This is a genomic window from Streptomyces coelicoflavus, from assembly GCF_003112555.1.
Lineage (GTDB): Bacteria > Actinomycetota > Actinomycetes > Streptomycetales > Streptomycetaceae > Streptomyces > Streptomyces coelicoflavus.
The window spans coordinates 1-56,115 of sequence record NZ_BEWB01000017.1; the positions used below are offsets into that span (position 1 = coordinate 1).

General features: G+C 70.5%; 53 protein-coding genes, 1 tRNA gene and 1 pseudogene (1 of these 55 only partly in view). 26 read left to right on the top strand and 29 right to left on the bottom strand.

Features of this window, described 5'->3' with window-relative positions; translation table 11 throughout:
* Positions 1-11 precede the first annotated feature (11 nt).
* The gene (locus Sco07f_RS33910; RefSeq protein ID WP_108990142.1) at positions 12-791 is read right to left on the bottom strand and encodes a GntR family transcriptional regulator; all 780 of its coding nucleotides are present in this window, start codon (positions 789-791) and stop codon (positions 12-14) included.
* Positions 792-954: 163 nt separating this feature from the next.
* Between Sco07f_RS33910 and Sco07f_RS33915 the strand changes: the two genes are divergently transcribed.
* From Sco07f_RS33915 to Sco07f_RS33930, 4 genes are all read left to right on the top strand, one after another.
* A complete protein-coding gene (locus Sco07f_RS33915) occupies positions 955-1,305 on the top strand; it encodes an SCO3933 family regulatory protein (RefSeq protein ID WP_108990143.1) in 351 nt (116 codons plus the stop codon).
* The gene (locus Sco07f_RS33920) at positions 1,305-2,606 is read left to right on the top strand and encodes an FtsK/SpoIIIE domain-containing protein (protein WP_108990144.1); all 1,302 of its coding nucleotides are present in this window, start codon (positions 1,305-1,307) and stop codon (positions 2,604-2,606) included. Before Sco07f_RS33915 ends, Sco07f_RS33920 begins: the two co-directional genes overlap by 1 nt.
* A complete protein-coding gene (locus Sco07f_RS33925) occupies positions 2,603-2,800 on the top strand; it encodes a hypothetical protein (protein ID WP_011029322.1) in 198 nt (65 codons plus the stop codon). The genes Sco07f_RS33920 and Sco07f_RS33925 overlap by 4 nt, the downstream gene beginning before the upstream one ends.
* Positions 2,801-3,099: 299 nt before the next feature.
* Positions 3,100-4,449: a replication initiator gene (locus tag Sco07f_RS33930; protein ID WP_108990145.1), complete on the top strand. Its 1,350-nt coding sequence runs from the start codon at positions 3,100-3,102 to the stop codon at positions 4,447-4,449.
* A 124-nt stretch (positions 4,450-4,573) separates the two neighbouring features.
* On the opposite strand, the gene Sco07f_RS39880 is transcribed toward Sco07f_RS33930, so the two are convergent.
* Together Sco07f_RS39880 and Sco07f_RS33935 are read right to left on the bottom strand one after the other, a co-directional pair.
* Complete coding sequence (locus tag Sco07f_RS39880; RefSeq protein WP_159107015.1) at positions 4,574-5,332, bottom strand: hypothetical protein; 759 nt, start codon at positions 5,330-5,332, stop codon at positions 4,574-4,576.
* Positions 5,333-5,571: 239 nt separating this feature from the next.
* Positions 5,572-7,020 carry a recombinase family protein gene (locus Sco07f_RS33935; RefSeq protein WP_108990146.1) on the bottom strand — a complete coding sequence of 483 codons (1,449 nt, stop codon included), beginning with the start codon at positions 7,018-7,020 and terminating at the stop codon, positions 5,572-5,574.
* Positions 7,021-7,046: 26 nt separating this feature from the next.
* Between Sco07f_RS33935 and Sco07f_RS33940 the strand changes: the two are divergent.
* Together Sco07f_RS33940 and Sco07f_RS33945 are read left to right on the top strand one after the other, a co-directional pair.
* A pseudogene (locus tag Sco07f_RS33940) lies at positions 7,047-7,169 on the top strand (EamA family transporter); the annotation flags it as partial.
* Between the two features lie 65 nt (positions 7,170-7,234).
* Positions 7,235-7,510 (top strand): DUF1876 domain-containing protein, encoded by a 276-nt coding sequence (locus tag Sco07f_RS33945; protein ID WP_007450526.1) that lies wholly within the window; start codon positions 7,235-7,237, stop codon positions 7,508-7,510.
* An 82-nt stretch (positions 7,511-7,592) separates the two neighbouring features.
* On the opposite strand, the gene Sco07f_RS33950 is transcribed toward Sco07f_RS33945, so the two are convergent.
* From Sco07f_RS33950 to Sco07f_RS33965, 4 genes are all read right to left on the bottom strand, one after another.
* A complete protein-coding gene (locus Sco07f_RS33950; RefSeq protein ID WP_167468309.1) occupies positions 7,593-8,789 on the bottom strand; it encodes a serine hydrolase domain-containing protein in 1,197 nt (398 codons plus the stop codon).
* Positions 8,790-8,877: 88 nt separating this feature from the next.
* Positions 8,878-9,636: an energy-coupling factor ABC transporter ATP-binding protein gene (locus Sco07f_RS33955; RefSeq protein ID WP_167468304.1), complete on the bottom strand. Its 759-nt coding sequence runs from the start codon at positions 9,634-9,636 to the stop codon at positions 8,878-8,880.
* Complete coding sequence (gene cbiQ / locus Sco07f_RS33960) at positions 9,633-10,394, bottom strand: cobalt ECF transporter T component CbiQ (RefSeq protein ID WP_054103511.1); 762 nt, start codon at positions 10,392-10,394, stop codon at positions 9,633-9,635. Before cbiQ ends, Sco07f_RS33955 begins: the two co-directional genes overlap by 4 nt.
* A gap of 1 nt (position 10,395) precedes the next feature.
* Complete coding sequence (locus Sco07f_RS33965) at positions 10,396-11,460, bottom strand: energy-coupling factor ABC transporter permease (protein WP_108990149.1); 1,065 nt, start codon at positions 11,458-11,460, stop codon at positions 10,396-10,398.
* Between the two features lie 185 nt (positions 11,461-11,645).
* On the opposite strand from Sco07f_RS33965, the gene Sco07f_RS33970 reads away from it, so the two are divergent.
* A complete protein-coding gene (locus tag Sco07f_RS33970; protein WP_108990150.1) occupies positions 11,646-12,032 on the top strand; it encodes an SsgA family sporulation/cell division regulator in 387 nt (128 codons plus the stop codon).
* A gap of 71 nt (positions 12,033-12,103) precedes the next feature.
* Here the strand turns inward: Sco07f_RS33970 and Sco07f_RS33975 are convergent, their stop codons facing one another.
* Together Sco07f_RS33975 and Sco07f_RS33980 are read right to left on the bottom strand one after the other, a co-directional pair.
* Complete coding sequence (locus Sco07f_RS33975; RefSeq protein WP_167468305.1) at positions 12,104-13,807, bottom strand: penicillin-binding transpeptidase domain-containing protein; 1,704 nt, start codon at positions 13,805-13,807, stop codon at positions 12,104-12,106.
* Positions 13,808-14,022: 215 nt separating this feature from the next.
* Entirely contained in the window at positions 14,023-15,648 is a 1,626-nt protein-coding gene (locus tag Sco07f_RS33980) for a penicillin-binding transpeptidase domain-containing protein (RefSeq protein ID WP_108990152.1), read from the bottom strand.
* Positions 15,649-15,994: 346 nt separating this feature from the next.
* On the opposite strand from Sco07f_RS33980, the gene Sco07f_RS33985 reads away from it, so the two are divergent.
* Positions 15,995-16,486, top strand: coding sequence for a hypothetical protein (locus tag Sco07f_RS33985; protein WP_108990215.1), 492 nt, complete (start codon positions 15,995-15,997; stop codon positions 16,484-16,486).
* A 55-nt stretch (positions 16,487-16,541) separates the two neighbouring features.
* On the opposite strand, the gene Sco07f_RS33990 is transcribed toward Sco07f_RS33985, so the two are convergent.
* On the bottom strand, positions 16,542-18,287 hold the full coding sequence (locus tag Sco07f_RS33990) for a dolichyl-phosphate-mannose--protein mannosyltransferase (protein WP_167468306.1): 1,746 nt from the start codon (positions 18,285-18,287) through the stop codon (positions 16,542-16,544).
* Positions 18,288-18,382: 95 nt separating this feature from the next.
* Here Sco07f_RS33990 and rsmI point away from each other — a divergent pair, with 95 nt between their 5' ends.
* The 10 genes from rsmI (at position 18,383) to Sco07f_RS34040 (ending at position 31,156) form a co-directional block, all read left to right on the top strand.
* Positions 18,383-19,237 carry a 16S rRNA (cytidine(1402)-2'-O)-methyltransferase gene (rsmI, locus tag Sco07f_RS33995; protein WP_007450521.1) on the top strand — a complete coding sequence of 285 codons (855 nt, stop codon included), beginning with the start codon at positions 18,383-18,385 and terminating at the stop codon, positions 19,235-19,237.
* A 220-nt stretch (positions 19,238-19,457) separates the two neighbouring features.
* Positions 19,458-19,907, top strand: coding sequence for a hypothetical protein (locus Sco07f_RS34000; RefSeq protein WP_373558664.1), 450 nt, complete (start codon positions 19,458-19,460; stop codon positions 19,905-19,907).
* Positions 19,908-19,950: 43 nt separating this feature from the next.
* On the top strand, positions 19,951-20,841 hold the full coding sequence (locus Sco07f_RS34005; RefSeq protein WP_007450517.1) for a TatD family hydrolase: 891 nt from the start codon (positions 19,951-19,953) through the stop codon (positions 20,839-20,841).
* A gap of 87 nt (positions 20,842-20,928) precedes the next feature.
* Positions 20,929-22,275, top strand: a complete 1,347-nt coding sequence (locus Sco07f_RS34010) for a resuscitation-promoting factor (protein ID WP_108990216.1) — start codon at positions 20,929-20,931, stop codon at positions 22,273-22,275.
* A gap of 234 nt (positions 22,276-22,509) precedes the next feature.
* Positions 22,510-23,385: a 16S rRNA (adenine(1518)-N(6)/adenine(1519)-N(6))-dimethyltransferase RsmA gene (gene rsmA / locus Sco07f_RS34015; RefSeq protein ID WP_007450639.1), complete on the top strand. Its 876-nt coding sequence runs from the start codon at positions 22,510-22,512 to the stop codon at positions 23,383-23,385.
* 7 nt (positions 23,386-23,392) lie between these two features.
* Positions 23,393-24,292, top strand: a complete 900-nt coding sequence (locus tag Sco07f_RS34020) for a 4-(cytidine 5'-diphospho)-2-C-methyl-D-erythritol kinase (protein ID WP_108990154.1) — start codon at positions 23,393-23,395, stop codon at positions 24,290-24,292.
* A 57-nt stretch (positions 24,293-24,349) separates the two neighbouring features.
* Positions 24,350-26,164 (top strand): ABC-F family ATP-binding cassette domain-containing protein, encoded by a 1,815-nt coding sequence (locus tag Sco07f_RS34025; RefSeq protein WP_108990155.1) that lies wholly within the window; start codon positions 24,350-24,352, stop codon positions 26,162-26,164.
* Positions 26,165-26,427: 263 nt separating this feature from the next.
* Positions 26,428-28,224 (top strand): outer membrane protein assembly factor BamB family protein, encoded by a 1,797-nt coding sequence (locus tag Sco07f_RS34030; RefSeq protein WP_108990156.1) that lies wholly within the window; start codon positions 26,428-26,430, stop codon positions 28,222-28,224.
* A gap of 118 nt (positions 28,225-28,342) precedes the next feature.
* Entirely contained in the window at positions 28,343-30,235 is a 1,893-nt protein-coding gene (locus tag Sco07f_RS34035) for an outer membrane protein assembly factor BamB family protein (protein ID WP_174855460.1), read from the top strand.
* Between the two features lie 246 nt (positions 30,236-30,481).
* Entirely contained in the window at positions 30,482-31,156 is a 675-nt protein-coding gene (locus Sco07f_RS34040; RefSeq protein WP_042826347.1) for a response regulator transcription factor, read from the top strand.
* A gap of 216 nt (positions 31,157-31,372) precedes the next feature.
* Here the strand turns inward: Sco07f_RS34040 and Sco07f_RS34045 are convergent, their stop codons facing one another.
* Together Sco07f_RS34045 and Sco07f_RS34050 are read right to left on the bottom strand one after the other, a co-directional pair.
* Positions 31,373-31,684 (bottom strand): hypothetical protein, encoded by a 312-nt coding sequence (locus Sco07f_RS34045; protein WP_007450679.1) that lies wholly within the window; start codon positions 31,682-31,684, stop codon positions 31,373-31,375.
* A 21-nt stretch (positions 31,685-31,705) separates the two neighbouring features.
* Positions 31,706-33,394: a sodium:solute symporter family protein gene (locus tag Sco07f_RS34050; RefSeq protein ID WP_007450677.1), complete on the bottom strand. Its 1,689-nt coding sequence runs from the start codon at positions 33,392-33,394 to the stop codon at positions 31,706-31,708.
* A gap of 214 nt (positions 33,395-33,608) precedes the next feature.
* Here Sco07f_RS34050 and galT point away from each other — a divergent pair, with 214 nt between their 5' ends.
* From galT to galK, 3 genes are read left to right on the top strand one after another with little or no spacing between them, the layout of a single operon-like run.
* Positions 33,609-34,670 carry a galactose-1-phosphate uridylyltransferase gene (gene galT, locus Sco07f_RS34055; RefSeq protein ID WP_108990157.1) on the top strand — a complete coding sequence of 354 codons (1,062 nt, stop codon included), beginning with the start codon at positions 33,609-33,611 and terminating at the stop codon, positions 34,668-34,670.
* Complete coding sequence (gene galE / locus Sco07f_RS34060) at positions 34,667-35,629, top strand: UDP-glucose 4-epimerase GalE (RefSeq protein ID WP_108990158.1); 963 nt, start codon at positions 34,667-34,669, stop codon at positions 35,627-35,629. The genes galT and galE overlap by 4 nt, the downstream gene beginning before the upstream one ends.
* Positions 35,630-35,677: 48 nt before the next feature.
* The gene (gene galK / locus Sco07f_RS34065) at positions 35,678-36,841 is read left to right on the top strand and encodes a galactokinase (RefSeq protein ID WP_087790635.1); all 1,164 of its coding nucleotides are present in this window, start codon (positions 35,678-35,680) and stop codon (positions 36,839-36,841) included.
* Positions 36,842-36,903: 62 nt separating this feature from the next.
* Here the strand turns inward: galK and Sco07f_RS34070 are convergent, their stop codons facing one another.
* From Sco07f_RS34070 to Sco07f_RS34095, 6 genes are all read right to left on the bottom strand, one after another.
* A complete protein-coding gene (locus tag Sco07f_RS34070) occupies positions 36,904-37,560 on the bottom strand; it encodes a hypothetical protein (RefSeq protein ID WP_108990159.1) in 657 nt (218 codons plus the stop codon).
* On the bottom strand, positions 37,557-38,030 hold the full coding sequence (locus tag Sco07f_RS34075; RefSeq protein ID WP_159107016.1) for a hypothetical protein: 474 nt from the start codon (positions 38,028-38,030) through the stop codon (positions 37,557-37,559). Before Sco07f_RS34075 ends, Sco07f_RS34070 begins: the two co-directional genes overlap by 4 nt.
* Positions 38,031-38,212: 182 nt before the next feature.
* Positions 38,213-38,560 (bottom strand): hypothetical protein, encoded by a 348-nt coding sequence (locus Sco07f_RS34080; protein WP_108990161.1) that lies wholly within the window; start codon positions 38,558-38,560, stop codon positions 38,213-38,215.
* A gap of 99 nt (positions 38,561-38,659) precedes the next feature.
* The gene (locus tag Sco07f_RS34085) at positions 38,660-39,955 is read right to left on the bottom strand and encodes a putative T7SS-secreted protein (RefSeq protein WP_108990162.1); all 1,296 of its coding nucleotides are present in this window, start codon (positions 39,953-39,955) and stop codon (positions 38,660-38,662) included.
* Between the two features lie 3 nt (positions 39,956-39,958).
* Positions 39,959-40,273, bottom strand: coding sequence for a hypothetical protein (locus Sco07f_RS34090; RefSeq protein ID WP_108990163.1), 315 nt, complete (start codon positions 40,271-40,273; stop codon positions 39,959-39,961).
* A 384-nt stretch (positions 40,274-40,657) separates the two neighbouring features.
* Positions 40,658-41,113 carry a GNAT family N-acetyltransferase gene (locus tag Sco07f_RS34095; RefSeq protein WP_108990164.1) on the bottom strand — a complete coding sequence of 152 codons (456 nt, stop codon included), beginning with the start codon at positions 41,111-41,113 and terminating at the stop codon, positions 40,658-40,660.
* Between the two features lie 311 nt (positions 41,114-41,424).
* Between Sco07f_RS34095 and Sco07f_RS34100 the strand changes: the two genes are divergently transcribed.
* Positions 41,425-42,204 carry a response regulator transcription factor gene (locus tag Sco07f_RS34100; protein WP_164384423.1) on the top strand — a complete coding sequence of 260 codons (780 nt, stop codon included), beginning with the start codon at positions 41,425-41,427 and terminating at the stop codon, positions 42,202-42,204.
* On the opposite strand, the gene tamR is transcribed toward Sco07f_RS34100, so the two are convergent.
* Positions 42,163-42,660 carry a MarR family transcriptional regulator TamR gene (gene tamR / locus Sco07f_RS34105; protein ID WP_007450665.1) on the bottom strand — a complete coding sequence of 166 codons (498 nt, stop codon included), beginning with the start codon at positions 42,658-42,660 and terminating at the stop codon, positions 42,163-42,165. The two genes, Sco07f_RS34100 and tamR, sit on opposite strands and share 42 nt — an antisense overlap.
* 119 nt (positions 42,661-42,779) lie before the next feature.
* Between tamR and Sco07f_RS34110 the strand changes: the two genes are divergently transcribed.
* Positions 42,780-43,610: a trans-aconitate 2-methyltransferase gene (locus Sco07f_RS34110; protein ID WP_108990166.1), complete on the top strand. Its 831-nt coding sequence runs from the start codon at positions 42,780-42,782 to the stop codon at positions 43,608-43,610.
* The gene (locus tag Sco07f_RS34115; protein WP_108990167.1) at positions 43,607-43,984 is read left to right on the top strand and encodes a VOC family protein; all 378 of its coding nucleotides are present in this window, start codon (positions 43,607-43,609) and stop codon (positions 43,982-43,984) included. The genes Sco07f_RS34110 and Sco07f_RS34115 overlap by 4 nt, the downstream gene beginning before the upstream one ends.
* A 39-nt stretch (positions 43,985-44,023) precedes the next feature.
* On the opposite strand, the gene Sco07f_RS34120 is transcribed toward Sco07f_RS34115, so the two are convergent.
* The 3 genes from Sco07f_RS34120 to Sco07f_RS34130 all read right to left on the bottom strand — a co-directional run bounded on the left by Sco07f_RS34120 (position 44,024) and on the right by Sco07f_RS34130 (position 46,961).
* Positions 44,024-45,199 carry a CaiB/BaiF CoA transferase family protein gene (locus Sco07f_RS34120; protein ID WP_108990168.1) on the bottom strand — a complete coding sequence of 392 codons (1,176 nt, stop codon included), beginning with the start codon at positions 45,197-45,199 and terminating at the stop codon, positions 44,024-44,026.
* 77 nt (positions 45,200-45,276) lie between these two features.
* A complete protein-coding gene (locus tag Sco07f_RS34125; protein WP_007450660.1) occupies positions 45,277-45,954 on the bottom strand; it encodes a TetR/AcrR family transcriptional regulator in 678 nt (225 codons plus the stop codon).
* Positions 45,951-46,961, bottom strand: a complete 1,011-nt coding sequence (locus Sco07f_RS34130) for an acyl-CoA desaturase (RefSeq protein ID WP_007450658.1) — start codon at positions 46,959-46,961, stop codon at positions 45,951-45,953. The genes Sco07f_RS34125 and Sco07f_RS34130 overlap by 4 nt, the downstream gene beginning before the upstream one ends.
* Before the next feature lie 303 nt (positions 46,962-47,264).
* Here Sco07f_RS34130 and ppc point away from each other — a divergent pair, with 303 nt between their 5' ends.
* Entirely contained in the window at positions 47,265-50,000 is a 2,736-nt protein-coding gene (ppc, locus tag Sco07f_RS34135) for a phosphoenolpyruvate carboxylase (RefSeq protein ID WP_108990169.1), read from the top strand.
* A gap of 190 nt (positions 50,001-50,190) precedes the next feature.
* On the opposite strand, the gene Sco07f_RS34140 is transcribed toward ppc, so the two are convergent.
* The 7 genes from Sco07f_RS34140 to Sco07f_RS34170 form a co-directional block, all read right to left on the bottom strand.
* Positions 50,191-50,709: a hypothetical protein gene (locus Sco07f_RS34140; RefSeq protein WP_108990170.1), complete on the bottom strand. Its 519-nt coding sequence runs from the start codon at positions 50,707-50,709 to the stop codon at positions 50,191-50,193.
* Between the two features lie 52 nt (positions 50,710-50,761).
* Positions 50,762-51,364: an aminoacyl-tRNA hydrolase gene (pth, locus tag Sco07f_RS34145; RefSeq protein ID WP_042826344.1), complete on the bottom strand. Its 603-nt coding sequence runs from the start codon at positions 51,362-51,364 to the stop codon at positions 50,762-50,764.
* Positions 51,365-51,470: 106 nt separating this feature from the next.
* Positions 51,471-52,058: a 50S ribosomal protein L25/general stress protein Ctc gene (locus Sco07f_RS34150; protein ID WP_007450652.1), complete on the bottom strand. Its 588-nt coding sequence runs from the start codon at positions 52,056-52,058 to the stop codon at positions 51,471-51,473.
* A 224-nt stretch (positions 52,059-52,282) separates the two neighbouring features.
* Positions 52,283-53,257: a ribose-phosphate diphosphokinase gene (locus tag Sco07f_RS34155; RefSeq protein WP_007450650.1), complete on the bottom strand. Its 975-nt coding sequence runs from the start codon at positions 53,255-53,257 to the stop codon at positions 52,283-52,285.
* Between the two features lie 132 nt (positions 53,258-53,389).
* Complete coding sequence (gene glmU / locus Sco07f_RS34160; RefSeq protein ID WP_108990171.1) at positions 53,390-54,838, bottom strand: bifunctional UDP-N-acetylglucosamine diphosphorylase/glucosamine-1-phosphate N-acetyltransferase GlmU; 1,449 nt, start codon at positions 54,836-54,838, stop codon at positions 53,390-53,392.
* Between the two features lie 119 nt (positions 54,839-54,957).
* Positions 54,958-55,033 (bottom strand) — tRNA-Gln (locus Sco07f_RS34165).
* A 14-nt stretch (positions 55,034-55,047) separates the two neighbouring features.
* Positions 55,048-55,908, bottom strand: coding sequence for a hypothetical protein (locus tag Sco07f_RS34170; protein ID WP_108990172.1), 861 nt, complete (start codon positions 55,906-55,908; stop codon positions 55,048-55,050).
* A gap of 134 nt (positions 55,909-56,042) precedes the next feature.
* Here Sco07f_RS34170 and Sco07f_RS34175 point away from each other — a divergent pair, with 134 nt between their 5' ends.
* Positions 56,043-56,115, top strand: partial view of a sensor histidine kinase gene (locus Sco07f_RS34175; protein ID WP_108990173.1) — the beginning only. 1,247 nt of this gene lie beyond the right edge of the window; 73 of the gene's 1,320 nt are visible here — the first part of the coding sequence; its start codon is at positions 56,043-56,045; its stop codon lies off the right edge, out of view.

Below are 56,115 nucleotides of genomic sequence, written 5' to 3' on the forward strand. Positions count from 1 at the left end.
GTCGTTGCTGGTCAGGTCTGGCGGCGTCGGGTGGGCTGCTTGTCGGCGGTGATCCGGTAGGCGGCTTCGGCGCGGTCGGCTCCGATGCGGAGTTCTTCGAGGATCAGCGGGCGGTCGTCGGTGCCGTGCGTGATGCGGGACAGGTGCAGGATCGGCGTCGCGTCCGGGAGTTGGAGCGTGGCGCGCTCGTCCGGCACCGGCATGCGGGCGCGTACCGTCTCCGACCACCACAACTTGTGCCTAGCCTTGGCGAGCGCCGCGTAGAGAGCTGTCGGCTGTTGACCAGGCTCCTGGGCGAGTGCCGGCACGTTCTCGGCGACCTCGAAGGGGATCAGCGTCCGGTGCATCGCCCGGGTGCCGGTGGTGCTGTCGCTGAGGAGACGGTCACAGCCGAACAGCTCCTCTTCCTCGCCCAGACCGAGGAGTCGCCCGGTCGCCTTCGTCGTGCGGGTGCGGTGCACGCTCGGTTCCTCCGCCTCGTCCCAGACGTCGCCCCCGGGCATCACGAACCTTCCGTCAGGGGCGTGCTGGATGCGGCGGTCAAGCGTGAGTGTGGGGTGTCCCTCGGAGCGTACGAAGCTGCCCTTGCCGTGCCGGACATCGATCAGCCCCTCTGCCCGCAGGGCTGCGATGGCGTTGCGGACGGTGGGGCGGGAGACCTGGTAGCGGGCCATGAGCTGGGCTTCGGACGGCAGCAGGGACTCGGGGGCGAACTCGCCCGACAGGATCGCTTCCCGGATGGCGGCGGCCACCTGTTGGTAGAGGGCTCCGGGGCGCTGGATCTCCGTCATCTCAACATCTCCGGTCTGGTGTCGTAGGCACGTCGCACGCGCGACATCACTCGTCAGCATAAGTAGTTGCACTCTCGCCGTACAGAACTCCATAGTGATAACTCGTAAGGACAAGTGACGTCCGTATAGATCGGACGTCCTGACTGGCCAGGAGGCCACAGAAATGCAGTCCATTCCCGTGGACACGACGCGGCTCGGCGTACTGCGCTGCGCCATCGCGCCGGAAGCAAAGCTCAGCAACCCCGAGACACAGGAGGTGAAGAAGGACCGGGACGGCAACCCGGTCTACACCGTCGCCGTGACCGTGCGGCAGGACCGGCGGCGGATCTCCGTCATCGAGATCGCCGTCAGCGGCGAGCCCAAGAGCATCCAAGAGGGCCAGATCGTCAAGGTCACCGGCCTGACCGCGTTCGCCTGGGCGATGGGCGACCGTCACGGCATCAGCTTCCGCGCTGACGCCATCACCCCCATCTCCGGTACGGCGACGACTCAGGGCAAGGGCGGTGACGCCTGATGGGACCCATCCTTCTCGCCTTCGTCCTCGCCGTGGTGGCCTGGCTGCTGGTCGTCGGTGACCTGGTGCGCCGGCATCGTCCGGCCTGGCACTGGTACCTCACCGGATACCCGGCGGCGGCCTGGCGGGTGGTGTTCACCTGGCGGCGGGTCGCCCTGCTCAACGACCTCGCCGTGTCCCGGCTCCCGGCCCGCACGTTGGTCGGGCATCTGCTGGTCAAGGGTGACCCGGTGCGGCCGGTGGCTCCGCGAGTCTCCTTCCCGCGCGCCACCCGCATGGGTCTGAGCGTGGTGGTGCGGCTGCACGCGGGCCAGACCCCGGCCACGTACATGCAGGCGGCTGACGCCCTGGTCCACGCGTGGAAAGTCCACGCAGTGCGGGTGACCTCGCCCGAACGCGGCCTCGTGCTGCTGACCGCCACCGCCACAGACCCGCTCCTGAGGCCCGGGTTAGCCAGCGCCCCGGCGGAACTGCTCTCGGCGCTGATCGGGGCGTTGGAGACGGGCGGGGCGTGGGTGATGAACCTGCGCCTGGTCCCGCACTGGCTCATCGCCGGGGCCACCCGCTCCGGCAAGTCCACCCTCCTCGCCCGGCTCATCACCCAACTCGCGCCCCAACCCGTCGCCCTCGTCGGCATCGACTGCAAAGGCGGCATGGAACTCGGCCTCTTCACCCAACGGCTCAGTGCACTCGCCACATGCAGGCGCGAAGCCGTCGCCGTACTGACCGCCCTCGTCGTCGACATGCAGGACCGCATGAACGCCTGCCGCACCGCTGGAGTTCGTTCGATCTGGGAGCTGCCGGACAAGCTCCGCCCGGTGCCCGTCGTGGTCCTGGTCGACGAGATCGCGGAACTGTACCTGTCCGACGGCACCCGCCAGAGCAAGGCAGAGGCAGAGCAGTGCTCCACGCTCCTGCTGCGGCTGGCGCAGCTCGGCGCCGCACTCGGCCTGCACCTGGTCGTGGCCGGCCAACGCGTCGGCTCCGACCTCGGCCCCGGTGTCACCGCACTGCGCGCCCAGCTCGGCGGCCGGATCTGCCACCGCGTCAACGACCCCGGCACCGCAGAAATGACCCTCGGCGACCTCAACAAGGACGCCGTAACCGTCGCGCAAGCCATCACGGCCCAGGAACGCGGCGTGGCTGTCTGCACCGGACCCGACGGCGGCTGGGCCCGGGCCCGCTCCCACCTCACCCCGACCGATGAGGCCGTGGCCACGGCCCGGAAGCACTCCGGCATGACCCCCGAACTCCCCGCCCTTAACCGCGCCCTGGTGGCGCTGGAAGGGGACGTCAAGTGATCAGCGAAGGTACGGCATTCGGCTTCGCGGTGGTCTTCGGGATCATCACCGTCCTCCTCGTCCGCTCCCGCGACGTACGCGGCTGGGAAGCGGTCTGCGTCGGCCTCTTCGGCCTCTACCTCGGACAGACCCCCGTCCTCTTCACCATCCACGGCCTCGTCACCTGGGTCATCAGCGGCTTCTCCCACACCTGAGAGACAAGGACCCCATCGCATGACCATGCGCCGCGTGAGGTGCCCCCACTGCAAGGGCGACGGAGCCCGCAAAACCTGGACCGGACGACTGCGCCGCTGCCGCGTCTGCCGGGGCACCGGCACCATCCGCTAACCCCACCACCCCGACCGACCCGACCAGGAGTGATCCCCATGAACGACGACGCGCCACCACCCACCATCCCGGCCGCTGCGGCGGCCCACCCCGGAAGGTCACCACCATCACCCCGCACCCCACCACCCCGGCTGACCGGCGCGCCGTCCTCGACCACGCGGCGCGCCTGCGCCACCTCCCCGAAGCAGACCGAGACGCCCTCCGCATCGCCCAAGACCCTGACTTCCCCCGCTGGCTGCAACAGATCACCGCCACCGGCGGCTGCGCCCACCCCGTCCACCTCTCCGGCCACACCACCACCCTGGACAACGCGACCGGCGAAATCCTCCACCACTACGACACCCGCAACGAACCCGGCGAACGCCTCCTCGTCCGCTGCCGCAACCGCCGCGCCACCATCTGCCCCGCCTGCTCCCGCCTCCACGCCGGAGACACCTTCCACCTCGTCCGCGCGGGACTGACCGGCGGCAAGAACGTCCCCGCCACTGTGCGCACGCGGCCTCGCCTCTTCGCCACCCTGACTGCCCCCTCCTTCGGACCGGTACACCGCTTGGGGCCCACATGCCGCCCCCGCCGTAACGGCGGTGCCTGCGAGCACGGCCGTCCCGTCGGCTGCCACACCGTCCACGCCCCGGCCGACCCGCTGGTCGGCCAACCTGTCTGCCCGGACTGCTACGACTACACCGGCCACGTGCTCTGGCACGCCCACGCTTCCAAGCTGTGGGACCGGTTCGTCATCGACGTCCGCCGCCGCCTCGCCTCCTCGGCCGGCATCGTGCAGTCGCGCTTCGCCCACCACGCCCGACTGTCCTTCGCCCGTATCGCCGAGTACCAGAAGCGCGCGGCCGTCCACGTGCACGCCGTGATCCGCCTCGACGGCCCTGACGGTCCCACCGACGAACCCCCGCCCTGGGGCACCCCGGACCAACTCACCCGCGCCGTGCACGCGTCCGCCCAGCGGGTGACCGTCCGCACTCCCTACAGCCCGGCCATCGGCGAACTGGATCTGACCTGGGGTGCGCAGACCGACGTCCGTGCCCTGCACGCCGACGCTGACGGCCCCGATGACGACGCCGTGGCCGCGTACGTCGCGAAGTACGTCACCAAAGGCACTGTCGAGACCGGTGCCGGCACCGACCACAAGGTCACCACCATGGACGACATCGACGCGGCCCCCGTCAGCCGACACGTCCGCACCCTCATGCACACCTGCTGGCGCCTCGGAGGCCTCCCCGAATATGCACCCCTGCGCCTGCGTACCTGGACCCACACCCTCGGCTACCGGGGCCACATCCTCACCAAATCCCGCGCCTACTCCACGACCTACGCCGCACTACGGGCCGAACGCGCCCACCACATCGGCCACACCGACACCCCCGACGCGATCACAGACGCGCACTGGCGCTACATCGGCTCCGGCCACACCCCCGGCGCCGCGCTCATCGCCGCTGGCGTTGCTCAAGACATCGCCGCAAACCGCCGTATCGCATTTGAGGAGCGTGACGTTCTGCGGTGACGAGACGTCGTAACGAGCAGTGGGCTCGGGCAGTTGAACGCCAGGCAGCCAAGTTTCCGACGCGCGTGGGGCCGAAGAGCGCTGCGCGAATCGCTCGGCTCCTCGGCCCTGCGTGCAAGAACCATTAGACAGTCGAGTTGTGGGAATTATCGCCTTCAGGTTCCCCCGTTGGGTCTGTAGGACGCTGCCGTGGAACACTCATGCGGTTCACGCTACCTGTTCGGGCGATTTGCAGAGCCGCGGCGTCGTACATAGTGATGTTGAATTTATCGTTTTCCCGTCGCTGAGTGGCGATTTGCTTAATCAGGCGCGATGTGGGTGCGATGTGGGGAGCGAGCAAAATCAGCATTGTCCCCCGAAATGCGAAAGATAGAAATTCGCCAAGTGTGGGCGTGAATTCGAGAAAGGGGGGAATCGCCAGGAGGGCGAAGGTGAGTACCAGGAACGGAGTCACGTGTTCCGAATCGTCCTTCGCGCGGGCTTGGGATCGCTCCTCGAACCGCACGTTCCCCTCCTCATTGTGGGAGTGCGGTTCCCAGTCTTTGGCTGATGTGCCGCTTGCCACGATCTGGAGCCCGACGTCTTGTCCGGCTTCCAGATGGCCGATCCTGTAGACGACTTCATTCGAGCCCTCTTCCGATGGCTCGTCGCGCCGAACTTTGAGTTCTCGTTCAGGTTCAGGGGAGAGTCGAGATTCAAGAACTCGACATTCGGGCGGGAAGGTAAAGCGAATTGAGTGATTCTTGATGACCTCGTTTCCTGTGTTTTGAACTTTGAAGTCGACTGAGTTGATGTTGTCGACAGGGTTGTTATCGTAACTTAAGGCTACGCGTTCCTGGAATTTCGGGTCAATTGTTACAAGGCCTGCTTGAGTGTGAGCCACCCAAGTGAGCTCTTTGCGTGGTTCGAGACGAGTCTTTCGGCGTTCAAAAAATAGGGTGCTGAGGAAGGCTAGAATGGCACTAACGACGCCAACAATGACTTTCTGTTGAAAGTCTGAGATCGGCGAGCTAGCTAGATATAGTGTCAACATAGTTCCCCCATTCTCGCGTGAAGTGTGGCACATCTTAGCGCTCAGGTACTCAATGCGTCCGGGCATCCTTGGGACTGGCATTGTTCATGTCAGTCCAGCGGGTTCGGCTTGATGTCCACTCGGTCTGTGTCGAACCCCCGGCCCCTCTTCGTCGGGGGGCGAACGAGCACGGCGGCGAACAGGAAGCGGTAGATCGCGTTCATGCGCGCGTAGTCCTCGGCCTTCTCCAGCCGCTCCCAGTTGACTTCAGCATCCGGGCCGGCGATGCCCTGCAGGACTGCGACGGGGCGCTTCACGGTCTTGCGTTGCCGATCCTTCATCCGCTTGACGATCGGCGCGCGCATCGACTGGAAGTCGGCGGTCGTGAAGTCGTCGTCGTTGAGCCACAGCTCCTTCAGCTCCCGCAGCTTCTCCCGGTCCTTCTCGTCAGCGATGACGTCTGCCTCGGGGCGCGTGGTCGTGGCGGGCTCGTAGCCGGAGGTGTCCAGCTTGGTCAGGACGCTGATTGCCACATCCCGAACGAAGTCTTCGAGCGGCCCCGCCGAGATGGAGCGGTTGCACTTCTGCTGGTCGGTGTTGTCGGAGCGGGTGCACCGGTAGTAGGCGTACCTGCCGCTGTTCGTGCCGCCCATGCGGGCGCCGCACGTGCACGTGGCGACTCCGCGCAGGAGGTAGTTGCGAACCGGGCGCTTCTTCGTGTCCTGGTGCTGCTGGGCGCGGTACTCCCTGAGCCGCTGCACCTCGTCCCACTGCCCGCGGTCGATGATGGTGGGCCACGTCCCGACGGCCACTTCCTCGCCCAGGTGGAAACGCAGTCCGGCCACGAAGTGGGACGACAACAGATGCCGCACGTTCTCGGGGTTCCACTCTTTGCCCTTCGAAGTGGGGATGCCCCGTGCTACGAGATCTTGAGCGATGCCCAGCGGTGATTCTCCGTCCAGGTAGCGGCGGTAGACCTCACGGACGATCTCTGCCTCTTCCTCGACTATTGCGCGGCCGTCGCGGGTGTAGCCGTACGGTCGGTTGCCCACGTGTGGCCGGCCTTCGCGGGCATGGTCCTTCAGGGCGTCCTTGAGGCGGCGCGACGAGTCGTCGGAAGAACGGCACGCGTGGGCGACCTCGATGCGGAGGATGAAGCGGTCATCGGGGTCCGAGAGGTCGCGGCGGTTTGCCTCGCCGTGGAGCAGGACGCGCTTGTCGTCGGCGATGGAGAGTAGCTCTTCGAGGTCCTTGGGCTGCCGCATGAGGCGGTCGGGGTGGTAGACGATGACGTGCCGGATCTCCCCGGCTTCCATCGCCCTCAGCATCGCTTCCCAACCGGGGCGCTTCCGGTCGCGCTGCCATGCCGAGCGGTTGTTGTCGATGTAGACGTGCGTGGGCTCGATGCGGAGCTGGAGGCGCTCGGCGATGTCCCGGCAGATCCGTTCCTGCCGATCGACACCGGTCTGGTCCTCGTCCCTGGTGTGGGAGATGCGGCAGTAGATCGCTGCGGGCTCGTCCGGCGTGATGGCGGCCCTCGTTAACTTGGGTCGGGTCATGTCAATCACTGTATGAGCCGGGTATGACATCCATCCTGGTCGGCGCCGCGATAGGGGCCGTCTTCTTCAAGGAGCGGTTCGGCGCGCCCCGGATCGCGGCGGCGGGCCTCCTGGTCGTCGGGATCGGGCTGATGCTGCGCACCGGGTAGACCGGGTGGTGCGCACCGGCGCGGGGAGGCGCACCCTGGAAGGAGATGTTCCGGAGGTGATCGTCATGATGCACACCACAGTGGGATGGCACGTCGACATGGAGTTCATGGAGGACGACCAGCACACGCGGGCGGTCGCGATGGTGCGGCTCCCCGACGGCACCGAGGTCCGCGCGCACGGCCACGCGAGCCGCCACCGGGTCGACTCCCAGCAGCCACGGGTCGGTGAGGAGGTCGCGGGCGCACGCGCGTTGAACGAGCTGGCGATGCGGCTGCTCACCAAGGCCCACGAGGAGATCGACTCGGCATCGGGCAGGACCTCGCACCCGATCCACGTCTGACCCGCCCGACACGTCTGACGCGTCCGGTACATCTCACACGTCCGGCGCGTCCGGCGCGTCCGGCGCGTCCGAGCAGGTCCGGCTAGGCGAGCGACGCGCGTACCGCCCGTACCAGTGCCTGCGCCCGCGGGTCCGCCGTCACGGTCTTGCGGAAGCCGTTGGTGACATAGCCCAGGGCGACACCGGCCTCCGGGTCGGCGAAGCCGAGGGAGCCGCCGCGGCCCGGGTGGCCGAAGGAGCCGGGGGACAGGAACGGGGACGCGCTGCCGTGCAGCATGTAGCCGAGGCCGAACCGGGTGCCCACGACCAGGATCCGGTCGGGGCCGGCGGACTCCTCGGCGCGGGCCAGCTCCATGGTCGCCGGGTCGAAGAGCCGCACGCCGCGCGTCACGCCGTCGACCTCGCCGATCAGCGCCGCGTAGAACCGGGCGAGACCGTCGGCCGTCGCGATGCCGTTGGCGGCCGGGAGGGCGGCGGCGCGGTACACGGGGTCGTTCTGGTCGGGGAACGGGGTGATCGCGGCGAAGGCACGGCGGGTGAGGGAGCCGGGGTCGGTGTAGGCCTCGGTGACCGCGCGCTTCGGGCGCAGCCGCGGGCCGCTCCCGGGCCCCGACGGCTCGGGTTCGTCGAGGCGCCCGACGCGGCCAGCCCGGCCCGCCGCCTCCTCCGCCTCCGGCAGGCCCACCCACAGGTCCAGGCCCAGCGGGCGGGCGATCTCGTCCGCGATCCACTGCCCGGCGCCCCGCCCGCCCGTCACCCGGCGGACCAGCTCGTCGAGCAGCCAGCCGTACGTCAGCGCGTGGTAGCCGTGGTCGGTGCCCGGTTCCCAGGCGGGGGTCTGGGCGGCGACGGCCGCGGGGCCGCGCAGCGGGTCGAGGGCGTCCTCGGGGGTGAGGGGGCGGTCCAGGACCGGCAGCCCGGCCCGGTGGTTCAGCACGTGCCGGACCAGCACCCGCTCCTTGCCGTGCGCCTTGAACTCGGGCCAGTACTCGCCCACCGGCGCGTCCAGGTCCAGTTCCCCGCGCCGGTGCAGCAGCAGCGGTACGGCGGCGGCGACGCCCTTGGTCGCCGAGCGGACCACCTGGGCGGTGCCCCGGCGCCACGGCGCCGTACCGGCCGTGCCGTCGACGTCCCTGGAGCCGCCCCACAGGTCGACGACCTTGCGTCCGTCCCGGTAGACGGCGACGGCCGCACCCCGCTCGCCGAGCACGGTGAAGTTCCGTACGAACGCGTCCCTCACCGGCTCGAAGCCCTCGGCCACCGTGCCGTGCACGTCCACGTCCGTGTCCACTTCTCCATGCCCCTTCCGATCGTCCGTGACAGTGGGTGCAACCGCCACGGACCCGCCGCGATTCCTCGGTGACGCGTCAGCCGCCCGCCGGCACCGACCGCGGGTCGAAGCCGAAGGGCAGCTCCAGGCGGTGGGCGCGCATCAGCTCGTGGTCCGACAGCAGCTCCACCGTCGGACCGTCGGCGGCGATCACGCCGTCGCTGAGGACCAGGGCGCGGGGGCACAGCTCCATGGCGTAGGGCAGGTCGTGGGTGACCATCAGCACCGTGACGTCCAGGGAGCGCAGGATGTCGGCGAGTTCGCGGCGGGAGGCCGGGTCGAGGTTGGAGGACGGCTCGTCCAGGACCAGGATCTCCGGCTCCATGGCGAGCACCGTCGCCACCGCCACCCGGCGCCGCTGGCCGAAGGAGAGGTGGTGCGGGGGCCGGTCCTTGAACTCCGCCATGCCGACCAGCGTGAGCGCCCGGTCCACACAGGCCTCCAGCTCCGCCCCCTTCACCCCGGCCGCCGCCGGTCCGAACGCCACGTCCTCGCGCACGGTCGGCATGAACAGCTGGTCGTCGGGGTCCTGGAAGACGATGCCGACCCGGCGCCGGATCTCCGCCATGTTCCGCCTGTCCACCGGCAGCCCGGCGACCGTGACCGTGCCGGTGCCGCCGGTCAGGATGCCGTTGAGGTGCAGGACGAGGGTGGTCTTGCCCGCGCCGTTCGGCCCGAGCAGCGCGACCCGCTCGCCGCGGGCGACGGAGAAGTCCACGCCGAAGAGGGCCTGGTGCCCGTCGGGGTAGGCGAAGGCGAGGCCGGAGACGGCGAGCGAGGCCGGGGTGGCTGTCATAGCGTCCATCCCAGCAGACACACGACGAGTGCCGCACACGGGAGGGCCAGCGCGTACGACCACTGCGCCCGGTCCGCGGTCACCTCGTCGATCACCGGCATCGAACCGGCGTACCCGCGGCTGACCATGGCCAGGTGGACGCGTTCGCCGCGCTCGTAGGAGCGGATGAACAGCGCCCCCGCGGACTTGGCGAGCACGCCCCAGTGCCGGACGCCCCTCGCCTCGAACCCGCGCGACTCCCGGGCGATCCGCATCCGCCGCATCTCGTCCGCGATCACGTCGCCGTAGCGGATCATGAACGACGCGATCTGCACCAGCAGCGGGGGCAGCCGCAGCCGCTGGAGACCGAGGAGGAGCTCCCGCAGCTCGGTCGTGGCGGCGAGGATCACGGAGGCGGCGACGCCCAGGGTGCCCTTGGCGAGCACGTTCCAGGCGCCCCACAGGCCGTTGACGCTCAGGGACAGGCCCAGGACGTCGACCCGCTCGCCCTCCGCCACGAACGGCATGAGCACCGCGAACGCCACGAACGGCACCTCGATCAGCAGCCGCTTGAGCAGGAAGGCCGCCGGGACCCGGGCCGCGTACGCCACCGCCGCGAGCAGCAGCGCGTACACCCCGAAGGCCCACATCGCCTCGCGCGGCGTCGACACCACGACGACCACGAAGGCGAAGACCGCGGCGAGCTTGGTGTGCGGCGGCAGCCCGTGCACGGGGGAGTGCCCGTGCCGGTACAGCCGGTGCGCGTGTCCCGCCCCCACGTCAGACGTTCGTTTCCGTGTCGGCCGGGGACGTGTCGTCGCTGCGGCGCCTGCGCACCGACCAGAACACGGCGCTGCCCGCGACGACGGTGACGCCGACGCCGATGACGCCCGCGAGGCCCCCGGAGATCCGGGCGTCGGTGATGCTCTCGACGCCGTAGTCGGCGAGCGGCGAGTCGGCGTTGGCGTGCTCCTCGGCCTTCTCGTCGATGCCCTTGTCGGCGGCGACCTTCTCCAGGCCGTCGGGGCTGGCGGAGGCGTAGAAGCTGACGAAGCCGGCGAGGACCAGGGAGGCGACGAGGCCGGTGATCCACACCTTGCGGTGCGAGCGGGCGGCGACGGGCGCGGGGGCGGGCTCCGGGCCCGGGGCGCCGGGGGCGTCGACCAGCTCGCCGTTCACCCGCAGCTTCAGCCGCTGCTGGAGCCCGCGCGCCCCGTACACCAGGTCCGGGCGCACGGCGATGACGGCGCCGACGGTCAGCGCGGTGATCACGGCCTCGCCGATGCCGATCAGCAGGTGCACGCCGATCATCGCGGTGGCGACCTTGCCGATGGAGACGTCGGTGGTGCCGCCGATCCAGTACAGGAACGTGAAGGCGAGCGCGGCGGCCGGGACGGAGACGAGCGCGGCGACGAAGGAGGCCACGGTGACCGAGCGGCGGGTGCGCGGCAGGACCTTCACCAGCCCCCGGAAGAGGGCGTAGGCGACGACCGTGGTGACGATCGCCATGTCGGTGATGTTCACGCCGAGCGCGGTCAGGCCGCCGTCGGCGAAGAGGATGCCCTGCATGAGCAGGACGACGGAGACGCACAGCACGCCGGTGTAGGGCCCGACGAGGATGGCGGCGAGGGCGCCGCCGAGGAGATGCCCGCTGGTCCCGGCCGCGACCGGGAAGTTCAGCATCTGCACCGCGAAGATGAACGCCGCGACCAGCCCGGCCAGTGGCGCCGTCCGCTCGTCCAGCTCACGGCGCGCGCCGCGCAGGCTGACCGCGATGGCGCCCGCGGCGACGACTCCGGTCACGGCGGAGGTCGGGGCGTTGATGAATCCGTCAGGTACATGCACGGTTCGATGATAGGGAACAGTTGCAACTCGTTCGCAAGAGCGAGGTAAAGGCTGCTGTGTACCAAGTAAGCGTGATCTCACATGTGATATTCGGCTCGCAGGGCGTGAGCCGGAAAATATGGGACATTGGAGTGGGGGTGGAACCACAGCTTCAACAAAGGTGGCAGAGCGTAAGGGGCGACCCCATGTCCGTAGTCGAACAGTACGCACGAGCCCACATCCTGACGGACGCGGACCTCCCCGACCAGGACGACGGCGGAGCGATACCCGTCGTGCTGCGCTACGACCCCGAGCTCGACCCCTCGAAGGTGTGCGTCGCCCTGCCCGGGCGGGGCGGCATGGTGTCCCGCTCCCGCGAGTGGACCTTCTCCCGCGCCCTGCTGGAACAGGGCCTGCGCGCGCCCGCCGGGAGCGGCGAGGTGCGGGTGTGGCCGTGCGGGCGGGTGCAGGCCGTGGTCGAATTCCACTCCCCGCAGGGCTGTTCGGTGGTCCAGTTCGAGAACAAGGCGCTCATCCGCTTCCTGCGCCGTACGTACCAGGCGGCCGCCGCCGCCCAGCCCGTGGCCCACTGAGCGCGGGCGCGCGCGTGGCCCACTGGGCGTGGGGCGCGTGCGTTGGCCCGGGGGTGTCGGCCCGGGGTGCGTCAGCCGCCCGCCTTGAGCAGCGCCGCGACGATCGGCCCCGCCGTGTCGCCGCCGTGTCCGCCCTGCTGCACCACACCGGCCGCGGCCAGATCGCCCCGGTACGCCGTGAACCAGCCGTTGGGCTTCTCCTGTCCGTCGACCTCCGCCGACCCGGTCTTCGCTCCGACGTCACCGCTCACCCCGGCCATCGCCTCGGCCGCGGTGCCGGACGCCGCCGTGTAGGACATCAGCTCGCGCAGCGCGGCGAGGGTGCCGCCCGACATCGTGCGCGAGGCGGTGGCGAGCGCCCGCCCGTCGACCGACGGGGCGACCAGGTACGGCTGGTGGAAGGAGCCCGACTTCACGGTCGCCGACACCGACGCCATGTTCAGCGGGTTCATCCGCACCCCGCCCTGGCCGATGAGGGAGGCCGCCATCTGGGCCTTGCTCTGCACCGGCACCCTGCCGTCGAAGGTGGACACGCCGACCGACCAGTTGTTCATGGACAGGCCGAAGACCTCCTTGGCCTGCCTGGTCAGGTCGTCGTCCTCCAGCTCGGGGGCCTGGCTGATGAAGGCGGTGTTGCAGGAGCGGGCGAAGCTCGCCTTGAAGGTGCCGTCCTTGATCTCGAACTTGTCGTCGTTCTGGAACTTCCAGCCGCCGTAGCTGAAGTACTTGGGGCACGGGTGCTTCTCGTTCACGGACGCCAGGTCCTTCTCCAGCAGCATCGAGGCCGTGACGACCTTCATGGTGGAGCCGGGGGCGAGCGAGCCGAGGAAGGCGGTGTTGAAGCCGTGCCCGCCGTTGGCGACCGCGAGGACCTCGCCGGTGGAGGCGCGCAGCAGCACCACCGACGCCCCCTTCCTGCCGTCGACCTGCTTCTCGGCGGCGGCCTGGAGGGCGGGGTCGAGCGTTGTCTTCAGGGTGCCGGGCGTGCCCTTGCTCAACTCCAGCAGCGTCTTGTCGGCGACGTCGTCGGCCCCGGAGCCCTTGGCTTCCTTGGACCCCTTGCCGTCCCCCTCCGCTCCGCCGCGCACCACGCGCAGCTCGACGCCCGGGGTGCCGCCGGACTTCTTGCCGTACTTGTCGCGCAGCCCGTCCAGGACCGTCCCGAGGGACGGGTACTTGGCGGCGGTGATCTCCCCGCCGTCCCGGTCCAGCGCCTTCACCGGCGGATCCCCGGCCTTCCCGGTGACCAGCGTGTCCCCGTCCCGCAGCTCCGGGTGCACGACGGCGGCGTGCCAGTCGACGCGGGGTTCGCCGTCGCCCGCCCGGCGTACGACGGTCAGCGCGCTGTCGTACGCCAGCGGCTCGGACGCCTTCTCGTAGGCGACGGTGGCCTTCACGGAGAACGGGACCTTCTCCCCGGCCGGGGTGCCCGCGGTGAAGGTGGCGTTCTTGATGCGGGCGTCCTTGGCGTAGCCGGTGAGCAGCGCCTTCGCGGCCCCGGCGTCGTCGGTCGCGGCGGCCGCGCCGGCCACGTCGCCCTTCTGCCAGGCGGTGAGGAACCGCTGGGCCGTCGAGGTGACCTCGGCCGCCGTCAACGGGCCCGACTTCACCCCGGCCGCCGCGGACTTGGTCCGCGCGGAGTCGTCGCCGTCGGCCCCGCCGCCGTACATCGCGTAGGCGCCGAACCCGGCACCGGCCACGACCACCGCGGCCACGCTGCCGATCACGGCGGGTTTCGTCCTGCGCCGCCCGGCGGCGGCCCTTCTGCTGCCCACGGTGTCCCGTTCCTCGGTGCGTGCGATGCGTGTGTGATGCGTGCGATGCCTGTGATGCTTGCGGTATCTGCGGTATCTGCGGTATCTGCGGTGCCTTCAGAGACGCGCGTGCCCCTGGTGCCGGTTGCATTCCGGCGACGGCGACGGCGACGGCGACGGCGACGGTGAAGGGCGACGGCGACCACAGTAGGGCCACCCATGGCCACCGGTCCGCGTCAGCCGCCGGCTCGTAGCACGTCTGCGACGATCGGCCCGGCCGCGTCGCCGCCGTGGCCGCCTCCCTCGACCATGGCCGCCGCCGCGACGTCGTCGCGGAAGCCGGTGAACCAGGAGTCCGAGACCTCGTTCCCGTCGACCTCGGCCGACCCGGTCTTGGCGCCGATGTCGCCCCGGATCCCGGACATGGCGTTCACGGCGGTGCCCTGGGCGGCGGTGGCGGTGAGCCGCATCATCTGCTTGAGCTGGGACGCGGTGCTCTTCGGCAGCCCCTTGGCGGTGGCCGGCTTCCGGTCGTCCAGGTCGAACGGCACCAGGTAGGGCTGGTGGAAATCGCCGGTGATGGCGGTCGCGGTGACCGAGGCCATGTTCAGCGGGTTCATCTGGACCTGGCCCTGCCCGATCGCGTTGGCCGCGCGGTCCGGTCCCGGGGAGGCGGGGACGCTGCCGTCGAAGGAGACGATGCCGGTCTGCCAGTTGTTCTGCCCGAGCCCGAAGCGCTCCTGGGCCTCCTGGGTGAGCGAGGAGTCGGTGACCTCGTCGATGAGCTTGATGAAGCCGGTGTTGCAGGAGCGCATGAAGGTGTTGGCGAGGGTGGCGCTCTCGTTGGGCTTCATGCCGGTGAGGTTGTGGAACGTCTGGCTCTGCCAGACGGCGCTCTCGGTACAGGGCGCAGGGCCGTTCATCGAGGTCACGCCGTTGTCGATGAGCATGGCGGCGGTGATGATCTTCATGGTGGAGCCGGGCGCGACCCTGCCCTGGAACGCGGCGTTGAACCCGTCCTGACGGTTGTTCGCCACGGCCAGCACTTCACCGGTGCTGGGCTTCACGGCGACCACGGAGGACTCGCCGTACCGCTTCACCGCCTTCTCGGCCGCGGCCTGCACGCCGGCGCTGAGCGTGGTCTTCAGCTTCCCGGGCTCGCCCTCGGTCAGCGTCAGCAGCGGGGTGTCCGGCGCGTTCGCGGCCGTGTGCCGGACCGCGAGCTCGATACCGGGGGTACCGCCGGCCTGGTCGCCGTACTTCTCCCGGAGTTTGGCGAGGATCGGCCCGAGCGAGGGGTACTTCTCCTTGCTCAGCACGGCGCCGTCCCGCCCGACGGCCTGGATCTGCGGCGTCGCCGACTCCGCGGTGACCAGGGTGTCGCCGTCCTTCAGATCCGGGTGGACGACGGACGGCGCCCAGTCCACCAGCGCGCGCCCGCTGGTCTCCCCGCGGACCACGGTCAGCGTGCTCTTGTAGCCGAGCGGCTTGGTCGTCCCCTCGTACGACACCTTCGCCTTCACCGTGAACGGCACGGAGGTACCGGTTGCCGTGCCCGGCGTGATCTCGACGCCGGTGATGTGCGCGTCCTCGCCGTAGGCGGTCAGCAGCGTCGTGGCGACCGCGGCGTTGTTCGTGTACCCCGCGGCGGTCGTCGCGTCGCCCTTCTCCCAGGCCGTGAAGAACTTCTCGCTGGTCTCCGCGACCTCGTCCTTGTCCGGCGGCCCGCTCTTGGCCTCCGACCCGGACGACCCGCCGCCCCCGTCCAGCGCCGACACCACGTTGTAGGCGCCGTACCCGGCACCGCCCACCATCACGGCGAACACCCCGCCTATGACGGCGACCTTCACCCCCCTGCCCATCGGCAGTCCCCTCCCCGTCAGACCTTCCGCCCGCCTTCTTGAACGCGTTCAGAAGTAGTTGTCCGTGCACTCTATGCGCCGGGGGTGACAGGCGGTACGAGTGTTTCCGATTGGTGGCCTAAAGGAGACCGGGGCTTCCTTGGCGCGGGCCGGACCAAGGGCGCCCGGTGCGATTGCTGTCCCTCGCCACGGACGAGTGATCAGCTGGGTGGGACGGTGCGCCGGTGGTCTCCCCGTCGTCCGGTGGCTCCTGCCCGGGTACTCCTTCAGCGGGTGCCGCCTCACCCGCGCGGCGGACACGGTCCGCCGCAGCGGACGAAGCGCGGCCGGCATGTCCAGGCCCAGCATGGACGCCATGACGACAGCGACCGCCCCTCTCCCCGCCCTCGTGCCCGTCTGGGCTCGCCGCGCCGCCCACGCCGTCGCGCTGTGCGCCGTCCCGTCCGGCCTGTGGCGCATCGCCATGGCGGCCGGGGTCCACGTGGGCTACAGCGACCAGGTGCTGCGCGACGTCTACGACATCCCGGGATGGGGCATCGCCTACGTCGTCGGTCTCTCCGTCCTCGCCGAACTGGCCGCGCTCTTCCCGCTGCTGCTCGTCAGCGACCGGTGGCGGCCGCTGCGCCCCGGGGTCCTCGCCCCGCTGGCGTGGACCGCCTCGGTCGTCATGGTCCTGGTGGCGCTGTGGCAACTCGTGGTCGCCCTCACCGCCGAGAGCCAGACGTACCTGTCGAGCGGCACGGCGCAGACCGTCTGGGGACTCGCCTTCGCCCCTCTGTTCGCCGTCCCCGCGCTGATGACCGCGGTGACCTGGTCGTACGCGAAGCGGCACCGGTAGGCGACGCCGTGGGCGGGATCCGACCGGGCGGCGCCGCCACGGTGCGCGTGCCCGGCTAGACCCACGTGTCCAGCCACATCCGGGATCTCCACTCCTCCATCGGGATCGCCGTGCCCGTGTACAGGGGCCAGAAGTAGATGAAGTTCCACGCGATGAGCAGCACCAGGACGCCCGCTCCCGTCGCGCCCGCGACGCGGCGGGTGTCCGTGCAGCCCGGGCGGCCGATGATCGCCCCCAGGAGCATCGCCACCGCGAGGCAGAGGAACGGGACGAAGACGACGGCGTAGAAGACGAAGATCGTGCGCTCCTGGTACAGGAACCAGGGGAGGTAGCCGGCCGCGATGCCGCAGGCGATGGCGCCCGCGCGCCAGTCGCGGCGGAAGAACCAGCGCCACAGGACGTACAGCAGGGCGAAGCAGCCCACCCACCACAGGAGGGGCGTGCCCAGCGCCAGTACCTCGCGGGCGCACTTCTCGCCCGCGTCGACCGGGCAGCCGTCCGAGCCCGCCGACGGGGACTCGTAGAAGTAGGAGACCGGGCGGCCCAGGACGATCCAGCTCCACGGGTTCGACTGGTACGTGTGCGGCGACGTGAGGTGGGTGTGGAACTCCAGCACCTGGGTCTCGTAGTGCCACAGGCTGCGCCACCAGTCGGGGAAGAGCCACGACCAGGAGCTGTTCGCACCGTCCTTCGTCGCCCAGTCGCGGTAGTAGCCGCCCGTGCCGTCGGAGGGGGAGAGGATCCAGCCGAGCCAGGAGAGGAGGTACGTCGCCAGGGCCACCGGAACCGTGGAGAGGAAGGCCCAGCCCAGGTCGTGGCGGAGCACCGCACGGTACGGGTGGTGGGCGCCCGCGACGCGGCGGGAGCCGACGTCCCACAGGACGGCCATCACGCAGAAGGCCGCCATGATGTAGAGGCCGTTCCACTTGGTGGCCGCAGCCAGGCCCAGCATCAGGCCCGCCGCCAGGCGCCACGGGCGCCACCCGAGGCGCAGGGTCTGCGCCACGTGCGCGTCGGGGCGGACGCGGCCGTCCTCGTCCACCGGGAGCGCGGCGGCGAGTCGGGCACGGGCTCTGTCGCGGTCGACGACCAGGCAGCCGAAGGCGGCCAGCACGAAGAACATCAGCACGCTGTCCAGCAGCGCGGTGCGGCTCATCACGAAGTGCAGGCCGTCCAGCGCCATCAGGCCGCCCGCCAGGCACCCCAGGAACGTGGAGCGGAACAGGCGGCGGCCGATCCGGCACAGCAGCAGCACCGACAGGGTGCCCAGCAGCGCCGTCATGAAGCGCCAGCCGAACGGGTCGAAGCCGAACAGCAGCTCCCCGAGGCCGATGACGTACTTGCCGACCGGCGGGTGCACGACGTACGCCGCGTCGGCCGGGATCGGGACGTCGCCGCCCGAGTTCAGGATCAGGTCGTTGGCGTTCTTGTCCCAGTTGACCTCGAAACCGCGGTGGATCAGCGCCCACGCGTCCTTGGCGTAGTACGTCTCGTCGAATATCACCGCCTTCGGGCTGCCCAGGTTCCAGAACCGCAGCACGCCCGCGAGCAGCGCCACCAGCAGTGGCCCGCCCCACGCCGACCAGCGCACGATCCGGTCGGTGAGCGGCTTCGACAGGCCCAGGAAGGCCCACAGCCGCGGACTCGGGCTCGTGTACGGCGGCACCAGCCGGTCGCGGACGTCGTCGGCCGCGGGCCCGCCCGTGTAGCCGAAGCGGCGCAGCCGCTGCTGCCAGGCGGGCCGCTCGTCGAGCGGGGCCTGGCCCTGCCGGGTGTCCGTGGAGGACGCGGTACTGGTCACCGCGCCATCGTAGGGAACCGCGCTGTGCACGTCCCGCGCATGGGCCTCCCGGTGCGGATACGTCCCCCTCCATGGCGGCCTGGGAGGATGGTGACGTGACTGGAACCCTTGTACTCGCGGGCACCCCCATCGGCGACGTCCAGGACGCCCCGCCCCGGCTCGCCGCCGAACTGGCCGGTGCGGACGTCGTCGCCGCCGAGGACACCCGGCGGCTGCGCCGGCTCACCCAGGCGCTCGGCGTCGCGCCCGCGGGGCGTGTCGTGTCGTACTTCGAGGGCAACGAGTCCGCCCGTACGCCCGAGCTGGTGGAGGAGCTGGTCGGGGGAGCGCGGGTGCTGCTGGTCACCGACGCCGGGATGCCGTCGGTGTCCGACCCCGGGTACCGCCTGGTCGCCGCCGCCGTCGAGCGGGGGGTCCGCGTCACCGCCGTACCCGGGCCGTCGGCCGTGCTGACCGCGCTCGCCCTGTCCGGGCTGCCGGTCGACCGGTTCTGCTTCGAGGGCTTCCTGCCCCGCAAGGCCGGCGAGCGGCTGACCCGGCTGCGCGAGGTCGCCGAGGAGCGCCGGACCCTCGTCTACTTCGAGGCCCCGCACCGCCTCGACGACACCCTCGCCGCCATGGCCGAGGTCTTCGGCACCGACCGGCGGGCCGCCGTCTGCCGGGAGCTGACCAAGACGTACGAGGAGGTCAGGCGCGGAGGGCTGGGGGAGCTGGCCGCGTGGGCCGGTGAAGGGGTGCGGGGCGAGATCACCGTCGTCGTCGAGGGGGCACCGGACAAGGGGGCCGAGGAGGTCGACGCCGGGGAGCTGGTGCGCCGGGTGCGGGTGCGCGAGGAGGCGGGGGAGCGGCGCAAGGAGGCGATCGCGGCGGTGGCGGCCCAGGTGGGCGTGCCCAAGCGGGAGGTGTTCGACGCGGTGGTGGCCGCGAAGAACGCGGAGAAGAACGTCTGAGACTGATGCCTGAGAAAGGCCGCCTGGGAAGAACGGGGGAATCCGAAGGGCTTCGCTTGACCCTGGGTGCCGTGCTCTTGACCCGCCGCTGACCTTGCGGGGACTCCCGCCAAGCGCAGCCCAAATCGGCCCAAATACTCGGCAGTACCTGGTGCTTTCCGGTCGGTGGAGGAGTCCACTGGAGAAAGGAACGGAACGAACCGAAGGAGCCGGGATGAGCATGAGTGAGAGCGCCGTGCGGACCGGAGTGCGTGCCGGTGCCACCGCCGTCGTCCACGAGTCGTACTCCTTCGCCTGCATGCGGTGCGGGCACGGCTGGGAGCAGTCGTTCGAGATCGAGCACCACACGGACGCCGACGGCCACGAGTTCGTGCTCTATGTGGTGGACGGTCGCGTCGTGCCTTCTCCGCTGACCCGGCCGACCTGCGCCACCTGCGACAGCCACGTCGTACGGATCATGCGCCCGGGCCGGGTCGCCTCGGTGCGCGGCACCACCCACAGTGCCCGCCGCGTGCCGCCCGCCGGACCGCTCGAGGTGCCCCTGGTGCCGCGGCCGTCGCAGGTGCCCGAGGCGCCCGGACCGGGGGCGCCAGGGCTCGGTGCCGGGCACCGGCCGTGGCACCTGACCGACCTGCTGCACGCCCTCCACCTCCACCGCAAGGCCGGCTAGCCGACCCCTCGGGGGCGCGCGGAGCCTTTCGTAGGATCGGGGCATGCCTTCGAACGCCTCGGGCCGATCCGACAAGGACGCCGCGCCCCCGCTCCCCGAGCCCCTGCGGGTACCGGTCGCCGACTCGCACACCCACCTCGACATGCAGTCCGGCACGGTGGACGAGGCGCTCGCCAAGGCCGCCTCCGTCGGTGTCACGACCGTCGTCCAGGTCGGCTGCGACCTCGCCGGGTCCCGCTGGGCCGCCGAGACCGCCGCCGCCCACGACGCCGTCCACGCCACCGTCGCCCTGCACCCCAACGAGGCGCCGCGCATCGTCCACGGCGACCCCGACGGCTGGTCACGGCAGGGGGCGCGGCAGGCCGGCGGGGACGCGGCGCTCGACGACGCCCTCGCCGAGATCGACCGGCTCGCGGCACTTCCGCAGGTCAGGGGTGTCGGAGAGACGGGTCTCGACTACTTCCGCACCGGTCCCGAGGGCAAGGAGGCCCAGGAGCGGTCCTTCCGCGCCCACATCGAGATCGCCAAGCGGCACGGCAAGACCCTCGTCATTCACGACCGCGACGCCCACGCCGACGTGCTGCGCGTCCTCAAGGAGGCGGGCGCTCCGGAGCGCACCGTCTTCCACTGCTACTCCGGCGACGCGGAGATGGCCGAGGTCTGCGCGCGCGCCGGGTACTACATGTCCTTCGCCGGCAACGTCACCTTCAAGAACGCCCAGAACCTGCGCGACGCCCTCGCCGTGGCCCCGGCGGAGCTGGTCCTGGTGGAGACCGACGCGCCGTTCCTGACGCCGGTGCCCTACCGGGGGCGGCCGAACGCGCCCTATCTGGTGCCGGTCACGGTGCGGGCCATGGCGGACGTACGGGGCGTCGACGAGGACACGCTGGCGACCGCCCTCGCCGCGAACACGGCCCGCGCCTTCGGCTACTGACACGCTGAGTAGTCGCGTCGCTTGGGAGAGTGACCGGCCCTCCGCTAGGTTCTGGGGGCCCGATCGGGACCCCTGGAGCGTGTGGGCGTGAGCAGAACGCAGTTCGAGCCGGCAGAGGCGTACGAGGCGTACTACGAGGCGTACGAGGTGTGCGGGGCGTACGAGGACCTCGCGCCGTACGACGTGCACAGCGCGCCGACCCTGCCGTACGGGTACGGCGACTCGTACCGGCCCGCGCCGCCGGTCCACGACGCCCACGAGCCGACCGCGCCCGCGCTGCCCCGGCAGAGCGACGGGCGCGCCGAGCGCCGGCGCCGGGCGCGGTGCGCGGGGCGCGCGGAGGGCTCCTCCCTGCGCCGGCTGCTCCCGCGGGCGCTGGTCGTGGTGTTCCTCGCGGGCGGCACCACCGCCTTCGTCGCCAAGGACAAGGCCGTCGAGCTGACCGTCGACGGCACCCCGCGCACGCTGCACACCTTCGCCGACGACGTGACCGAACTGCTCGCCGAGGAAGGCGTCGAGGTGGGCGCCCACGACGTGATCGAACCCGCCCCCGGCACCCCGCTGACCAGCGGCGAGGACGTCACCGTCCGCCACGGACGGCCCGTGCTCCTCACCCTCGACGGCCACCGGCGCCAGGTGTGGACGACCGCGGAGACGGTGGAGGGGGCGCTGCGGCGGCTCGGCGTACGGACTCAGGGCGCGTACCTGTCCACCGAGCCCTCCCGGCGCATCGGCCGCGAGGGCCTCGCCCTGGTGGTGCGCACCGAGCGGGTGGTGACCGTCATGGCGGACGGCCGGACCCGCACCGTCCGCACCAACGCCGCGACCGTCGGGGAGGTGGTCGAGGAGGCCGGGGTCACCCTGCGCGGGGAGGACACCACGTCCGTCGCCGCGAGCGCCTACCCGCGCGACGGGCAGACCGTCACGGTGCTGCGGATCACCGGGACCCGGGAGGTCCGCGAGGACCCGATCCCCTTCGACGAGCGACGGGACGAGGACGCCACCCTCTACCGGGGCGCCGAGGTCGTCGAGCAGGCGGGCCGGCCCGGACTGCGCCGCACCACGTACGCCCTGCGCACCGTCAACGGCGTCCGGCAGAAACCGCGCCGCCTCGGCACCGAGGTGGTGCGCGAGCCCAGTCCGCGCGTCGTGCGGGTCGGCACCCGGCCCCGGCCGGCCTCCGTCCACGGCGCCGACAGCCTGAACTGGCAGGCCCTGGCCGCCTGCGAGTCCGGCGGCCGCCCGGACGCCGTCGACCCCTCGGGGACGTACGGCGGGCTCTACCAGTTCGACACCGGCACCTGGCACGCCCTCGGCGGCGAGGGCCGTCCCCAGGACGCGTCGGCCGCGGAGCAGACGTACCGGGCGCAGAAGCTGTACGTCCGCAGCGGCACGAGCGCCTGGCCACACTGCGGCGCCCGACTGCGCGGCTGAGTCCGCCCGCGGCCCGGCCACGCGGACGAGGCTGCCCACGGGGCCGCCTACGGGGACGAGGGCGCTCGTCCTGGGCGTGGCCACGAGGCCGTCCGTGCCGGGTGCGGGCACGGAGCCCTCCGCGGCGCCCGACGGCCGGCTGAAGCCGCCCCGGCGCCCGGCCGCGCGGCTGTTCCCGCCCGCAGGGCCCGGCTGCGGGCAGGAGCCCCACGCGCCCCCGGCTACCCTTGCCGGGTGAGCAGCCCCGCCCCCGACGCCCTCCTGGGTCCCGCCGACGTCCGTGAACTCGCGGCGGCCCTCGGCGTACGACCCACCAAGCAGCGCGGTCAGAACTTCGTCATCGACGCGAACACGGTCCGCCGTATCGTCCGCACCGCCGAGGTACGCCCCGACGACGTGGTGGTCGAGGTGGGGCCGGGTCTCGGCTCGCTCACCCTGGCCCTGCTGGAGGCCGCCGACCGGGTCACCGCCGTCGAGATCGACGACGTACTCGCCGGCGCCCTGCCCGCCACCGTCGCCGCCCGCATGCCGGAGCGCGCCGACCGGTTCGCCCTCGTGCACTCCGACGCGATGCACGTCACCGAGCTGCCGGGCCCCGCCCCGACCGCGCTGGTCGCGAACCTCCCGTACAACGTCGCCGTGCCCGTCCTCCTCCACATGCTCGACACCTTCCCGGGCATCGAGCGGACCCTCGTCATGGTGCAGAAGGAGGTCGCCGACCGGCTCGCCGCCGGGCCCGGCTCGAAGGTGTACGGCGTGCCGTCCGTGAAGGCGAACTGGTATGCGGAGGTGAAGCGGGCCGGTTCCATCGGCCGCAACGTCTTCTGGCCCGCACCGAACGTCGACAGCGGGCTCGTGTCACTCGTCCGGCGGACCGAGCCGCTGAAGACCACCGCGTCCAAGGCCGAGGTCTTCGCCGTCGTCGACGCCGCTTTCGCCCAGCGCCGCAAGACCCTGCGGGCCGCGCTCGCCGGATGGGCGGGGTCGGCCGCCGCCGCCGAGGCCGCCCTCGTCGGCGCGGGCGTGTCGCCGCAGGCGCGCGGAGAGGCGCTGACCGTGGAAGAGTTCGCGCGTATCGCCGAGCACAAGCAGCAGGCAGTCAGGGAGTGACGAGCAAGTGAGCGTGACGGTCCGCGTCCCCGCCAAGGTCAACGTGCAGCTCGCGGTCGGCGCCGCTCGCCCCGACGGCTTCCACGACCTCGCCAACGTCTTCCTCGCCGTCTCCCTGTACGACGAGATCACCGCGACCCCGGCCGCCGACGGGCTCCGCGTCACCTGCGAGGGGCCCGACGCCGGCCAGGTCCCGCTGGACCGCACCAACCTCGCCGCCCGCGCGGCCGAGGCGCTGGCCGCGCGGTACGGCCGCGCACCCGACGTCCACCTCCACATCGCCAAGGACATCCCCGTCGCCGGCGGCATGGCGGGCGGCAGTGCCGACGGCGCGGGCGCGCTGCTCGCCTGCGACGCCCTGTGGGGCACCGGCGCCTCCCGCGAGGAGCTGCTCGAGATCTGCGCCGAGCTGGGCAGCGACGTGCCGTTCAGCCTGGTCGGCGGGGCCGCGCTGGGCACCGGGCGGGGGGAACGGCTGGCGGAGCTGGAGGTGGGGGGCGACTTCCACTGGGTGTTCGCGCTGGCCGCGCGGGGACTGTCGACGCCGGCCGTCTTCCGCGAGTTCGACCGGCTGGGCGAGGGCCTGGACATTCCCGAGCCGGTCGCCGACCAGGCGGTGCTCGACGCCCTCGCCAAGGGTGACCCGGCCGCGCTCGCCGTGGCCGTTTCCAACGACCTCCAGCCCGCCGCGCTCTCCCTCTTCCCCGAGCTGTCCGACACCCTCGCCGCGGGCCGGGCGGCCGGAGCACTGGCGGCCCTGGTCTCGGGCTCGGGCCCGACCGCGGCCTTCCTCGCGACCGACGCCAAGTCCGCCTCCGACATCGCCGGGGTGCTGCGGGCGTCGGGGACCTGCCGCGACGTGCGCACGGCATCCGGAGCGGTGCCGGGGGCGACCGTCCTGGACTGAGGCCCACGGCGGCCGGACTACCCTGGAGGGTCGAGTGATCCCCCAGGCAGGAGAGAAATGGCCGTCAATCTGGTCAATGTCGAGAACGTCAGCAAGGTGTACGGCACCCGTGCACTCCTCGACGGCGTCTCCCTCGGCGTCTCCGAGGGGGACCGCATCGGTGTCGTCGGGCGCAACGGCGACGGCAAGACGACCATGATCCGGATGCTGGCCAGGCTGGAGGAGCCCGACACCGGGCGGGTCACCCACTCCGGCGGGCTGCGGCTCGGCGTGCTCACGCAGCACGACTCCCTCGACCTCGCCGCCACCGTCCGGCACGAGGTCATCGGCGACATGGCCGACCACGAGTGGGCGGGCAACGCCAAGGTCCGGGACGTGCTGACCGGGCTGTTCGGCGGGCTCGACATGCCGGGGTTCCCGCAGGGCCTCGACACCGTCATCGGGCCGCTCTCCGGCGGCGAGCGGCGCCGGATCGCGCTGGCCAAGCTGCTCATCGAGGAGCAGGATCTCGTCGTCCTCGACGAGCCCACCAACCACCTCGACGTCGAGGGCATCGCCTGGCTCGCCAAGCACCTGCGCGAGCGGCGCTCCGCACTCGTGTGCGTCACCCACGACCGATGGTTCCTCGACCAGGTCTGCACCCGCATGTGGGACGTGCAGCGCGGCGACGTCTACGAGTACGAGGGCGGCTACTCCGACTACGTCTTCGCCCGCGCCGAGCGCGAGCGCATCGCCGCCACCGAGGAGACCAAGCGCCAGAACCTGGTCCGCAAGGAGCTGGCCTGGCTGCGGCGCGGGGCACCCGCCCGCACGTCCAAGCCCCGCTTCCGCGTCGAGGCCGCCAACGAGCTGATCGCCGACGTGCCGCCGCCCCGCGACAGCAGCGAGCTGATGAAGTTCGCCTCCTCACGGCTCGGCAAGACCGTCTTCGACCTGGAGGACGTCACCGTCCAGGCCGGCCCCAAGGTGCTGCTCAAGCACGTCACCTGGCAGCTCGGCCCCGGCGACCGCATCGGCCTGGTCGGCGTCAACGGCGCCGGCAAGACCTCCCTGCTGCGCGCCATGGCCGAGGCCGCCCGCAGCGAGGGCGAGCGCCAGCCGGCGGGCGGGCAGGTGAAGGTCGGCAGGACCGTCAAGCTGGCCTACCTGTCGCAGGAGGTCGCCGAGCTGGACCCCACCTGGCGGGTGCTGGAGGCCGTGCAGCGCGTCCGCGAGCGCGTCGACCTCGGCAAGGGCCGCGAGATGACCGCCGGACAGCTCTGCGAGACCTTCGGCTTCGGCAAGGAGAAGCAGTGGACGCCGGTCGGTGACCTGTCCGGCGGTGAGCGGCGGCGGCTCCAGCTGCTGCGGCTCCTCATGGACGAGCCCAACGTCCTCTTCCTCGACGAGCCCACCAACGACCTCGACATCGAGACCCTGACCCAGCTGGAGGACGTCCTCGACGGCTGGCCCGGCTCGATGATCGTCATCTCCCACGACCGGTTCTTCGTCGAGCGGACCACCGACCGCGTCTTCGCCCTCCTCGGCGACGGCGCGCTGCGCATGCTGCCGCGCGGCATCGACGAGTACCTGGAGCGGCGCCGGCGCATGGAGGAGGCCGCCGCGTCCAGCGCCCCGGCCGTGGCGGCCAAGCCCGCCGCCGACGTGCCCGAGAAGAGCGCCGCCGACGTGCGCGCCGCCAAGAAGGAGCTCCAGAAGATCGAGCGCCAGCTGGACAAGGTCTCCGAGAAGGAGACCAAGCTGCACGCGCAGATCGCCGAGAACGCCACGGACTTCGCCAAGGTGGCCGAACTGGACGCCGAGCTGCGCGAGCTGTCCGGGCAGCGCGACGAGCTGGAGATGCGCTGGCTGGAACTGGCCGAGGACGCCTGAGGTTCCTGCGGGCGAGGGGCGCGGGTGGTGTAAAGGCGGCGTGAAGGCGCGTAACGGAGGCATCACGGGCCGGTCCTCCCTTGGGAACAGGGGTGGACGCGGCCCGGTGGGGGGTTGGCCGCGGGTGATAGAAAGGCCGTCCGAGGACTGTCCGAGCACGGTCCGAGGCAGTGTGAACCATCGCCTTCGACGACTCCGGGGCCAGCGCGTGACCCGGGGCGTGGCTAAAAATCAGTGAGTGAGCAATAAGGGGGAACGCGCTGATGAGCCAGCCGCCGAATCAGCCGCCGCAGCCGGGAGGCTTCGGAGCACCGCAGGACCCGCCTCCGGGAGGTTTCGGAGCGCCGCAGAACCCGCCTCCGGGCGGCTTCGGGGCACCGACCCCGCCGCCCCCGCAGGGCCCGCCGCCCGGCCCGCCGCCGCAGCAGCCGGGCTACGGCTATCCGCAGCAGCCGGGCCAGCCGGGCCAGTACGGCCAGCAGCCCGGACCGTACAACTCCGGCCCGTACGCCCAGCCGCAGCAGCCGGGGCCGTACGGCCAGCAGCCCGGCTACGGCTACCCGCAGCAGCAGTACCCCGGCGCCCCCGGTACCCCGCCGCCCGGCGGCCCGGGGTCGCGCAACCCCTTCAAGGGCAAGCCCGCCCTCGTGATCGGTGCCGCCGTCGCGGCCCTGCTCGTCATCGGCGGCAGCGTGTGGGCCGTCACCGCGAGCGGCGGCGACGACAAGGACAAGAAGCCCGTCGCGGGCAAGAGCGACGACCCCAAGCCCACCGGCTCCAAGAGCGGCGCCCCGGTCAACCCCGGTGACGGCGGCGGCGACGGCGGCGAGGACCCCGAGAACCTCAACGAGGGCCGCCAGGCCGGCGAGTCCAAGGTGCTCTGGTACAAGGAAGCACCCGACGCCCCCGGTTCAGGCGCCGACGCCGACGGCATGTGGATCACCGACAAGGCCGCGGTGAAGGCGGCCTACAAGCAGGTCTTCGCCTACAACGTCGGGGACGGCAAGCCCACCTGGGACCCGGTCACCTTCCCGGAGAAGATCTGCTCGGTCACCCCGGAGAAGACGGCCGCCGACAAGATCGTCGTCGCGTACATGAGCGGCTCCAGCGACCGCGCCAAGTGCAACCAGCTCCAGGAGATCGACCTCGCCACCGGCGAGAAGGGCTGGTCGGAGAAGGTCGCCGACGGTGACCTCTTCGACTCCACCCTCTCCCTCGAACTCTCGCTCAGCGGCGACGTCATGATGGTCGGCCGCTCCCAGTCCGGCACCGCCTACGACGTCCGCAGCGGCAAGAAGCTGTACGAGAAGAAGAAGTACGGCGACGCCTGCTTCCCGGCCGGGTTCGCGGGCAGCGCGAAGAAGCTCGTCCAGGTCGCCTCCTGCGGCGCCGGCGGCAACAACGCGCACGACGAGCTCCAGGGGCTCGACCCGAAGACCGGCAAGGTCCTGTGGACCTACAAGTACGAGAAGGGCTGGCGGATCGCCCGCGCCTACTCCGTCGACCCGCTCGTCGTCTACGCCACCAACGAGGACAAGAAGGTCTGGAACATCTCCTCGTTCACCGCGAAGGGCAAGGTCCAGGAGCAGGTCGGAGTCGACGAGGACTTCGCCCCCGAGTGCGGCTGGGCCATCCTCGAACGCGACCTCCAGGGCTGCTCGGGCGTGGCCGTCGCCGGGAACACCCTCTACCTGCCGACCAAGGCGACCAGCGGCGCCAACGAGATCGTCGCGATCGACCTCGCCAGCGGCAAGGAGAAGTGGCGCACCAAGTCCCCGGCGGACGAGTCGATGACGCCGGTCAAGATCGAGGGCGACCAGCTCATCGCGTACGTCCAGCCGTCCTACGACGCCGGCGGCCAGATCGTGTCCATCCCGACCGGCGGCAGCGACCACAAGCCGTCCAAGCTCCTCCAGAACCCGCAGGGCGTCGCGGACATCGAGAACGGCTTCTACTCCAAGGACATCGACTGGGTCGACGGGCGGTTCTTCATCTCCACCACCCGTCTGAACGGAAACGACGAGTCGAAGGAGAAGTTGATGCTCGCCTACGGCAAGTGACCTCTTCTCCGGCCGATTCTCCGGCCGATTCCCTGGCCGGTTCCCCGGCCGCCGCTCCGGGCGCGCTCACGCGGCCCGTTCCGTCCCCGTCGTCTCCGCTCACCGAGGTGCTCACGTCATGACCCAGCCGCCGCCCCCGCCGCCCCACCAGCCCCCGCAGGGGGGCGGCTTCGGCCCGCCGCAGAACCAGCCGCAGCAGCCGCCCACGCCGCCCTCCGGGCCCGACCTGGGCAAGGCTCCCCAGCAGCCGGGCTACGGCTACCCGCAGACACCCCCGGCCCCGCCGACCCCGCCCGCGGGACCGCCGCCCCAGCAGCCGGGCTACGGCTACCCGCAGACCCCGCCCCAGCCCCAGCCGGGGTACGGCTACCCCGGTCAGCAGCCGGGACAGCCCGGTCAGCCGGGTCAGCCGGGGCCGTACGGGCAGCCGACGCCGCCCTACGGCCAGCCGGGGCAGCCCGTCCAGCCGGGACAGCCCGGCTACGGCTACCAGCCCCAGACGATGCCCATGCAGCCCCAGGCCGCGGGCGGCCCGGGCGGTGGCGGCCGGAAGATCAACGCTCAGGTCGCGATCATCGTCGCGGCCGTCGTCGCGATCGCGCTGATCATCGGCGGCGGGGTCTGGTACGCCGGTTCCTCCGGCAAGGACGACGGCAAGAAGGACACCGCCGGCACCAGTGGCGGCAAGGGCGGCGACGGCGGCACGGACCAGAAGGGCGGCGACGGCGACAAGTCCTCGGGTGCCGTGGAGAAGGCGCCCTCCGACCCCGCCGCGAAGGTGCTCTTCCAGGTCCCCATGCCCGCGGTGAGCAAGGAGGACGGCACCGCTGACGTCTCCGGTTCCTGGCTCACCGACAAGGTGTACGCCAAGAGCGGTATCGCCGAGGTCGTCGGCTACGACCCCGACAAGGGCAGCAAGAAGTGGACGATCAAGCTGGAAGGCCCCGTCTGCGCCGTCACCCCGCGCGTCACGGACGACAACAAGACGGTGATCGTCTACGAGCCCGAGATGCCGACCAAGGCGGAGCCCGCCCACGGTTGCAGCCAGGTCGCCGTCCTCGACCTGGACGCCGGGAAGAAGGTCTGGACGAAGACCGCCGGCGAAGGGCCCATCAACTTCGACAACGTCACGATCAGCGGTGACACCGTCGCCGCGGGCAGCACCGACGGTGGTGTCGCCTTCGACATCGCCAAGGGAGACATCCTCTGGTCCCCGAAGCCGGCCGACACCTGCTACGACGCGGGCTACGGCGGCGGTGAGAAGCTGGTCGCCGTCCGCAAGTGCGGCACGTACGACGCGCGGCAGCTGAACATCCAGACCATCGACCCCAAGAGCGGGAAGGTGCTCTCCGAGTACAAGATGGCCAAGGGCATCGACTACGCGGCCGTCGTGTCGACCAACCCGCTGGTCGTGGCCGCCGACGTCGGCGACTCCGCCGGTGACGGCAGCGGCATCTCGGACTTCTTCTCCATCGACAACAAGACCGGCAAGCTGCTCACCCGCATCTCGGCGCCCGGCGACCAGTTTGCCGCCCGCTGCGACAGCATCACCAAGCCCGAGAGCTGCAAGGGGCTGGCGGCCGGCAACGGCAAGCTCTACATCGCCACCGAGGAGCACGAGGGCGGCGGCGAGTCGTACAGCCGGGCCAACGAGGTCGTCGCCTTCGACCTGGCCACCGGCAAGCAGACCGGCCAGCGCGCCGACTCCGGCGACGACTACACGATCATCCCGCTGCGCATGGACGGCGGCAACGTGATCGCCTACAAGCGCCCGCCCTACGACAAGGGTGGCCAGATCGTGAGCATCGACGGCGCCACGTTCAAGCAGACGACGCTGCTGGAGAACCCGGCGACGGAGGCGGTGCGGGACGTGGAGTCCAGCATGTCGCCGGACTACTCCGAGGTGATCTACGCGCAAGGGCACCTGTACATGTCCGAGGTGTACGCCAGCGAGCGGAGCAGCACGGACGAGAAGGAGTACCTGGCGATCGGGTTCGGCACCAGCGGCTGACGCCGACGCCGACGCCGACGCCGACGCCGACGCCGACGCAGACGTCGTCGCCCGGGTGACCGTTCCGGCCCCGTCCCTGTCACAGGGGGCGGGGCCGGCCGCGTCGCGGGAGGGTGCCGCGGGGGATTTCGGTGCTCCGGGGCGGTTCTCGCCGGTAGGGGCAGCGCGCGGGCGGCCCAGCGTGTAGCTTCCGGGGACATGCCGGGGGCATGCCGGGGTGGGACAGAGTGACTGGGGGGTTGCTCCATGGGAGTAAGGCTCATGGTGGTCGACGATCACCGTTTGCACGCCGAGGCGCTGGCCTCGGCGCTGAAGCTGCGGGGGCACCGGGTGCTGGCCGCGGCGGCACCGGCCGCGGGCGCGGCGGAGCTGGTGATCAGCAGGGCACCCGAGGTCTGCCTGCTGGGGACGGCGGCACCGGCCGAGCCGGGGATCTTCGACCCGGTGGCGCGGGTCAAGCGGGAGCGTCCGCAGGTGGCCGTACTGGTGCTGGGACCGGTGCCGAGCCCGCGCGGCATCGCGGCGGCGTTCGCCGCGGGGGCGTCGGGGTACGTACGGCACGACGAGCGCATAGAGGGCGTCGAGCGGGCGATCATGAAGGCGCGGGCCGGGGAGGCGGCGGTGGCGCCGGCGTTGTTGCAGGGGGCCTTCGGCGAGCTGCTGAACCCGGCGGCCCAGCCCGACGACGAGGGACAGCGGCTGTTGCAGATGCTGACGCCGAGGGAGGTGGAGGTGCTGGTACGGGTGGCCGACGGCGAGGACACCCGCCTGATCGCGGCCGGCATGGGCATCGCCCCGTCCACTGCCCGCACCCACGTCCAGCGCGTCCTGATGAAACTGGGCGTCGGCTCCCGCCTGGAGGCAGCAGCCCTGGCCGCCCGAACGGGCCTGCTGGACCGGGCGGGCGCCTCGATCCCGTAACCGCCCGCCGCCCGCTGCGGGCAGTCGTGCCGCCTGAGCCGCGGGCAGTCGTGCCGCCGGGGCGGCACGGGTGGGCGCTGGGGGTACCTCCCAGGCCGTCCAGGCACTGGGGGAGGCACCCCGGCAGCGCCGGGCCGCGCACCCCGCCCCGCGCCCACCCCCACGCCGGGCAACCGGAGAACGCCGGACCACCCGCCCGGCGTCAGAACCCGGCCGTCACTCCTCCCCGCCGCCCTCTTCCAACGGCGGCACAGGCGGAGCCGTGGGCCGCAGCTTCAGCCAGACCAGGAAGAAGATCCCCAGGACCAGCATCCCCACCCCGGTCCACAGATTGATGTTCACCCCCTGCGCCTTGTCGATCTCGTCGTCGGACGCCGCGAACCCCGCGATCGTCACGATGACGCCGTAGATCACGAACAGCCCGCCGATGATCCGCCGGATGTCGAAGAGCCGCGCGGCGGTGACGGACTTGGTCTCCAGCTCGGAGACCTCGTCCTGAAGGTTCTTGTCGGAGTAGGAATCAGACATGTTCTCTCAATCCTCCCGCGATCAGAACGAGAACGGGATGTAGCAGGCGGCGGCCAGGACGACCGCCCCCCAGCCCAGCAGCGCCGGCTTGCGGTACCACGCGTCGTCCCCCTTGGCGGGTGGCTCCGCCATGCCGGGAGAGGTCGTGCCGTAGACCAGACCCTGGAGTTCGGTGGCGGGCTTCGGCGCGGTGAACAGGGACACCGCGACCATGACCACCGCACCGGCGACGAATCCCGCGATCGCGGAGACGAAGTTGGCGCCCTGGTCGGAGGGGATGTCGATGATGCCCTGCTTGTAAATGACGAAGTAGTTCACCATCGCCGCGGTGGTACCCGCGATCAGCCCCCAGAAGCCGGACTTCATCGACGCCCGCTTCCAGAACATGCCGATGATGAAGACCACGAACATCGGCACGTTGAAGAAGGAGAAGAGCGTCTGGAGGTAGCTCATGATGTTCGAGAACGACGAGGCCAGGAACGCCGTGCCGATCGAGGCCAGCACGCCGATCACCGTGATCAGGCGCCCGAAGCGGACGTAGTAGCCGTCCTCGCGGTCCTTCACCACGTACTTCTGCCAGATGTCGGTCGTGAAGACGGTGTTGAAGGACGAGATGTTGGCCGCCATGCCGGCCATGAAGGCCGCCAGCAGACCGGTCACCGCGATGCCGAGGACGCCGTTGGGCAGCAGTTGCTGCATGAGGTACGGGATCGCGTCGTTGTACTGGAGGTCCGAGCCGGGCGTGCCGATCTTCGGGACCAGGACCGCGGCGACCAGGCCCGGGATCATCACGACGAACACGATGAAGATCTTCGGGAACGCCGCGATCAGCGGTGTGCGCTGGGCGGCCGAGAGGTTCTTCGCCGACAGGGCGCGCTGCACCTCGGCGAAGTTCGTCGTCCAGTAGCCGAAGGAAAGCACGAAGCCGAGACCGAGCACGATGGTCAGCCAGTTGGCACCCAGCGGGTTCTCGCTGCCGATGCCCGTGCCGCCCCAGGCCGTCATGAAGTCGGAGCCGTGGGACTTGGAGAGGGAGTCGGACAGGCCGTCCCAGCCGCCGACCTTCTTCAGGCCCAGCACGGTGATCGGGATGAGGCCGGCCAGGATCACGAAGAACTGGAGGACCTCGTTGTAGATGGCCGAGGAGAGGCCGCCCAGGGTGATGTACGCCAGGACGAAGAAGCCGGCCACCACGATGGCCACCCACTCCGGCCAGCCCAGCAGCGCCTCCACGACGATCGCGAGGGCGTAGAGGTTCACGCCGGCGATCAGGATGGCCGCGACGGCGAACAGAGCCGAACTGAGCAGGTGGGAGGCCTTGTCGAAGCGGAGCAGCAGGAACTCCGGGACCGAGCGGACCTTCGAGCCGTAGTAGAACGGCATCATCACCAGGCCGAGGAAGACCATCGCCGGGATGGCGCCGATCCAGTACCAGTGGGTCGTGTAGACGCCGTACTGGGCGCTGTTGGCGGCCATGCCGAGGATCTCGGTGGCACCCAGGTTGGCGGCGACGAAGGCGAGGCCGGTGACCCAGGCGGGCAGGGAACGGCCGGACAGGAAGAAGTCCAGGCTCGTCTTGACCGACCGGCGGGCGGCGAAGCCGATGCCCAGGACGACCAGGAAGTAGATCCCGAGGATCGTGTAGTCGAGCCAGTTGGTGGGGAGTCGAAGCTCTGCGGCTAGATAGGTGGAGCTTGTGGGGGTTTGCATTAAGCACTCGCTTCGTTCGCGAACTGATCCGGAGCGGAACCTACGCCTCCGCGTTCAGTAATTGAACACTTCTGGTGATGAACTTTGTTTGATTGTGATGAACCGGCGCCACGGAGGCGGTCATGGTGGGTTGTGGCGTGTTATGTTTGATTGTGTTCGGTGATTGATGGGTGTCCTTGGCGACCGTCATGGGTCGGTGCAGAGGAGAGCGGCAGTGAAGAAGACCTCGACCCGGCTGGCCGACGGCCGTGAGCTGGTCTACTACGACCTGCGGGACGACACCGTGCGCGACGCCGCGGACCGCCGTCCGCTGGAGCGGACCGTCACCACCTCCGAGATCCGCCGCGACCCGCTGCTCGGCGACTCGGTCGCCGTCGCCTCGCACCGCCAGGGCCGCACCTACCACCCGCCGGCCGACCAGTGCCCGCTGTGCCCCTCGCGCGGCGACCGCCTGAGCGAGATCCCGGACTCGTCGTACGACGTCGTGGTCTTCGAGAACCGCTTCCCCTCGCTGGCCGGCGACTCCGGCCGCTGCGAGGTCGTCTGCTTCACCTCCGACCACGACGCCTCGTTCGCCGACCTGAGCGAGGAACAGGCCCGGCTCGTGCTCGACGCCTGGACGGACCGCACCTCCGAGCTGTCCCATCTGCCCTCCGTCGACCAGGTGTTCTGCTTCGAGAACCGGGGCGCCGAGATCGGCGTGACGCTGGGTCACCCGCACGGGCAGATCTACGCCTACCCGTTCACCACCCCGCGCACCGCCCTGATGCTGCGTTCACTCGCCGCCCACAAGGACGCGACCGGCGGGGAGAATTTGTTCGACTCCGTCCTGGCGGAGGAGCTGTCCGGCGACCGCGTCGTCCTGGAGGGCGAGCACTGGGCCGCCTTCGTGCCGTACGCCGCGCACTGGCCGTACGAGGTGCACCTCTACCCGAAGCGCCGGGTGCCGGACCTGCTCGGCCTCGACGAGGCGGCGCGCACAGAGTTCCCCCAGGTCTATCTGGAACTCTTGAGGCGCTTCGACCGGATCTTCGGCGAGGGAGAGCCTCCGACGCCCTACATCGCGGCCTGGCACCAGGCGCCGTTCGGGCAGCTGGACGAGTTCGAGGGCGTGACGCGGGACGACTTCGCGCTGCACCTGGAGCTTTTCACCATTCGCCGCACTTCGGGCAAGCTGAAGTTCCTCGCGGGCTCCGAGTCCGGCATGAACGTGTTCATCAACGACGTGCCCCCGGAGCGCGCGGCCGAGCGACTGCGAGAGGTAGCGAGTTCATGAGCGGGAAGTACCTGGTGACAGGTGGTGCGGGTTACGTCGGCAGCGTCGTCGCCCAGCATCTGCTGGAGGGCGGCCACGAGGTCGTCGTCCTCGACAACCTCTCGACGGGATTCCGCGAGGGCGTGCCGGCGGGCGCCACGTTCATCGAGGGCGACATCCGCGATGCCGCCAAGTGGCTGGACCCCTCCTTCGACGGCGTGCTGCACTTCGCCGCCTTCTCCCAGGTCGGCGAGTCGGTCGTGAAGCCCGAGAAGTACTGGGACAACAACGTCGGCGGCACCATGGCCCTCCTCGCGGCCATGCGGGACGCGGGCGTCCGCCGCCTCGTCTTCTCCTCCACCGCCGCCACCTACGGCGAGCCGGAGCAGGTCCCGATCGTCGAGACCGCGCCGACGCGGCCCACGAACCCGTACGGCGCCTCCAAGCTCGCCGTCGACCACATGATCACCGGCGAGGCGGCCGCCCACGGCCTGGGCGCGGTCTCCCTGCGCTACTTCAACGTCGCGGGCGCGTACGGCGCGTACGGCGAGCGCCACGACCCCGAGTCGCACCTCATCCCGCTGGTCCTCCAGGTCGCGCAGGGCCGCCGCGAGGCCATCTCCGTCTTCGGCGACGACTACCCGACGCCGGACGGCACCTGCGTACGCGACTACATCCACGTCGCCGACCTGGCCGAGGCCCACCTGCTGGCCGTGGCGGCGGCCACCCCGGGCGAGCACCTCATCTGCAACCTGGGCAACGGCAACGGCTTCTCCGTCCGCGAGGTCGTCGAGACGGTGCGGAGGGTGACGGGCCACCCGATCCCCGAGGTCGTGGCCCCGCGCCGGGGCGGCGACCCGGCGGTCCTGGTGGCGTCGGCGGACACCGCCCGCGAGAAACTGGGCTGGAACCCGTCCCGCGCGGACCTCGCGGGCATCGTGTCGGACGCGTGGGAGTTCGCGCAGCGACGCGCGGGCTAGGACGCACGGCACTCACGGACTTACCGAAAAGGGCGAGGGGTCAGAGGCATGGGCGAGGCTGTCGCGAGGACCGTCGGCGAGCGGTTCCGGGAGCTGTACGGGGCGGATGCGGAAGGAGTGTGGGCGGCGCCGGGCCGGGTGAACCTCATCGGGGAACACACCGACTACAACGACGGCTTCGTCATGCCGTTCGCCCTGCCTCACCAGGCCGTCGCGGCCGTCTCCCGGCGCGAGGACGGCATCCTGCGCCTGCACTCGGCGGACATCGCGGCCGACCCGGTCGAACTGCGCGTCGCCGACCTCACCCCCGGCTCGGACAAGTCCTGGACCGCGTACCCCTCGGGCGTCGTCTGGGCGCTGCGCGAGGCGGGCCACGAACTGACCGGCGCCGATGTCCACCTGGCCTCCACGGTCCCCTCGGGCGCGGGCCTGTCCTCCTCCGCGGCCCTGGAGGTCGTCGTCGCCCTGGCGCTGAACGACCTCTACTCCCTCGGCCTGCGCGGCTGGCAGCTGGCCCGCCTGTGCCAGCGCGCGGAGAACGTCTACGTGGGCGCCCCCGTCGGCATCATGGACCAGACGGCCTCGGCCTGCTGCGAGGAGGGCCACGCCCTCTTCCTCGACACCCGTGACCTCTCCCAGCGCCAGATCCCCTTCGACCTCGCCGCCGAGGGCATGCGCCTGCTGGTCGTCGACACCCGCGTCAAGCACTCCCACAGCGAGGGCGAGTACGGCAAACGCCGGGCCGGCTGCGAGAAGGGCGCCGCGCTCCTGGGCGTCGACGCCCTGCGCGACGTGCCCTACGCCGGCCTGGACGCCGCGCTGGAACGCCTCGGCGACGAGGAGGAGATCCGCCGCCTCGTCCGGCACGTCGTGACCGAGGACGAGCGCGTCGAACGGGTGGTGTCGCTCCTGGAGTCCGGCGACACCCGGGCCATCGGCCCCGTCCTCGTCGAGGGCCACGCCTCGCTGCGCGACGACTTCCGCATCTCCTGCCCCGAGCTGGACCTGGTCGTCGACACGGCCCTCGCCTCCGGCGCCCTCGGCGCCCGCATGACCGGCGGCGGCTTCGGCGGCTCGGCGATCGTCCTGGTGGAGGCCGCCGACGTGGACCCCGTCACCAAGGCCGTCGAGGACGCCTTCGCGGCGTCCGCCCTCAAGGCCCCGCGAGTGTTCGAGGCGGTGCCTTCGGCGGGGGCACGGCGGGTGGGGTGAGCCAGGGGCAGGTGTCCACGGCGCGGTGACGATCGGGGGCCGTCGGGTTCCAGGAGTTTCCCTCAGCCGCCGGCCTTCCAGTCATCCGCTTCGTCGTCCGGGCTGATCCGGACGGTGCGGGCGAAGGCGTCGATGTCGTCGAGGGCTCGGAGGATCCGGCCGGCGTCGGGGTCGGCCAGGATGATCAGGACGTCGGCGGCTTCCGTACCCTTTTCGTAGCGCCAGGCGTAGCGGAGGCCGACATGCACCTCGTTGCTGTCTTCGTCCTGGTAGTAGCGCAGTACGCGCAGGCCGGTCCCCAGGTACGGGGAGTCGAAGTCCTCCACGACGGGCCGCTCGACGGTGTAGCTCGCATCGGCATGGGTCAGCTCACGCAGCGCCGTTTCCCTGTTCTCGCCCTCCTCGATCTCCACCAGGTCGACGTACGCCGGGAGGGGAATCTCCCTCGGGTGCGGGAGATGGAGGAAGACCTCGAAGCCCGGATAGGCCGCAGGGGCCCTGACGGCGAACATCAGGAGCATGCTGGTCAGCAGGTCGACCTCGCCGGGAGCCGGCTTCTCCGACGCGAAGTCCTCCCAGATCCCCTCGGCGAAGTAGCGGGCCCATGCCTCAGGTGTTCGTGCCTCCTCGACGCCCTCAAGTCCCGGTTCCGGCCACATGAGCGGGATGCGGATCCAAGGGGACAGGTCCATGGCGTGCTTGACGTTGAGCCAGCTCATTCGTCACTCCATCTGAACGTGCCGACCACCGCGTCGAACAACTCCACCAGGACGTCGGTGAATTCACTGTCGACATCACCGTCACCCGGCGTGGAGAAGTTGATGCTGATCCAGCGACCGGGATCGTCCGGCACAGGGATCACATAGTCGATCCGCCGAGTCGGCAGGGCGCCCTGCTGCTTCTCTTCGTCAAGGGCACAGCGGTAGGCCCGGCGGAGTGCGGGTGCCCCTGCCACGTCGACTGTTCCCGCCGTTCCGCCGGGGACGTCGTCATCGGCCAGCTGAGCGATCACTGCTTCGGGCGGAACCGTGTGGTCCCGGCGGATCGGCATCTCGGCGACGATGAAAGAGGCCATGAGGAAGATTCCTCCGCGCGGGAGCACCGGAAGGTAGAGGTCGAGGCCTCCGTTTCTTCTGGCCGCACGGGCCTGCTTCTCCAACTGGCGCCGCATGTCCAGCCGGAAGCGCATCGCGTCGTCCCGGGGAATTCCCTCCGGGACCCGCCCCATGTGAGAGAAGAGGACCTGCTCCAGCGCCTCCTTCGTGCCCTCGCGCAGGGGGATGCGGACCCAGCCGGGCGGCAGGACGAGCTCATAGCGGCCGGGAACGGCCGCTCCGACGGGCGGTGTGGACTGGTCCGGGCCGGCTGTACTCACGCGCGAGCCTGCTTCTTGAGCTGCCAGTCGGCCACGAGGATCGTCAGGCAGGAGAGCAACGGAATCACGGCCAGCAGGCTGTATCCGAGGGCTCCGATGACGTTCCAGACCAGGTAGAGCACGGCAACCAGCTTGATCGTCTGGGAGAAGTTGGCACCCAAGCGCGGGTTACGGATGAGTTCTCGGTACCTGAAAAACAGGACCAGCATCAGTACGGGTGCGATCATCATCGGCCATGCCACGTAGCCGTAGGTGAGCCAGGTCATTCCGCCGTACTCGCTGCCGATATCCTGGAAGGCGAAACAGAGAATCGGTGCCAGTGTGTATGCGGCAAGGAACTTCATGGCCCGTGATTCTTGTGGGCTGTTTGCTGGAATTGTTGCCACTGGCTTAACTCCCTGAAATTGCTCTCTGAACGTTGGTGAAATTGGGTCCAGCAGTGGTCACCAGCGGCTCCCGACTTCACGGGTCAGGACATCTTTGGCGTTGCCGTACTGTTCCCCGTAAGGTCCCTTTTCCCCAAGTTTGTCGCCCACGTCGACCAAGGTAGCAGCCGCATAGTTCAGCTTGAACTGCATTGCGGCCTTCTTCATCTCGTCGGCCGCCCTCACCACATTGGGGTCCGAACCGAACTCGGCGCGCATGGCCTTGGCGAACTTGCTCGCGCTCACGACCTCCCTGTCGCCGCCCAGCAGGCGGTCCAGTCGAGTCGTCCCGGGCCGTGTCTCCCTCGACCCGGCCCGGCGCAGCGCATTCTTCGCGCGCACGGCCTTCGCCCCGCGGGCCGAGTCCGTGCCGTAGCGCATGATGTTCCTGTCGAGCAGCTTGCGCAGATTCGCGTACCGCTGGAACCGCCCCGCCCTGCTCGCGGACTTGAGGGTTGCCGCTGCGGCCTTCACCCCCTTCATCGCGACGCTGCCGAATCCCAGCGTCGCCAGCGCGAAGGCGTCCATGGCGACGTCCGCCCAGTTCCCGTCGCCGGACAGGGCAAGCATGGTGTGTCCCACGCCGACGAGCGCCGTGAGGCTGATGGTGGTCACCGTAATGAGGGTCGCCAGCCATCCGACGGGCGTGAAGAGGAGAGCGATGCCCCCGATGACGGTCGCCGCCCAGCTCAGGATCTCAACGACGCTCTTGATCGTGTCCGCGTGCTCGTGGACCCAATCCTTGAAGTTCTCCCATCGGCTGTCCTTGATGATGTCGGAGATGTCGCGGCCGATATTCTCCGCATGATGCCGGGCGCGGGAGTCGCGCTCGGAGACGACCTCGTTCAGCTGTTTCTGGTACGGCACCAGGTGGCTGCTGGGGTCGGATTCCTCCGGAGCCTCCTTGTCGCCGTCCCTCTTGGCCTCGGCTTCCGTCTTCCTCACCTCGGCAGCGTGTTCTTCGTCGGCCCGCTTCGCGGCCCGGAGGACGCCGTCGGCCCGCTCCTGGAAGTCCTCCAGCTCGTTGGCCCATTTGCCGAGGTCGCCGACCACGCGTTCGTAGCGGGCCGCCGTCTCGCGGAAGTGCTTCTCGAGGTCGCCGGAATCTTCCCGGATCTTGTCGGCGTACTTTCCCTGTAGCGCGTCGCCGTCGGAGGCCTTGCGCAGGATGGCGGCCTGGTCGCGCAGGGTCGAGGCGAGGTTCTTCATCCGGGTGACCTCGTCGCGGATGTCCGCCGGGTCGCCGGGGACCGGGTCCTTCTCGGTCAGCGGGTGCCAGTCGACCGGGCGGCGCCGTCCCTTGCCTGTACCCATCGGTTATTTGCTCCCGCTTTTTGCGCGCTTTTTCTCGTTCGCGTTCTTGAGATCGAGGTCCAGCTTCTCGAATGTCCTGTGCGCGGTCTCGACCTGTTCACCCAAGGTCTTGACTTTCTCCAGGAGTTCGCGCCGATAGTTGTCCCAGTTGTTGACGAAATCGTCCATCTTGCCGGCGATGGTGTCGTGCCCCCAGATGTCATGGATGTCGGCGCGATGTTCTTCGATTCCGTCGAGGGCCTTCTTGATGCTGTTCAGATTCTTCTTCGAAGATTCCAGAAGCATGTAGTCGGCTACCAGGCGGTCGTGCTGCCCCACAGGCACCTCCGTTTGATCAGGGGGTCGACGGACGAGTTGCCTTGGACCGGTCGCCGCCGCGGGCGGACGGTGCCGGGGCCGCGACTGCGGTCGGTGCGGCGGCTGCCGGCGGTGCGGGGTGGCGATTCACGGGTGTCTCCCGGAGGGGCGAGGCGCTTTTAGCGTGCCAACGCTAGCGATGGGCCTGGAGTGACGGCAGTGAGGTTTACGTCGAGCCCTATTCGTCAACCGCGCGAAGCGGACGGAACCCAAAGGGGGTAGCGCGTTCCGGGAGGGGCATGGGCCCGACGTCCGTCCTTCCGTACCGGGCATCCTGGCCGTGTGCTTTATGCGCGGCAGATTCGCGGTCGGCCCAACGGCTGTGAGCCGCTGCACTCGACCGGCTCACCCCAGCCGCTTCACCAGCGTGTACTCCGTGATCCCCGGCGGGTAGTCGGGGATCACGCACACCACGTCGTAGCCGCGCCCCGTGTAGAAGTCCGGTGCCTGGAAGTCCCAGGTCTCCACGCGGGCGGCGGCGCAGCCGCGTTCGGTGCGGGCGGTGCGTTCCGCCTCGTCGAGAAGGGCCGAGCCCAGGCCCGCGCCCCTGTGCCGGCCGTCCACCCACAGGTAGGTCACGTGGAGCCAGGCCGCCCAGGTGTGACCGACCAGGCCGCCCGCCAGAGCGCCGGTGTCGTCCAGCACCCACACGTGCAGCGGGAATTCGCGTTCGTGAGGGGTTCCGCGCAGGGAGCGCAGGACGGAGGAGGCCGCTGTGTTCGTCTCCCGCAGGCGGGTGCGCAGCAGATTGCGCCGTTCCTTGTCGACTTCTGTCACAAGACGAAACATGCGGCTCACCATAAACGCGCCGGGGAGTCAGTTCTGCAAATAGCCTTCCGCTCCCGGCGCCCGCCCGTACTCTGATGAGCAGCACCGGTGGGGGCCGGTGCCGTTCAGGGGGCGAGACAGCCGGGTACGACGCCCGGGGCGGGGGTAGCGGTTACTGCACGGCGGCGGCCGTGCGGCTGCGGCGACCCGTCCCGGAGTACCGAGCACAACAGCACAGCTGGATGCGGGGCCCTGGGCGTCGTACCCGTGCCGGTGCCGTCATCCGAGGACGGACAGACGATGGGTATCCCCTGCTCCGTGCGGAGCTCGGGGGAGGGGGTTTCGTGGTTCGTATCCGAGTCCTGGTCGTCGACGACCATCGCATCTTCGCCGAGTCGCTCGCCGCCGCACTGGCCGCCGAGCCGGACGTCGACGTCTCCGCGGCCGGCAGTGGTCCGGCCGCACTGCGCTGCCTGGAACGGGCCGCGTCCGAGGGGCGGCGGTTCGACGTGCTGCTCGTCGACGCCGATCTGGGCGGCCACGTGCCCGGCACCCGGCCCGCCGTGCCCGTGCGGGACGGCAACGAGGACGGGCTGGTCGACGGGATCTCGTTGGTCGCCGGGGTGCGGTCGGGGCAGCCGGGCGTACGGATCGTCGTCCTCGCCGAGAAGGACGATCCCCGGCGGGCCGCCCTCGCGCTGGGGGCCGGAGCCTCGGGGTGGGTGGCGAAGGACTGTTCGCTGTCGCGGCTGCTCAGTGTGATCCGGGGTGTGCTGCGGGACGAGACGCATCTGCCGCCCGCGCTGCTCACGGGCGTCCTGCGCGAGCTGACCGCCGCCCGCAAGCACCGCACCGAGAGCGAGATGCTGGTGGAGTCGCTGACCCCGCGCGAGCGCGAGGTGCTGCGCTGCATGGTCGCCGGGCTGGGGCGCAAGGCGGTCGCGGAGCGGCTGTATCTGTCCCCGCACACGGTGCGCACCCACATGCAGAACGTGTTGGGCAAGCTGGGCGTCCACTCCACCCTGGCCGCGGTCGCGCTGGCCCGCAGGGCCGGGGTGGGGCCGGCCGATCTGGACCGGCCCTCAGCCGGGGATGTTGTCGAACGGGGCGGTCAGCTGGCGTAGCAGGGCCGCCAGTTCGCTGCGCTGGGCGCGGGACAGCTCGCCCAGGATCGCCCGCTCCTGGGCCAGCAGGCCCGCCAGTGACTGGTCGGCGCGGTCCCGTCCCTCGTCCGTGAGGCGGACCAGGACCCCGCGCCGGTCGCTGGGGTCGGGCAGGCGCTCCACCAGGCCCTTCTTCGCGAGGCGGTCGATGCGGTTGGTCATCGTGCCGGAGGTGACCAGGGTCTGGGTGAGGAGCTGGCCCGGGGAGAGCTGGTACGGGGTGCCCGCGCGGCGCAGCGCGGTGAGCACGTCGAACTCCCACGGCTCCAGTTGGTGTTCGGAGAACGCCAGCCGCCGTGCGCGGTCCAGGTGCCGGGCCAGCCTGCTGACGCGGCTCAGCACCTCGAGCGGTTCCACGTCGAGGTCCGGGCGCTCCCGGCGCCACGCTGCGACCAGCCGATCGACCTCGTCCTCCATGACGATCAGTGTAGTGGTTGTGTCGACGTGAAGTCTCTTGATGTCAACTGTCTTGGCATCGAGATACAATGGTGGTGACGCTGGGTACCCGTCCCGCACGGACACCCTCTGGAGGCTCCATGCCCGCCACCGCCCCCACCTGGGACCCCGCCCAGTACCTGCGCCACGCCGGCCACCGCGCCCGCCCCTTCACCGACCTCCTCGCCCGGATACCCGACCTCCCCGCCGACCCGCCCCGCATCGCCGACCTCGGCTGCGGCCCCGGCAACGCCACCGTCCTCCTCGCCGACCGCTGGCCCACCGCCCGCATCACCGGCTACGACAACTCACCCCGCATGCTCGAACGCGCCCGCGAGTACGCCGGCCCCACCCCCGGCGGCGGCCACCTCGACTTCGCTCCCGCCGACGCCCGCACCTGGACCCCCGACGAGCCCTGCGACCTCCTCGTCAGCAACGCCACCCTCCAGTGGGTCCCCGGCCACGCCGACCGCTTCGGCGACTGGATCGACCGCCTCGCCCCCGGCGGCACCCTCGCCCTCCAGGTGCCCGGCAACTTCGACGCCCCCAGCCACCGCCTGATGCGCGAACTCGCCGGCTCCCGGCGCTGGCGGGACCGGCTCACCGGCGTCCTGCGCCACGACGACGCCGTCCTCACCCCCGAGGCCTACCTCGCCCGCCTCACCGCCACCGGCTGCACCGCCGACGTGTGGGAGACCACGTACGTCCACCTGCTGCCCGGCGACGACGCCGTCCTCGACTGGGTCAAGGGGACGGGACTGCGGCCCGTACTGGACGCCCTCGCCGACGACCCGGCGGCCCGCGACGCGTTCGTCGACGAATACCGGGCCGTCCTGCGCGCCGCCTACCCCGCCCAGGCGCACGGCACCCCGTTCCCCTTCCGCCGCGTCTTCGCCGTCGCACGGAAGGAACCCGGGGGAGACAGGCGATGATCACCGGCCTCGACCACGTGCAGCTCGCCGCACCACCCGGCGCCGAGGGGCGGCTGCGCGCCTTCTACGCCGGGGTCCTCGGTATGACCGAGACTCCCAAGCCGCCCGCGCTCGCCGCCCGCGGCGGCTGCTGGTTCGAGGCGGGCACCATCCGGCTCCACCTCGGAGTCGAGACGACCGGCTTCCGCCCCGCCCGCAAGGCCCACCCCGGGCTGCGGGTCACCGGGATCGACGCGTACGCCACCCGCCTGGAGGCCCACGGCACGCCCGTCACCTGGGACGACGACCTGCCCGGCCACCGTCGCTTCCACTGCGCCGATCCGGTCGGCAACCGCCTGGAGTTCCTGGAGCCGGACGGCCACGCCCGGCCGTGAGCCCCGCCCGGCCCCGGCCCCTCCGACCCCCGCCCCGGCTCACACCACGCCGTCCGCGACGAGTGCGTCGACGGCCTCCTCCGACAGTCCGAGACCGCCGAGGACGGCGCGGGTGTGCTCGCCCAGCGCCGGGACCGCCTCCATGCGGGGTGCCTCGCCGGTCGGGCCGGGCGGCGCCGTCGCCGGGACGGGGCCGGCCGGTGTGGGCACCTCGTGCAGGCGTCCGCGCGCGGCCAGCTGAGGGTGGTCCCACACCTCGGCGAGCGTGTTCACGCGGGCGTTGGCCACCGGCACCGCGTCCAGCAACTCGATCGCCTCGGCCGCGGTCAGCTCCGCGAACCGCGCCGCGATCAGCTCGCCCAGCGTGTTCCTGTGGGTGTCGCGGTCCGCGTTGGTGGCGTAGTCCGGGTGATCGGCCAGCTCCGGACGGCCCAGGAAGCGCGCGCAGAAGCCGTGCCACTCGCGCTCGTTCTGCACCGCCGTCATCACGACCTTCCCGTCGCCCGCCGTGAACGGGCCGTACGGGTAGATCGTCGCGTGCGCCGCCCCAGCCCGCGGCGGCGGCTCGGCCCCTCCGAAGGAGTAGTACAGCGGGAAGCCCAGCCACTCCACGGTGGCCTCCAGCATCGACACGTCCAGGTGCGTGCCCCGTCCCGTCCGGCCGCGTTCGAGCAGGGCGCCGAGGACCGAGCTGTACGCGTACATCCCGGCGGCGATGTCCGACACCGGGATGCCCGCCTTCGCCATGCCGTCCGGCGTACCCGTGACCGACAGCAGCCCCGCCTCGGACTGCACCAGCAGGTCGTACGCCTTGCGGTCCGCGTAGGGACCAGGTGCGCCGTAGCCGGAGATGTCGCACACGATCAGCGCCGGATGCGCCGCCCGCAGCTCCTCGGCGCCCAGCCCGGCCCGGGCCGCGGCGCCCGGCGCCAGGTTCTGCAGGAAGACGTCGGCGTCCGCGATCAGCCGGCGCAGCAGCTCCAGGCCCCGCGGGTCCTTGAAGTCCAGGGTGAGGGACTCCTTGTTGCGGTTGGCCCAGACGAAGTGCGAGCTCAGACCCCGCACCCGGGTGTCGTACGCCCGGGCGAAGTCCCCCGTCCCCGGGCGCTCCACCTTGATCACCCGCGCGCCGAGGTCGGCGAGCTGACGGCTGGCGTAGGGAGCGGCGATCGCCTGCTCCAGCGAGACGACGGTGACTCCGCGCAGCGGTTGCATGCCCTCAGCTCTCAGCTCTCAGCTCTCGGCCTTCAGCTCTCGGCCCTCAGCAGCTCTCGGCCCTCGGCTCTCGGCCTTCAGCTCTTCCGGTGCCCTATCAGCCGCGGCTTCGGTTCCAGGCCGTCCAGGCCGTGCCACGCCAGGTTCACCAGGTGCGCCGCCACCTCCGCCTTCTTCGGGCGGCGCACGTCCAGCCACCACTGGCCGGTCAGCGCCACCATGCCCACCAGTGCCTGCGCGTACAGCGGGGCCAGCTTGGCGTCGAAGCCGCGGCTCTTGAACTCCCGGCCCAGGATGTCCTCCACCTGGGTGGCGATGTCCGAGATGAGGGACGCGAACGAACCCGTCGACTGCGGGATGGGGGAGTCGCGGACCAGGATGCGGAAGCCGTCCGTGTACTCCTCGATGTAGTCCAGCAGCGCGAAGGCGGCCTGCTCGCACAGCTCCCGCGGATGGCCCGCGGTCAGCGAGCCGGTCACCATGTCGAGCAGCCGCCGCATCTCGCGGTCCACGACGACCGCGTACAGCCCCTCCTTGCCGCCGAAGTGCTCGTACACCACCGGCTTGGACACCCCGGCCTTCGCCGCGATCTCCTCCACCGACGTGCCCTCGAAACCCTTCGCCGCGAAGAGGGTGCGGCCGATCTCCAGCAGCTGCTGGCGGCGCTCGGCACCGGTCATCCGGGTGCGACGTGCCCGCCGCGGCTTCTCGTTGCTCGGGGTGCTGCTGGAGTCGGTCGCCACGGCGTCAATCATGCCGCCTTCGCCGTCTCCTTCCGGCGGCGGGCGCCGTCTTGATCCGTGTTGCGGCGCGAATCGATACGCGAGCGTGACGGCCAGCGCACGTCGTACGCCCACCCCAGCTGCTCGAACCAGCGGATCAGCCGGGCGGAGGAGTCCAGCTGCCCGCGCATCACGCCGTGCCGCGCGGAGGTCGGGTCCGCGTGGTGCAGGTTGTGCCAGGACTCACCGCAGGACAGCACCGCCAGCCACCACACGTTGCCCGAACGGTCCCGGGACTTGAAGGGGCGCTTGCCCACGGCGTGGCAGATCGAGTTGATCGACCAGGTCACATGGTGCAACAACGCCACCCGCACGAGTGAACCCCAGAAGAACCCGGTGAACGCCCCCCACCAGGACATCGTGACCAGCCCGCCGATCAGCGCCGGCAGCGCCAGGGACACCACCGTCCACAGGATGAACTGGCGGGAGATCGCCCGCAGCGCCGGGTCCTTGATCAGGTCCGGGGCGTACTTGTCCTGCGGCGTCTGCTCCTCGTCGAACATCCATGCGATGTGCGCCCACCACAGGCCCTTCATCAGGGCCGGCACCGTCTCGCCGTACCGCCACGGCGAATGCGGGTCGCCCTCGTCGTCGGAGAACTTGTGGTGCTTGCGGTGGTCCGCCACCCAGCGCACCAGCGGCCCCTCGACCGCCATCGACCCCGCGATCGCCAGCGCGATCTTCAACGGCCGCTTCGCCTTGAACGAACCATGGGTGAAGTGGCGGTGGAAGCCGATCGTGATGCCGTGACAGCCCAGGAAGTAGAAGAAGACCAGCAGCCCCAGGTCCAGCCAGCTCACCCCCCACCCCCACGCCAGCGGCACCGCCGCCACCAGCGCCAGGAACGGAAGGGTGATGAACAGCAGCAGCGTGATCTGCTCGATCGAGCGCTTCTGTTCACCGCCCAGCGTGGCGGAGTACGCCCCGCCGCCGTCGGCCGGCTGCGGAGCGTCTGGGATCACATCGGAACTCGAGGTCATGCGCGTCCCCTATGGGGTCGAGGGTGGGGTCGGGGTGTGTCGCCGGTGCCGGCTCCGGGAACCATGCACGGGTTTCCTACGGTTCCGTAACCTACGGCGACGTAAGTATGGCAGTGCGTGGCCGCGCGGCAAGAGCCCCAGAGCCTGCGCGTCCTGGCCGACACCTATCCTGGAAGCCGGTCGGACAGCGCGGTCCGCTCTGATTACTTCCCGGACGTCCGGCCCGGTAAGCGGCGCCCGCCGCGCGAGACGGCCGTCCGGGTTCCCTCCAGACCAGCTTCAACACTGCAAGGAGCCGCACCTGTGAGCAGTGCCGACGACCAGACCACCACGACGACCAGCAGCGAGCTGCGCGCCGACATCCGCCGACTGGGTGATCTCCTCGGAGAGACGCTGGTCCGGCAGGAGGGCCCCGAGCTGCTGGAACTCGTCGAGAAGGTACGCCGACTCACCCGCGAGGACGGCGAGGCCGCCGCCGAACTGCTGCGCGGCACCGAACTGGAGACCGCCGCCAAGCTCGTCCGCGCCTTCTCCACCTACTTCCACCTCGCCAACGTCACCGAACAGGTCCACCGCGGCCGCGAGCTGGGCGCCAAGCGCGCCGCCGAGGGCGGACTCCTCGCCCGTACGGCCGACCGGCTGAAGGACGCCGACCCCGAGCACCTGCGCGAGACCGTCCGCCACCTCAACGTGCGCCCCGTCTTCACCGCGCACCCCACCGAGGCCGCCCGCCGCTCCGTCCTCAACAAGCTGCGCCGCATCGCCGCCCTCCTGGACACCCCGGTCAACGAGTCCGACCGGCGCCGCCTCGACACCCGCCTCGCCGAGAACATCGACCTGGTGTGGCAGACCGACGAACTGCGCGTGGTCCGTCCCGAGCCCGCCGACGAGGCCCGCAACGCCATCTACTACCTCGACGAACTCCACGCCGGCGCCGTCGGCGACGTCCTGGAGGACCTGACCGCCGAGCTGGAGCGCGCCGGAGTCAAGCTCCCCGACGACACCCGCCCCCTCACCTTCGGCACCTGGATCGGCGGCGACCGCGACGGCAACCCCAACGTCACCCCCCAGGTGACCTGGGACGTCCTCATCCTCCAGCACGAACACGGCATCAACGACGCCCTGGAGATGATCGACGAACTGCGCGGCTTCCTCTCCAACTCCATTCGCTACGCCGGTGCGACCGAGGAACTGCTGTCCTCCCTCCAGACCGACCTGGAACGGCTCCCGGAGATCAGCCCCCGCTACAAGCGCCTCAACGCCGAGGAGCCCTACCGGCTCAAGGCCACCTGCATCCGCCAGAAGCTGGAGAACACCAAGCAGCGGCTCGCCAAGGGCATCCCCCACGAGGACGGCCGCGACTACCTCGGCACCGCCCAGCTCATCGACGACCTGCGCATCGTCCAGACCTCGCTGCGCGAGCACCGCGGCGGCCTCTTCGCCGACGGCCGCCTCGCCCGCACCATCCGCACCCTGGCCGCCTTCGGCCTCCAGCTCGCCACCATGGACGTCCGCGAACACGCCGACGCCCACCACCACGCCCTCGGCCAGCTCTTCGACCGGCTCGGCGAGGAGTCCTGGCGCTACGCCGACATGCCCCGCGACTACCGCACCAAGCTCCTCGCCAAGGAGCTGCGCTCCCGCAGGCCGCTCGCCCCCAGCCCGGCCCCCGTCGACGCGCCCGGCGAGAAGACCCTCGGCGTCTTCCAGACCGTCCGCCGCGCCCTGGAGGTCTTCGGGCCCGAGGTCATCGAGTCCTACATCATCTCCATGTGCCAGGGCGCCGACGACGTCTTCGCCGCGGCGGTGCTGGCCCGCGAGGCCGGACTGATCGACCTGCACGCCGGCTGGGCCAAGATCGGCATCGTGCCGCTCCTGGAGACCACCGACGAGCTCAAGGCCGCCGACACCATCCTCGAGGACCTGCTCGCCGACCCCTCCTACCGGCGCCTGGTAGCCCTGCGCGGCGACGTCCAGGAGGTCATGCTCGGCTACTCCGACTCCTCCAAGTTCGGCGGCATCACCACCAGCCAGTGGGAGATCCACCGCGCCCAGCGCCGCCTGCGCGACGTCGCCCACCGCTACGGCGTACGGCTGCGCCTCTTCCACGGCCGCGGCGGCACCGTCGGCCGCGGCGGCGGCCCCACCCACGACGCGATCCTCGCCCAGCCCTGGGGCACCCTGGAGGGCGAGATCAAGGTCACCGAGCAGGGCGAGGTCATCTCCGACAAGTACCTCATCCCGGCCCTCGCCCGGGAGAACCTGGAGCTGACCGTCGCGGCCACCCTCCAGGCCTCCGCCCTGCACACCGCGCCCCGCCAGTCCGACGAGGCCCTGGCCCGCTGGGACGCCGCGATGGACGTCGTCTCCGACGCCGCCCACACCGCCTACCGGCACCTGGTCGAGGACCCCGACCTGCCGACCTACTTCCTGGCCTCCACCCCGGTCGACCAGCTCGCCGACCTGCACCTGGGCTCGCGGCCCTCCCGCCGCCCCGGCTCCGGCGTCTCGCTCGACGGACTGCGCGCCATCCCGTGGGTGTTCGGCTGGACCCAGTCACGGCAGATCGTCCCCGGCTGGTACGGCGTCGGCTCCGGCCTCAAGGCCCTGCGCGAGGCCGGCCTGGACACCGTCCTGGACGAGATGCACCAGCAGTGGCACTTCTTCCGCAACTTCATCTCCAACGTCGAGATGACCCTCGCCAAGACCGACCTGCGCATCGCTCAGCACTACGTCGACACCCTCGTCCCGGACGAGCTCAAGCACGTCTTCGACACCATCAAGGCCGAACACGAGCTCACCGTCGCCGAGGTCCTGCGCGTCACCGGCGAGAGCGAACTGCTGGACGCCGACCCGGTCCTCAAGCAGACCTTCACCATCCGCGACGCCTACCTCGACCCCATCTCCTACCTCCAGGTCGCCCTCCTCGGCCGCCAGCGCGAGGCCGTCGCCGCCAACGAGGAACCGGACCCGCTGCTCTCCCGGGCCCTCCTCCTCACGGTCAACGGCGTGGCAGCGGGCCTCCGCAACACGGGCTGACGCAACCCGCCCCCCAGCTGCGGGCAGTCGTGCCGCTGGGGCGGCACGGGTGGGCGCAGGCGGCACCCCGCCAGCGCCGGGCAGCGCGACCCGCCCCGCGCCCACCCCGACGCAGCCGCACGTGAAAACACCGGTGCCCCCGGAGCTCGTACCAGAGCCCGGGGGCACCCCCACGTCGTACGCCGAAACCTCACACCGCGAAGAACGCCGCCGTCAGCAGCGCAACCCCCACCCCCGCCATCCCCCACGCCACCCGAGTCCGCCGCAGCCCCCCGGCCACCACCACCGACGCCAGCAGCAACGCCCCACCCAACGGCACCCACGCGTACAGCATCCCCGCCGGCCCCGACCGCACCGCGTCGCCGCTCCCGGGCTTCAACACCACGCTGTACGTCCGCCCCTTCGCCACCGCGACCGAGTCCTCGATGAGCACCCGCTCCCGCGCCTGCGACCCCGCCGACACCGGCACGTACGGCCCACTGCACACCCCGTCACCGCACCGCGTCACCTCGACCGTGCCCTGCTCCCGCCCCTTGGTCAGCAGCACGTGCTGCGCCGTACCCCACGACGCCCACACCCCCGCGATCAGGATCAGCGCGGCCACCGTCCCCATCGCCGCGACCCGGCCGAACCGCAGCAGAACAGAGGAGGCGGACGACGCCTGACGGGCACGAGCGGCGGCGGCAGAGGCAGGCATGGCCGGGATCATTGGCCATACCTGCGCGCCCGGTCAACTCACCCGTGAACCATCGACGGACAAGTCAGGAGTTGTACGCGCTCTGCGCCCGCTCGAGCCCCTCGATCACCAGAGCCTCCACCGCGTCCGCCGCCCGGTCGACGAAGTAGTCCAGCTCCTTGCGCTCCGCCGACGAGAAGTCCCGCAGCACGAAGTCCGCCACCGGCATCCGCCCCGGCGGCCGCCCGATCCCGAACCGCACCCGGTGGTAGTCCGCACCAAGCGACTTCGTGATCGACTTCAGCCCGTTGTGCCCGTTGTCCCCGCCGCCCAGCTTCAGCCGCAGCACGCCGTAGTCGATGTCCAGCTCGTCGTGCACCGCCACGATGTTGCCGACCGGCACCTTGTAGAAGTCCCGCAGCACCGTCACCGGACCGCCCGACACGTTCATGAACGACATCGGCTTCGCCAGGATCACCCGCCGGTTGGCCGGCCCCGGCGGACCGATCCGCCCCTCCACCACCTGCGCCTGCGCCTTGCCGTGCCGCTTGAAACGCGCCCCCATCCGCTCCGCCAGCAGATCCGCCACCATGAAACCGACGTTGTGCCGGTTCGCGGCGTACTCGCCGCCCGGATTGCCGAGGCCGGCCACCAGCCAGGGAGCGCCCGCGTCCGTCGTCACGTCCATGTCTCCTTCGTATCCCTCGTACGAGTCCGTACCCGTCCACACATACGCGTCGGCCGCTGCCCCGCACGGGAACAGCGGCCGACCACACGATGACCGAGAGGAAGGATCAGGCCTCCGCGGCCTCGTCGTCACCCTCGGCCGGGGCCTCCTCGGCCTGCGCCGACAGAACCTGGAGCACCACGGTCTCCGGCTCGACGGCCAGCTTCACGCCGGACGGCAGCTCGATGTCCTTGGCGAGGACCGAGGCCGGCGCCTCCAGGCCCGCCACCGACACGGTGACCTGCTGCGGGATGTGCGTGGCCTCGGCCTCGACCGGCAGCGCGTCCAGGACGTACTCCAGCAGGAAGCCGCCCGGGGCCAGCTCGCCCTCGGCCTGCACCGGGATGTCGACGGTCACGGTCTCGCCGCTCTTGACCATCAGCAGGTCCACGTGCTCGAGGAAACCCTTGATCGGGTCGCGCTGCACCGACTTCGGGATCACCAGCTGGGTGCCCTTGCCGTCGATGAGCAGGTTGATCAGAACGTTCGGCGTACGCAGCGCCATCAGCAGGTCGTGACCCGGCAGCGTCACGTGCAGCGGCTCGAGACCGTGCTCGTACACCACACCGGGAACCTTGTTGTCACGACGGATACGGCGCGCGGCACCCTTGCCGAACTCGGTACGCGTCTCGACTGCGATCTTGACCTCAGGCATGGTCACTCCTCGTGGAAAACAGGAACGGACGTGGTCACCCGGCCACGAACGGCCTGCTACGAAGAGCGCGTCGATAACGGAGAGCCACACCCGCGAACACGAGTACGGCCTCCCTCGCCGAGCAACTTCAACAGTCTACTCGGAGAGGAAGGCCGTACCCAAAACGATCAACAGGCGGGACCCGGACGGGGAACGGCACCTGCAGAACGGTTACTGCACAACGCTCACTGCTCGTCGAACAGGCTCGTCACCGAACCGTCCTCGAACACCTCACGCACCGCACGCGCGATCGTCGGCGCGATCGACAGCACCGTGATCTTGTCCAGCTCCAGCTCGTTCGGCGTCGGCAGCGTGTCCGTGAACACGAACTCGCTCACCTTCGAGTTCTTCAGCCGGTCCGCCGCCGGACCCGACAGCACACCGTGCGTCGCCGTCACGATGACGTCCTCCGCACCGTGCGCGAACAGCGCGTCCGCCGCCGCACAGATCGTGCCGCCCGTGTCGATCATGTCGTCCACCAGGACGCAGATACGCCCCTTCACGTCACCCACGACCTCGTGCACCGTGACCTGGTTCGCCACGTCCTTGTCACGCCGCTTGTGCACGATCGCCAGCGGCGCACCCAGACGGTCGCACCAGCGGTCCGCCACCCGCACCCGGCCCGCGTCCGGCGACACCACCGTCAGCTTCGAACGGTCCACCTTCGCACCCACGTAGTCCGCGAGCAGCGGCAGCGCGAACAGGTGGTCCACCGGGCCGTCGAAGAAACCCTGGATCTGGTCCGTGTGCAGGTCCACCGTCAGAATCCGATCCGCACCCGCCGTCTTCATCAGGTCCGCCACCAGACGCGCCGAGATCGGTTCACGCCCACGGTGCTTCTTGTCCTGCCGCGCGTAACCGTAGAACGGCACGATGACGGTGATGGAGCGGGCCGACGCGCGCTTCAGCGCGTCGATCATGATCAGCTGCTCCATGATCCACTTGTTGATCGGAGCCGTGTGGCTCTGGATCAGGAAGCAGTCCGCACCGCGCGCCGACTCCTGATAACGCACATAGATCTCACCGTTGGCGAAGTCGAAGGCCTTCGTCGGGACGACCCCGACACCCAGCTGGTGGGCGACCTCCTCGGCAAGCTCGGGGTGTGCGCGGCCGGAGAAGAGCATCATCTTCTTCTCGCCGGTCGTCTTGATCCCGGTCACAGCACTTTCTCCTCAGAGGTTCGCAGCTGAGCGACATGGGCGCTCACCCGACTGGCCGCGGGGGCGTCTCAGCTGGTGGGGTGCGGATGTGCACTTATCACGGTACGCCGTGTTCGACGCGCCGGTTTCCGGTCAGTCTTCGCCGCCCGCCTCGCGGGACACCGCCTCGGCCGCCTTCGCCGCCGCGCTCCCCGGACGCTTCCGGGCCACCCAACCCTCGATATTCCGCTGCTGGCCCCGGGCCACGGCCAGCGAACCGGGCGGCACATCCTTCGTGATCACCGAGCCGGCAGCGGTGTAGGCACCGTCCCCGACCGTGACAGGAGCCACAAACATGTTGTCCGAACCCGTACGGCAGTGCGAGCCGATCGTCGTGTGGTGCTTGTCCTGCCCGTCGTAGTTCACGAACACACTCGCCGCACCGATGTTCGAGAAATCACCGATCGTCGCGTCACCCATGTAGGAGAGGTGCGGAACCTTCGTCCCCTCACCGATCGACGCGTTCTTCGCCTCCACGAACGTACCGATCTTCGACTTCAGACCCAGCCGCGTCCCCGGCCGCAGATACGCGTACGGACCGACGGACGCCTGCGGACCCACGTGCGCACTCACGGCGACCGTGTTGTCCACCCGCGCCCCCGCGTCCACCCGGGTGTCCGTCAGCCGCGAATTCGGCCCGACCTCGCAGCCCTCACCGAGATGCGTGGACCCGTGCAACTGCGTACCCGGGTGGACGATCGCGTCCTGCTCGAACGTCACCGTCACGTCCACCCACGTCGTCGCCGGGTCCACCACCGTCACGCCGGCCAGCATCGCCCCGGTCAGCAACCGGTCGTTGAGAATCCGGCGCGCCTCCGCCAGCTGCACCCGGTTGTTGATCCCCGCGATCTCCCGGTGATCCCCGGCCACCGACGCACCGACCCGGTGCCCCGCCTCGCGCAGGATCCCCAGCACGTCCGTGAGGTACTCCTCACCCTGACTGTTGTCCGTACGCACCTTGCCCAGCGCGTCCGCGAGCAACTGCCCGTCGAAGGCGAACACACCCGAGTTGATCTCCCGGATCGCCCGCTGCGACTCCGAGGCGTCCTTGTGCTCCACGATCGCCGTGACCGCACCCGACGCCCCGTCCCGCACGATCCGCCCGTACCCCGTGGCATCCGGCACCTCGGCCGTCAGCACGGTGACCGCGTTCCCGTCGGCGGAGTGCGTGGCGGCGAGCGCCCTGAGCGTCTCGCCGGTGAGGAGGGGAGTGTCCCCGCAGACCACCACCACGGTCCCGTCCACGGCACCGCCCAGCACCTCCAGACCGATCCGGACGGCGTGCCCGGTGCCGTTCTGCTGCTCCTGGACGGCGGTGCGCACGTCGGGGGCGACCTCGGCGAGGTGCGCGGTGACCTTCTCGCGGGCGTGCCCGACGACGGCGACCAGGTTCTCGGGGTCCAGCTCACCGGCCGCGGCGAGCACGTGCCCGACGAGGGACCGGCCGCACAGCTCGTGCAGGACCTTGGGAGTGGCCGACTTCATACGGGTGCCCTCACCCGCTGCGAGAACGACGACGGCTGCCGGGCGAATGGCGCTCACGGGATGCCCTTCGGCTGTTGAGGAGGTGGGGACATCCGCAGGATACCGGGGTGGTTTGAGGGGGACATGAGTGCGGGCCCTGACTGGATGGCCAGAGCCCGCAACAAGGCCTTGCGCAATGGCTCCCCCGCAAGGATTCGAACCTTGTCCTGCTAGATCCAAAATCTAGTGTGCTGCCGGTTACACCACGGGGGAACGTGCGTCAGACCTTACCGGAGTCGTGTGACGGCGTCAGCGACGATTCCCGTCCACCAGCCTTCGATGCGGCGGTACAGCACGGCACTTTGTCGCACGGTGAGTACGAGGCAACCGTGGTAGTCGTTGCCAGTGTTCTTGCGTACCGTCTTCGGATTGTGCCGCTTGAGCGTCGTCTTGCCGAAGGAGTTGCGGTCCGCCCGGACGACGTCTGCCCAGTAGGCCTCCGCGGACTCGATGTCGGCAGTCTCGTGGATCATCACGCGGTAGGTGATGTGCCGGCGCTCGACGTCGAGCAGGTCGAGCCATGAGAGGAAGAGGCGGATCATGTCGGCGTCGCTGTTGACGAAAGTGACTCGTTCTCGTCGCGCATGTGGTTTGTCCTTCGTGCCCTCGGCCCAGTAGAGGGCTACGCCCACCAAAAACAGGTCGCGATCGGACAAAGCACCGATTTCCGCTGCTGCGACCTCCTTGGTCCGCCGTCGCTGCTCCTCCCGCACCGCCAGCTCGTGCTCCCAGCGCTTGCGTGCGGCGAGCTTCGCCTGCTCCGTCGGGTCGCGACGTTCCGGCTTCGGCAAGTCCCGCACCCACAGCGAGATCGAGCTCTTGCTGCACCCCAGCTCCGCCTCGATCTGGTCGTACGTCCAGCCTTGGAGGCGTAGCTCCCTGGCCTTCGCGCGCAGGTCGTCCTTCGCTCGAGGGCGCTTGGTCCACTCCGGCGGTGGTTCCCCCTTCACCAGTCGGTTGAGGATGTCGTTGTTGAAGACCTTCAACTCGTCGCGGATCTGCCGAAGGCTGTAGCCGGCCCGCCGCAGCGCCACCGCCCGCTCCCGCAGCCCTTCGAAGTCCGCGTACTTGTTCTGTGAACGTGCCATGGGCATACCGTCCGGCCGGAATCTTCGGCTCCGGAGGTGAACGGTCCAGGGTTCACCAGTTCGAGGGATATCGCGTCCTATCGTTTGTCGAAAGTCACCGGAAAAGGGGCGCCCCGCGCCCGTAGGCTGGAGGCATGACCACGACGGGGGAAGACCACGCACCGGCCCGGGGAGGGCCTTGGTGGTGGGACAGGCGGCGCGGTGCAG

What these genes read in the sequence shown, in the direction of transcription:
- Sco07f_RS33910 (WP_108990142.1), bottom strand. Translation starts at nt 791, where the DNA reads ATGACGGAGATCCAGCGCCCCGGAGCCCTCTACCAACAGGTGGCCGCC.
- Sco07f_RS33915 (WP_108990143.1), top strand. Translation starts at nt 955, where the DNA reads ATGCAGTCCATTCCCGTGGACACGACGCGGCTCGGCGTACTGCGCTGC.
- Sco07f_RS33920 (WP_108990144.1), top strand. Translation starts at nt 1,305, where the DNA reads ATGGGACCCATCCTTCTCGCCTTCGTCCTCGCCGTGGTGGCCTGGCTG.
- Sco07f_RS33935 (WP_108990146.1), bottom strand. Translation starts at nt 7,020, where the DNA reads ATGACCCGACCCAAGTTAACGAGGGCCGCCATCACGCCGGACGAGCCC.
- Sco07f_RS33945 (WP_007450526.1), top strand. Translation starts at nt 7,235, where the DNA reads ATGATGCACACCACAGTGGGATGGCACGTCGACATGGAGTTCATGGAG.
- Sco07f_RS33955 (WP_167468304.1), bottom strand. Translation starts at nt 9,636, where the DNA reads ATGACAGCCACCCCGGCCTCGCTCGCCGTCTCCGGCCTCGCCTTCGCC.
- Sco07f_RS33970 (WP_108990150.1), top strand. Translation starts at nt 11,646, where the DNA reads ATGTCCGTAGTCGAACAGTACGCACGAGCCCACATCCTGACGGACGCG.
- Sco07f_RS33980 (WP_108990152.1), bottom strand. Translation starts at nt 15,648, where the DNA reads ATGGGCAGGGGGGTGAAGGTCGCCGTCATAGGCGGGGTGTTCGCCGTG.
- Sco07f_RS33985 (WP_108990215.1), top strand. Translation starts at nt 15,995, where the DNA reads ATGGACGCCATGACGACAGCGACCGCCCCTCTCCCCGCCCTCGTGCCC.
- Sco07f_RS34000 (WP_373558664.1), top strand. Translation starts at nt 19,458, where the DNA reads ATGAGTGAGAGCGCCGTGCGGACCGGAGTGCGTGCCGGTGCCACCGCC.
- Sco07f_RS34005 (WP_007450517.1), top strand. Translation starts at nt 19,951, where the DNA reads ATGCCTTCGAACGCCTCGGGCCGATCCGACAAGGACGCCGCGCCCCCG.
- Sco07f_RS34025 (WP_108990155.1), top strand. Translation starts at nt 24,350, where the DNA reads ATGGCCGTCAATCTGGTCAATGTCGAGAACGTCAGCAAGGTGTACGGC.
- Sco07f_RS34030 (WP_108990156.1), top strand. Translation starts at nt 26,428, where the DNA reads ATGAGCCAGCCGCCGAATCAGCCGCCGCAGCCGGGAGGCTTCGGAGCA.
- Sco07f_RS34035 (WP_174855460.1), top strand. Translation starts at nt 28,343, where the DNA reads ATGACCCAGCCGCCGCCCCCGCCGCCCCACCAGCCCCCGCAGGGGGGC.
- Sco07f_RS34040 (WP_042826347.1), top strand. Translation starts at nt 30,482, where the DNA reads ATGGGAGTAAGGCTCATGGTGGTCGACGATCACCGTTTGCACGCCGAG.
- Sco07f_RS34045 (WP_007450679.1), bottom strand. Translation starts at nt 31,684, where the DNA reads ATGTCTGATTCCTACTCCGACAAGAACCTTCAGGACGAGGTCTCCGAG.
- Sco07f_RS34050 (WP_007450677.1), bottom strand. Translation starts at nt 33,394, where the DNA reads ATGCAAACCCCCACAAGCTCCACCTATCTAGCCGCAGAGCTTCGACTC.
- galE (WP_108990158.1), top strand. Translation starts at nt 34,667, where the DNA reads ATGAGCGGGAAGTACCTGGTGACAGGTGGTGCGGGTTACGTCGGCAGC.
- galK (WP_087790635.1), top strand. Translation starts at nt 35,678, where the DNA reads ATGGGCGAGGCTGTCGCGAGGACCGTCGGCGAGCGGTTCCGGGAGCTG.
- Sco07f_RS34070 (WP_108990159.1), bottom strand. Translation starts at nt 37,560, where the DNA reads ATGAGCTGGCTCAACGTCAAGCACGCCATGGACCTGTCCCCTTGGATC.
- Sco07f_RS34075 (WP_159107016.1), bottom strand. Translation starts at nt 38,030, where the DNA reads ATGCGCTTCCGGCTGGACATGCGGCGCCAGTTGGAGAAGCAGGCCCGT.
- Sco07f_RS34080 (WP_108990161.1), bottom strand. Translation starts at nt 38,560, where the DNA reads ATGAAGTTCCTTGCCGCATACACACTGGCACCGATTCTCTGTTTCGCC.
- Sco07f_RS34085 (WP_108990162.1), bottom strand. Translation starts at nt 39,955, where the DNA reads ATGGGTACAGGCAAGGGACGGCGCCGCCCGGTCGACTGGCACCCGCTG.
- Sco07f_RS34095 (WP_108990164.1), bottom strand. Translation starts at nt 41,113, where the DNA reads ATGGTGAGCCGCATGTTTCGTCTTGTGACAGAAGTCGACAAGGAACGG.
- tamR (WP_007450665.1), bottom strand. Translation starts at nt 42,660, where the DNA reads ATGGAGGACGAGGTCGATCGGCTGGTCGCAGCGTGGCGCCGGGAGCGC.
- Sco07f_RS34110 (WP_108990166.1), top strand. Translation starts at nt 42,780, where the DNA reads ATGCCCGCCACCGCCCCCACCTGGGACCCCGCCCAGTACCTGCGCCAC.
- Sco07f_RS34115 (WP_108990167.1), top strand. Translation starts at nt 43,607, where the DNA reads ATGATCACCGGCCTCGACCACGTGCAGCTCGCCGCACCACCCGGCGCC.
- Sco07f_RS34120 (WP_108990168.1), bottom strand. Translation starts at nt 45,199, where the DNA reads ATGCAACCGCTGCGCGGAGTCACCGTCGTCTCGCTGGAGCAGGCGATC.
- Sco07f_RS34125 (WP_007450660.1), bottom strand. Translation starts at nt 45,954, where the DNA reads ATGATTGACGCCGTGGCGACCGACTCCAGCAGCACCCCGAGCAACGAG.
- Sco07f_RS34130 (WP_007450658.1), bottom strand. Translation starts at nt 46,961, where the DNA reads ATGACCTCGAGTTCCGATGTGATCCCAGACGCTCCGCAGCCGGCCGAC.
- Sco07f_RS34140 (WP_108990170.1), bottom strand. Translation starts at nt 50,709, where the DNA reads ATGATCCCGGCCATGCCTGCCTCTGCCGCCGCCGCTCGTGCCCGTCAG.
- pth (WP_042826344.1), bottom strand. Translation starts at nt 51,364, where the DNA reads ATGGACGTGACGACGGACGCGGGCGCTCCCTGGCTGGTGGCCGGCCTC.
- Sco07f_RS34150 (WP_007450652.1), bottom strand. Translation starts at nt 52,058, where the DNA reads ATGCCTGAGGTCAAGATCGCAGTCGAGACGCGTACCGAGTTCGGCAAG.
- Sco07f_RS34170 (WP_108990172.1), bottom strand. Translation starts at nt 55,908, where the DNA reads ATGGCACGTTCACAGAACAAGTACGCGGACTTCGAAGGGCTGCGGGAG.